The organism is Streptomyces sp. NPDC047000 (assembly GCF_040644295.1).
Lineage (GTDB): Bacteria > Actinomycetota > Actinomycetes > Streptomycetales > Streptomycetaceae > Streptomyces.
In genome coordinates, this window is the sequence record NZ_JBEYWE010000001.1 from 114,660 (window position 1) to 171,896 (window position 57,237).

Below are 57,237 nucleotides of genomic sequence, written 5' to 3' on the forward strand. Positions count from 1 at the left end.
AGAGCCTCCCGGCCGGGCACACCCGGCACGGCGACCACCGCTTCGAGTGGACCCGTGACGAGTTCCGCGCCTGGGCGGACACGGTGGCGGCGCGGCACGGTTACCGGGTCGGCTTCCGGCCCGTCGGCGACGCGGATCCGGAGGTCGGACCACCCACCCAGATGGCCGTGTTCACCCTCCAGGGCCCCGACGACACCCCGAGAGGCACCGTCAGCGACACCCGCGACGACACCCGCAACGGCAACCGGACCGCCGCGAAGGAGGCGAAGGCAGCATGAGCGAGAACGAGAACGAGAACGAGAACGAGAGCAAGAACGAGACCGGGCTCGAGAACGAGAACACGAGCGGGTCCGGGTACGAGACCGGGCGCGAGTCCGGCCCCGGGAACGGGACCGTCACCGGAGTGAGGACCGCCGGGCGCGTCCTCCCCGTCACCGATCTGTCCCTCGTCGTCCTCGTCGGCGCCTCCGGCTCCGGGAAGTCCACCTTCGCCCGCCGCCACTTCGCCCCCACCGAGGTCATCTCCAGCGACTTCTGCCGCGGCCTCGTCTCCGACGACGAGAACGACCAGAGCGCCACCAAGGACGCCTTCGACGTCCTGCACTACATCGCGGGCAAGCGCCTGGCCGCGGGCCGCCGCACCGTCGTGGACGCGACCAGCGTGCAGTCCGACGCCCGCCGGCAGCTGATCGACCTGGCCCGGCAGTACGACGTCCTGCCCATCGCCATCGTGCTCGACGTCCCGGAAGAGGTGTGCGCCGAGCGCAACGCGGGCCGCGAGGACCGGGCCGGCATGCCGCGCCGGGTCATCCAGCGCCACATACGGGAACTGCGGCGCTCCCTGCGCCACCTGGAGCGCGAGGGCTTCCGCAAGGTGCATGTGCTGCGCGGCGTGGAGGAGACCGAGCGGGCCACGGTCGTCACCGAGAAGCGGTTCAACGACCTGACCCACCTCACCGGCCCCTTCGACATCATCGGCGACATCCACGGCTGCTCGGCCGAACTCGAGTCGCTGCTCGGCACACTGGGGTACGCGGACGGCGTGCACCCGGAGGGCCGGACCGCCGTGTTCGTCGGCGACCTCGTCGACCGAGGCCCGGACAGCCCGGGGGTGCTGCGCCGGGTGATGTCGATGACCGAGGCGGGCCACGCGCTGTGCGTCCCCGGCAACCACGAGAACAAGTACGGAAGGTATCTGAAGGGCCGCAAGGTCCAGCAGACCCACGGGCTCGCCGAGACCGTCGCACAGATGGAGGGGGAGAGCGAGGAGTTCACGCAGCGGGTGCGGGCGTTCATCGACGGACTCGTCAGCCACTACGTCCTGGACGGCGGCCGGCTGGTGGTCTGCCACGCTGGTCTGCCGGAGAAGTACCACGGCCGCACCTCCGGACGGGTCCGCTCGCACGCCCTGTACGGCGACACCACCGGTGAGACCGACGAGTTCGGCCTGCCGGTGCGCTACCCGTGGGCGGAGGACTACCGGGGCCGGGCGGCCGTGGTCTACGGCCACACCCCGGTCCCGGAGGCCACCTGGCTCAACAACACCATCTGCCTCGACACCGGCGCCGTGTTCGGCGGCAAGCTGACCGCGCTGCGCTGGCCGGAGCGGGAACTGGTCGACGTACCGGCCGAGCGGGTCTGGTACGAACCGGCCAGACCGCTGCGGAGCGAAGCGCCCGGCGGACACGACGGGCGCCCGCTGGACCTGGCGGACGTGCACGGGCGGCGGACCGTGGAGACCCGGCACGCCGGCCGGGTCGCCGTCCGCGAGGAGAACGCGGCGGCCGCGCTGGAGGTCATGAGCCGCTTCGCGGTGGACCCCCGCCTGCTGCCGTACCTCCCGCCGACCATGGCCCCCACCGCGACCAGCCGCGTCGAGGGCTATCTGGAGCACCCGGCCGAGGCGTTCGCGCAGTACGCCGGAGACGGGGTCGCGCACGTCGTGTGCGAGGAGAAGCACATGGGTTCGCGCGCCGTGGCCCTGGTGTGCCGGGACGCGGAGACGGCCCGCAAGCGGTTCGGCGTCCCGGACGACGGCACCACCGGCTCGCTCTACACCCGCACCGGACGCCCGTTCTTCGACGACCCGGCGGTCACCGAGGAGATCCTCGGGCGGCTGCGTGCGGCGATCGACGCGGCCGGGCTGTGGGGAGCGCTCGACACGGACTGGCTGCTGCTGGACGCCGAGCTGATGCCCTGGTCGCTGAAGGCCCAGGGGCTGCTGCGCAGTCAGTACGCCGCGGTCGGCGCCGCCTCCGGAGCGGTGTTCCCCGGCGCGCTCGCCGCGCTGGAGGCCGCCGCCGCCCGCGGGGTCGAGGTGAGCGGCCTGCTGGCACGCCAGCGTGAACGCGCCGGTGACGCGGCCGCGTTCACCGCGGCGTACCGGCGCTACTGCTGGACCACGGACGGCCTGGACGGCGTCCGCCTCGCGCCGTTCCAGATCCTCGCGGCGCGGGGCCGCAGCCTGGCCGCGCTGCCGCACGACGAGCAGCTCGTCCTCGTCGACCGGCTCGTCGAGCACGACGGCACCGGCCTCCTCCAGACCACCCGGCGGCTCCACGTCGACACCGGCGACCCCGAGTCGGTACGGGCGGGCACCGACTGGTGGCTGGAGATGACCGGGCGCGGCGGCGAGGGCATGGTCGTCAAGCCGCTCGGCGCGCTGGTGCGCGGCGCGTCCGGCCGGCTGGTCCAGCCCGGCGTCAAGTGCCGGGGCCGTGAGTATCTACGGATCATCTACGGCCCCGAGTACACCCGACCGGACCACCTCGCCCGGCTGCGGCAGCGGTTCCTGAACCACAAGCGGTCGCTGGCGCTGCGCGAGTACGCGCTCGGTCTGGAGGCCCTCGACCGGCTGGCCGGGAACGAACCGCTGTGGCGGGTGCACGAGGCGGTGTTCGCGGTGCTGGCCCTGGAGTCGGAGCCGGTCGACCCCCGGCTGTGACCGCGGCCCGACCGGCACGGGGCGCCGCGGCCCGACCTGCACGGGTCCCCGCTGTCCGGCACGGGGCGCCGCTGATCGGGCCGGGTTCCGGCTGATCGGCACAGGTGCGCCGCACGGGCGTGGCATGCTTCGCCTGATCGAGCTTGATCGAGTTCGAGCAGGCGGGTCCAGACGCGACGTCCCGAGGAGCGCACCTGTGCGGATCTACATCAGCGCCGACATGGAAGGCGTCACCGGACTCGTCGACCGTGACGACGTCCAGCCCGGCGGCCGTGACTACGAGCGTGGCCGCAGGATGATGGCGCTGGACGTCAACGCCGCCGTACGGGGAGCGGTGGCGGCCGGGGCGAGTGATGTGCTCGTCAACGACGCGCACGGCCCGATGCGCAACCTGCTCCCCGAGGACCTGCACCCGGCGGCCCGGCTCATCCGGGGCAGGCCCAAGCAGATGGGGATGCTGGAAGGGCTGGTGGCCGCGCACGACGCGATGATCTGCGTCGGCTACCACGCCCGCGCCGGAGCCCTCGGCGTGCTCAGCCACAGCTTCATGGGCCACGAGATCGAGGACATGTGGCTGGACGGCCGCCCCGTCGGCGAGACCGGCCTCGCCCAGGCCACCGCGGCGGCCATCGGCGTCCCGGTGGTCGCGCTCACCGGCGACGACGTGGCCTGCGCCGAGGCCACCGACTGGGACCCGTCGATCACGGCGGTCGCCGTGAAGTACGCGACCGACCGCTTCGCGGCGGAGCTGCGCCCCGAGGACGACGCGCGGCAGGCGATCGAGGACGCGGTCTCCGCCGCGCTCGCGGCCCCGCTCGCGGTACCCGAACCGGCGGCGGGACCGGCCGTCCTGGAGGTCCGCTGGCAGTCGGCGTCGGTCCCCGCCACGCTGGCCGGTCTGCCGGGCGTCACCGCGACCGACTCCCGCACGGTCCGTGCCGAGGGCGAACTGCCCGCGCTGTACCGGCAGTTCGGTGTCTGGATGCGGGTCGCTACGGCGCTGACCAACCAGCCTCCGTACTGCTGACGGTGCCCTGCGGGGCGTTGCGGGGCGTTGCGGGGCCTGGGCCGGGTTTCAGGGTGCGGGTTCGTTGTGGCTGGTCGCGCAGTTCCCCGCGCCCCTGGGGAGTTGGGGCTCGCCTCGGCCACAGAGTTTGCCCCCCCCCGCGCCCCTGGGGAGTTGGGGCTCGCCTCGGTCGCAGAGTTCGCCCCCGAGCCGGCCCGTACGGGCACGTTCAGCCCATCAGCCGTAGGCGCTGCTCGCACACTCCCACCCGTACCGTCTGTCCCCAGGTGAGTTCCAGGGCGTCGCCCTCCATTCCGTCGCCGAAGGCGATCAGGCGTTCCGATTCCGCGGTGAGCCGGAGGGCCGCCGAGCGGGTCAGCTCCCCGGCGACCAGGGACGTACCCGTGGCGGGGGAGGGCCAGGCCTCACGGACGTACCACAGCAGCCGCTCCTCCGTGGGGGAGGGGAGCCGCAGCCCGCCCCCGCCCTGCCGCTCCTGCCACACCGACCGGATCCACCCCGTCGCGCCCGTCCCGGTGCCGACCAGCACGCCGGAGGATGCCTGGGTCTCGACGGCACCCCTGTCGCCGTCGAGACCCAGGCGGTACCGGGCGGTCTGGTGACCCGCCGAGCCGAGGTAGATCTCGTTGAGGGCCACCAGCCGCTGCGTGTCGTCGGCGACGGCCTCGACCATGGTGAGTTCGTCCACGCCCGTCGCCGCGGTCAGCGCGCCCGGCAGCAGCCGGGCCGCGTCGGCGGCCCGGTGCCGTACCAGCACGCCCGGATTGCGCCCCGGATCGGTGTCGATGCCCACCACCGGCTGACCGGCCAGGTACTTGGCGACGTTGGCCACCAGACCGTCCTGGCCGACCACGACCACCACGTCCTCCGGGGCGAACAGGAAACGGTCCAGGTCGCGCCGTTCCACCAGCGCCTGCCGCCAGGTCAGCGGCACCGCCGCGGTCACCGACGCGAGCGCCGCCTTCGAGCGGTGGTGCCGTTCGGCGACCTCGCCGATGCCGCGCCCCCGGCTGGACAGGAAGAACGCCGCCTGCCCGTGCGTGCCGTGGTGGGCCACCAGCTCCTCGTACTCCGTGGTGCGGTGGACCAGGACGACGCGCGGCGCGAGGCTCACGCCTCCTCCCGCCCGGCGAGCTTCGACAGCAGCCCGGTCAGGACGTCCGGCGACACCGTCACGCTCTCGATGTGCGGCAGGTTCTCCGCGAGCCGCGTCCCGGTGAGCGCGTGCAGCGTGGCCACGTCGACGTCGCCGTGCACCCGGAGCCAGGCCGCCTGGGCCTCGGCCCGCGCCTCGCCGACCTCACGGGCGGCCTCCGCCTCCGCACGCGCCAGCCGTACCGCACGCGCCGCCTCGGCGTCCGCCAGCCGCACCGTGCGGGACGCCTCCGCCTCGGCCCGCACCGCGTCGGCCGCCGCGTGCTCCTCCGCCTCGCGGCGGGCGTTGGTGCCGCGCTGCTCGACCAGCTGCTCCTCGCGGCGGGCCAGTTCGATCTGGCTGGCCAGCTCGTTCTCCGCGATCGCCCGCTCCCGCTCGACGGCCACCGCGCGCCGCTCGTAGGTCGCCCGGTCGGCCTCCTGCTGGATCTGCTCCCGGGCCGGGGTGCGCAGCGCCCGCTCCACCTCGGGCTCGGGCCGCAGCGCCACGACACGCACCGCGACCACCTCGATCCCGGTGGCCGGCAGCCGCGGCTCCGCCGCGAGTCCCTCGGCGACCCGTTCCCGCACCGCGGCCACCCCGTCGGCCAGCGCCGCCGCCAGCGGCGTACGGGCCAGGACGGCGAGCGCGTGCTGCTGCGCCGTCTCGGTGAGCAGCGTGCCGAGCTGTTCGAGCGGGGCGCCCCGCCAGACACCGGTGTCGGGGGAGACGGAGAAATCGAGGCGGGCGGCGGCGAGGGCCGGGTCGCTGATCCGGTAGGTGACCGTCGCCTGCACCGTCACGTCCTGGAAGTCGGAGGTACGGGCGTGGAAGGTCATCGCCAGTTCCCGGTCGTCGACCGGGATCTCCGACAGCGCCGCGTGCAGCGCGCGGTACCAGAAGCTGAGCCCCGTACCGTCGTGGACGAGCTCGCCCGAGCGGTGGTGCCTGATGTGCGCGGTCGGAGCGCCGCGCAGATGGCGCCAGCCCAGGCGCCGGGTGATGTCGGCCATGTGGCCCCCCTCATCGATTTTCGTCATGTAGACGATAAGCGGAATGATCGCTTGTCGTCAAGAGGACGAAAACGGGGGTTCCGGTTCCGTGGCGAAGTACGGCGAGGCGCGGCGAGGTGCGCGAGACGTGCCGTGAGGCGCGGTGTGCGGTGAGGTGCGGTGAGGTGCGGTGAGACGATCTCGTTATCGCACCGAAGTGGGTGAAGCCGGGTGCCCGTGGTGAGGATGGAGGCATGGCATTCCACGTCGACTCCGAGGCCGGGCGGCTGCGCCGCGTCATCCTTCACCGGCCCGACCTCGAGCTCAAAAGGCTCACCCCCAGCAACAAGGACGCCCTGCTCTTCGACGACGTGCTCTGGGTGCGCCGGGCCCGCGCCGAGCACGACGGGTTCGCCGACGTGCTGCGGGACCGTGGTGTCGCCGTCCACCTCTTCGGCGACCTGCTGACCGAGACCCTGGACCTCCCGGCGGCCAGGGACCTGGTCCTGGACAGGGTCTTCGACGAGAAGGAGTACGGCCCCCTCGCCACCGACCACCTGCGCGCCGCCTTCGAGACCCTCTCCTCCCGCGAACTCGCCGAGGCCCTGGTCGGCGGCATGACCAAGCGTGAGTTCCTGGACGCCCACCAGGAGCCGACCTCGGTGCGCTTCCACGTCATGGAGCTCGACGACTTCCTGCTGCGCCCGCTCCCCAACCACCTCTTCACCCGGGACACCTCGGCCTGGATCTACGACGGCGTCTCCATCAACGCGATGCGCTGGCCCGCCCGGCAGCGCGAGACCGTCCACTTCGAGGCCATCTACCGCCACCACCCCCTCTTCCGGGGCGAGGACTTCCACGTCTGGTCCGAGGGGCAGGCCGACTACCCCTCCACCATCGAGGGCGGCGACGTCCTGGTCATCGGCAACGGCGCCGTCCTCATCGGCATGAGCGAGCGCACCACCCCGCAGGCCGTGGAGATGCTCGCGCACAAGCTGTTCGCCGCCGGGTCGGCGCGCACGATCGTCGCGCTCGACCTGCCGAAGAAGCGCGCCCTGATGCATCTCGACACCGCGATGACCATGGTCGACCGCGACGTCTTCACCCAGTACGCCGGCCTCGGCATGCTCCGCTCCTACACCATCGAACCCGGCGCCGGCGACAAGGAGCTGAAGGTCACCGACCATCCGCCGGAGCACATGCACCGCGCGATCGCCGCCGCCCTCGGACTGAGCGAGATCCGCGTGCTGACCGCCACCCAGGACGTGCATGCCGCCGAACGGGAGCAGTGGGACGACGGCTGCAACGTCCTGGCCGTCGAACCGGGCGTCGTCGTCGCCTACGAGCGCAACTCCACCACCAACACCCACCTGCGCAAACAGGGCATCGAGGTCATCGAGATCCCGGGCAGCGAGCTGGGCCGGGGGAGGGGCGGCCCGCGCTGCATGAGCTGCCCGGTCGAACGGGAGGCCGTATAGACGCACGCATGACTGTATATAAATGCCGGACCTCGTATAGACTTCCAGATCTGCCCGTTCCTCCCCCGTACCGACCCCAGGAGCACGACCCATGGCGACCGTCCCGACCGCCCTCGCCGGCCGTCACTTCCTCAAGGAGCTGGACTTCACCGGCGGCGAGTTCCGCGCGCTGATCGAGCTGGCCGCGGAACTGAAGGCGGCCAAGAAGGCCGGGACCGAGACGCCGTACCTGCGCGGGAAGAACATCGCGCTGATCTTCGAGAAGACCTCGACCCGTACCCGCTGCGCCTTCGAGGTCGCCGCCGCCGACCAGGGCGCCTCGACGACGTATCTCGACCCCGCGGGCTCGCAGATCGGCCACAAGGAGTCCGTGAAGGACACCGCGCGGGTGCTGGGGAGGATGTACGACGGCATCGAGTACCGCGGCGACAGCCAGGCCAAGGTCGAGGAGCTCGCCGCGTACGCCGGGGTCCCCGTCTTCAACGGGCTCACCGACGACTGGCATCCCACCCAGATGCTCGCCGACGTGCTCACCATGACCGAGCACACGTCCGAGCCCCTCACCCGGATCGCCTACGCCTACCTCGGCGACGCCCGTTTCAACATGGGCAACTCCTACCTGGTCACCGGCGCCCTGCTCGGCATGGACGTCCGGATCGTCGCCCCGCGCGCCTACTGGCCCGCCGACGACGTCGTCGAGCGGGCCCGCAAGCTCGCCGAGGGCAGCGGCGCGCGCATCACCCTCACCGAACAGGTCGAGGAGGGGGTGCGCGGAGCGGACTTCGTGACGACCGACGTATGGGTCTCCATGGGCGAGCCCAAGGACGTCTGGGCCGAGCGCATCGCCGCGCTGTCGCCGTACGCCGTGACCATGGACGTGCTGCGCGCCACCGGCAACCCGGACGTCCGGTTCCTGCACTGCCTGCCGGCCTTCCACGACCTGGGCACCAAGGTCGGCCGGGAGATCCACGAGGAGTACGGCCTGGACTCGCTGGAGGTCACGGACGAGGTCTTCGAGTCGGACCACTCGGTCGTCTTCGACGAGGCGGAGAACCGCCTGCACACCATCAAGGCGGTCCTGGTGGCGACCCTCGCATGAGGTGCCGGCGCCCGGCCGCCCTCTCTCTCAGGACTGCCGCGGCCGCCACTGCGCCGGCACCACGGGCAACCGGAACCACACCGCCTTGCCGGACGTGGTGCGCCGGTGCCCGCACGACGAGCTGAGGGAGCGGATCAGCAGCAGTCCGCGGCCGTGCTCCTGCCAGGGATCGGGGCTGCCGTCCGGGCCGGGGCGGGTCAGATCACCGGGCGGCGCCGGGTCCGGGTCGTGCACCTCGATCCGGCACCCGGTCGGCAGCAGCTCCATCACCAGCTCGATCGGGGTGTCCCCGGCCGTGTGCTCCACGGCGTTGGCCACCAGTTCCGCGGTGAGGAGCTCCGCGGTGTCCCGGTCGGTCCCGTGTTCGGCACCGGTCAGCGCCGTGCGGACCAGGGCACGGGCCACGGGCACGGCCGTGGCCGAGTGGGGCAGGGCCACCCGCCAGGAGGCGGAGGCCGGGGGACGTTCTTGCACGGTGGTTCCGTTCATGAGCAGGCTGTCCTGCCTTCAACCATATGAAGGGTACGGCGCCCTCCGGCAGGGGCGTTTCGTCGGGTGCCGTACGGGACCTTCGGCCCCGGTACCAGTCGGAGTACCCCCCTCGGCACCCGCCCTCCCGGACCCGGGCCGTTTGTTACCGCTCCATCGACGATTCGTGACACGGCGGTCCGTGCCACCGTGACCGTACGAGCCCCTCCGCCTCCCCCGTACCCCCGCGGCGGTCACGGCGTCACACCCCGGCGAACACCGCCCCCGCGTCCCGCAGCCGTTCGTGCAGCTCCAGGAACACCGCCGCGGAGCGCGTGCCGGGCCAGTCGCCGGGCAGCAGATGCGCGGGCAGCCCCGGATCGGCGTACGGCAGACGACGCCAGGAGTCCAGGGTGAGCAGATAGTCCCGGTACGCCGCCTCCGGCGGGGTGTCGGCGCGCCGCTCCCACTCCCGCAGCACCGGCGCGTAACGGTCGAGGAACGCCTCGTGCGTCTTCGCGATCGTGGCCAGGTCCCACCACCGGGTCACCGCCTCGGCGGTCGCCGCGAACCCCAGGTGCTCACCGCGGAAGAGATCCACGTACCGGTCGAGCCGCAGCCGCCGGAGACTGTTGCGGGCCTCCTCGTACAGCCGTGCCGGGGCGATCCACACTCCGGGCGCCGCCGTGCCGAAGCCGAGCCCGGCCAGCCGGGAGCGCAGTACGTGCCGCTTCTGCCGCTCCGACTCCGGCACCGAGAACACCGCGAGCACCCAGCCCTCGTCCTCGGGTGGCGCCGCGGCATAGACACGCCGGTTGCCGTCCTCCAGCAACTGCCTTGCCTCCGGCGAGAGTTCGTACCCCGCCGCACCTCGCGCCGTACGGGCGGGCAGCAGCAGCCCGCGCCGTTTGAGACGGGACACCGAAGACCGTACGGAGGGCGCGTCCACGCCGACCGCGGCGAGCAGCCGGATCAGCTCGGCGACGGGCACCGGGCCGGGCACGAAGCGGCCGTAGGCGCCGTAGAGCGTGACGATCAGAGACCGTGGAGCATGCTGGTCGGACACGTTGATCATCTTAGGTCTTCGGTATTGCTGCTGGTCACCTCCGGTACGCAGAGCGGCGGCGCGGCCCGCCCCGGACCGGGTTCTCCCCGCGGGGGGCCGGAGCTCAGGCGGCGGCCGGGAGCGGGGCGGCGCCCGGCCCGACGGGCACCCGGTGCGGGGCGACGACGCGGCCGTCGGGGAGCAGTTCACCGGTGTCGTCGAAGACGATCGCACCGTCGCACAGCAGGGTCCAGCCCTGCTCGGGGCGGGCGGCCACGATGTGCGCGGCGCGGGTGTCGGCGGCGGAGCACGAGGACTGGTGGGAACACATGGCGCACCTCCACGTCGGACGGGTGCCGGCGGCTTCGGCGCCGCCGGTACGACTGAACCATCCTCGGCTCGCGGACTCCTAGGAACGCTCTGAAGCCGGTTGTGACAACCCCCGGACAACTCCCGGACAATCCCCGGACCGTGCCACGGGGTCCGTCAGCAACCAGGCCGCGGGCCCCCTCACGAACCCCCGCGTGACGGCCCTCATGAACTCCCTCACGAACTCACTCGATGAGCCCGGCGCGGAGCACCTGGGTGCGGACTCGCCACCGATGGGGTGACGGTCGCACCCACGGTGCGCGCCGACCGGTACCTCTGAGACCTCGGTTCATTGCATCTCTGCATCTCATCGGAGGTAACTCCATGCTCACGACCCAGAGCGCGCGCCCCGCACGGCGCCGTCGCGGCCTGCTCGGCACGACCGCCGCCGCCGTCGCCGCGACCGCCCTCCTGCTGCCGGCCGCGCCGGCCGCGTACGCCGCGCCGGCCGCACCCGACGCGTCCGCGCAGAAGATCGCGGCGAACGAGTTCGTGACCGTCGACGCGACCGGCACCGTCGCCGCCGACGGCACCGTCACCCTCTCCGGCACCTACCTGTGCACCGACGCCATCGGTCCGGCATTCGTCGGAGCGTCCCTCGGCCAGACCTCCGGCACGGGTGCGACGACCGGCGCCGGGATCGGCGGCAGCCGCGCGATCTGCGACGGCACCGTGCGCACCTGGGTGAACACGGGCACGACCGCGCCCGGCATGTTCGTACCCGGCGCGGCGCACGTCGACGCCGTGATCCTGGAGCTGCGGCCGGTCGGCGGTCTGCCGCTGCCCCGCATCCACGCGTTCGCGCGGCGCGACATCACCCTCGTGCAGGCCTGACGAGGGACCCGGACGACGATCAGTGCCCCGCGTCCGCCTCCAGGGGGATCCGCCAGCGCAGGCGGGTTCCCCCGGTCGCGGGACCGGTCGCCTCGAACGTGCCGCCCAGCTTCTCGGCCCGGCGGCGCAGATTGGTCAGACCGCTGCTGCGGGTCGGCTGTCCGAGACCGCGGCCGTTGTCGGTGACCTCGAGGAGCAGATCACGCCCCGCGTGCACGGAGACCGTGACGGCGGAGGCGTGGGCGTGCTTCACGGCGTTGGACAGGGCCTCGCGCAGCACCGCGAGCAGCTGCACGGCCGTCTCGTCCGGGAGCGCGGCGTCGACCGGGCCGTGGAACTCCACCACCGGCTCGAAACCGAGCCGTTCCGTCGCCGCGCCGGTCTCGTCGACGACCTGGGCGCGCAGGCTGATCGCCTTCTGAAGCGGCTGGTGGAGATTGAAGATGGCGCCCCGCAGCTCCCGGATGGTGGCGTCGAGTTCGTCCATGACCGACGTGAGGCGCTTGGCGAGGTCCGGCCGTTCCACCCGCCCGGTGATGCTCTGGAGGGCGAGCCCCGCGCCGAAGACCCGCTGGATGACCATGTCGTGCAGATCGCGGGCGATCCGGTCGCGGTCGGCCATGACCTCCCGGTCGGCGCGTGCGGCGGCCAGCTCCGCCTGGGCGGCCAGCTGATGGGTGATGTCCCGCGCCGTCGCGGCGAAGCCGATCAGGGCGCCCTCGGGGTCGCGCATCGCCGACACCGAGACCGACACGTCCACCTCGTCGCCGTCGGCGCGCAGCCAGCGGGAGTCGTACGACTCCGCGCGTCGCTCGGCGCGGATGCCGTCCACCGCCGTGCGGAACGCCGTACGCGCCTCCTCGGACATCAGTACGTCCGTGGACGCACCGACGGTCTCCGCCTCGGTCCGGCCGAGCAGCCGCTGCGCACCGGGGTTCCAGGTCTGGATGCGGCAGGCGAGGTCGAGCGCGAACGACGCGTCGTCGGAGGACGCCACGATCGCCGCGAGCCGGGTCTCCGCCCGCCGGGCGTGCTCCAGCTCCGTGTGCAGGGCGATCAGGCCGCGGTTGGTGTCCTCCAGCTCCTGGCGCAACTCGTCGATGAGACGGTCGCGGTGTGCCAGCTCGGCCTGCTGTTGTGCCGGATCCTCGGAGCCGCCCCGGGGCCGGGGGGCGAGGGTGTCCCCCATGCTGTCCGTCCTTCGCCGCTGGGTGCTTGAGCCGCGCTCATCATGTCATGTCACCCGGGCGGGCGACCACGTCACCCGGGCGGCGGCGGTCAGACCGTCCGGGGGGACGGCCCCGCCTCCGGTACCACGTCCGGTACCGCCTCCGGCTGGTGGACGACGAGGACCGTCGCGTCGTCGTTGGGCCTGCCGTACTCGCGGTGCAGTACGGCGGCGACGACCGCCGGATGCCGGGCGAGCAGCCCGGGATGGTCCTCGGGGGACGGACTCCAGCCGGACCGGATCCCGTCGCTGACCAGGATCAGCGTGGATCCCGGCCGCCACGGGCAGTGCTGGAGGCGGATCGTGGGCAGCGGGAGATGGGTGCCGAGGGTGCCGGGGCGGTCCAGCAGGTACGTACCCCGGCCGCTGCTGATCCTGCCGGTGCCGCTCGCGCCGGTGCCGTTCCGGTTCCCGCCGGTGACGCTCGCGCCGGCGCCGGTGACGACCCGGCCGGTGATGTTGCCGACCGCCGCGTAAGCGAGCTCGCCGCGGACCGGGTCGATCAGACAGGTGCCGAGCACCCCGCCGCGCGTGGCGCGCAGGACCTCGTGGGCGTGCCGGACGAACGGTTCCAGCCCGGTCAGCGGACCCCGCTCGAACTCCTGGACCGCCGCACGGGCGGCGAGGGCCGCGGCCGGTCCGTGCCCGAGGCCGTCGACGACCAGGGCGGCCAGCGTCGGCCCCGTCGGACCCGCGGGACCGGGGGCCACGGCCCAGGCGTCGCCGGACTCGCCGTCGCCGCCGTAGGGGATGTTCACCCCGCCGAAGCGCCAGTGACCGCCGCCGGGCCCGGGACCGGGCACAGCGGGCGGGGGGCTGCCGAGGCGGGCGTAGACGACGGTGCCGTGCCGGTCGGAGTACAGATCGAACTCGGCGGCCTGACGCCGTACGACTCCGAGTCCCGCACCGAGCCCCGCACCCGGCCCCGCACCGAGCCCGGTGCCGGGTCGCGAGGGGATTCCACCGACACCGCGGTACGACGACGCGGGGGCGGCACCGGGGGCGGGGGCGGGACCGGTCGTGGACAGCGCCCGTGCGACGGCGGAGGCGGGCATGCCCGGTCCGGCGTCGACGGAGATCAGCTCGATGCCGTCCCCCGCCTTCCTGACGAGGACATAGCCGCCCGGCATGGCGTGCCGCAGCAGATTGGTGCCGAGCTCGGTGGCGACCAGCTCGGCGGCACCGGGCCTCAGCCCGGTCTGTGTCACCGCGAGCCGGGCCACGGCACGCCGCAGCGCCCCGACGTCCTCCTCGGCGGCGACGGGATGCCGCCGGTGCTCGCTCTCACTCAGAACCGCACCACTCCCTGTCCGAAGCCACGGCTGTCACGACAGCCACAGCAGTCACGCCGGTCACAGCTGCCGTGGCCGCTCCGGTCGCTCCGGCCGCCACGGCGCCACCGAGGCTCACCGCTGCCACTTCACGATCACCACGGTCGTGCCCGAGTCGCTCGCCGAGGTGAGCGTCATGCTGTCCACCAGGCGTTTCGCGCCGGGCAGACCGAGACCCATGCTGCCACGGGTACTGAAACCGTCGGTCATGGCGGCGTCGAGGTCGGCGATGCCGGGCCCGTCGTCGGCGAAGGTGGCCTGCACCCCGCGCCGCCCCTCCCGCAGCACCCGCGCCACACTGAACCGGCCGCGGCGGCCGGTGGCGTAGTTGAGGATGTTGCGGGCCAGCTCGCTGCCGGCCGTGATCAGCTTGGTCGTGTCGACGAGGTTCAGCCCGGCGTCCTCGGCCTCGGTACGCAGCACCTTGCGGACGCGGATGAGGTCGGACTCGTCGATGATGTCGAAGTCGGCGGGCTCACGGCCCGCCCCGGTCTCCGGGCGCACGGTCAGTCCGTACCGGAGACGTTGCGGCGCAGCCGCTGGAGCAGTGCGAGGCCCTGCTCGGCGTTGAGCGCGGTGTCCAGGTGGCCCATCGGCACGCCGAGCTCGACCAGGGTGATGGCCACGGCCGGCTGGATGCCCACGATCGCCGCCTGCGCGCCCAGCAGCCGCACCATGGCGACGATCCGGGCGAGGACACGGGCGATGAAGGAGTCCACCACACTGAGCCGGCTCACGTCGACGAGCATGCCGGTGGCGCCGGTGCGGGCGACCTCGCGGGTGAGCTGCTCCTCGATCTGGATGACCGTGGTGTCGTCGAGGTCGCCCTGGAGGGCCACCAGCAGCGTGTCACCGATCTGCATGACGGGAACGACGTCGTCACTCACCGCGGCCTCCGGAGAGCAGGGCGCGGGCGGCCGTCGAGGCGCTGTCGGCGCGCTCGGCCAGCACCGCGAGGGCCAGCTGAAGGGCGTCCTGCAGGGTGTTGCGCGAGCGCAGCCCCGCCATGTCGATGCCCAGGTGCACCATGGACTGCGCGGTCTCGGGACGCACGCCGCTCATGATGCTCACGGTGCCCATGAGGGCCGCGGCCTGCACGGTCTTGAGCAGATGCTGGGCGACCTGGGTGTCGATGGTGGGCACGCCGCTGATGTCCAGGATCGCGACCTCGGCCTGGGTCTGGGCGATCTTCTCCAGCAGACCCTCGGTGAGCCGGGTGGCGCGCAGTGTGTCGAGGGTGCCGATGATCGGCAGGGCGAGCACCTTGTCCCACACCTGGATCACCGGGGTGGACAGCTCCAGGATCTCGTCGCGCTGCCGCTGCAGCCGCTGCTCCGTCTCGCGGCGCTCGGTGACGTCACGGATGGCGGCGGCGACCAGCTCTCCCTCGGCGGTCTCGAGAGGGCTGAGGCTGATCTCGACGGGGAACTCGGTGCCGTCGCGGCGCATGCCCCACAGCTCGAGCCCGGCGCCCATGGGCCGCACCGTGGGATGCGAGAAGAAGCCGTTCCGGTGCCCGAAGTGCCGGTCGCGGAACCGGCCGGGCACCAGCACCTCGATCTCCCGCCCGACCAGCTCGGCCCGCTCGAAGCCGAACAGCACCTCGGCCTGCCGGTTGACCAGCACGATCCGCCCGTCGGAGGCGACGATGACCATGGCGTCCGGCGCGGACTCCAGCAGCCCGTGGAACAACGATTCGGCGCGGGCGCTCTCGGTGACGTCACGCAGCACGGTGACGAAACCGCCGCCGTCCTCCACGGCCGTCACCGTGGTGAGCGCGAGGAACCGCTCCCCGCTCTTGCGCACCCACCAGCTCTGGAACTCCCGGCGCCCCTCGTCCCGTACGGCGGTCAGCTCCTGGTCGACGAACCCGGCCCGGCGGTCCTCCTCGGTACGCAGCAGCGACAGCTGCCGCCCGACGACCTCGTCCTCGCGGTACCCGGTCATCGCCTCGGCGCTGCGGCTCCACCGCAGCACCTCGCCGTCCGGCCCCAGCCTGACGACGGCCTGGTCGGTCAGCGCGCCCAGCATCGTCTCCAGATCCCGCAGCCGCTCCCGGGGATCCCGCGGATCGTCCGCCCCCCGCCGGTCCTGCCCGTCCTCCGGTGGCACAGTCATGGCCAGCCCCGCCCTTCGCCTTCTCGATCTGCGGTCGGGACCCCGCTGCGCACGCGAGAACCCCGGCGGGGCCGATGCTATCCCGCCGGGCACGGGTGATCGCGGGGGGACGGTGCGGACGGGGGTGCGGACGGCGGAGCGGGGACGGTGCGGGCCGGGCCCGGCAGGTCCTGGGCGCCGCCGCGCCGCGCGGGCTCAGATACCCCCGGTGTCGCCCAGCTCCCGGCCGGTGACGATCTCCGACTCGATACGGACGAAGATGGCGTCGGCGATCGGCATCCAGGACCGCGGCCCGGTACGGCTGAGCCGTTCGTGCTCGGCCGGATCCGTCACCACGGCGGCCCGCCCGGTGACGACGACGCTCCAGCCCGACCGCAGCGTGGCGTCGAACGCGTCGGCCTCGAAGGCGACGACGACACCGTCGACGGCGCGCACCAGCTCGGAGGAGGCCGAGGTGCGCAGCAGCACGGAGCTGTCGGTGTCGATGGAGAAGTTGACGGGGAGGACGGCGGGAAGGGCATGCCGGGTGAAAACGACACGGCCGACCGGCGCCTTGGCCAGCAGGCGCAGGCATTCTTCCCGGTCCAGCACCCGGAACACGTCGTCATGAGCCATCGGTCCATCCTCCTTCACACCGCTGAAGCGAGGTTAGGGCCGGTCGGCCCCTTCCGGTTCCACCGGGTGGCCCGCGTCCTCGCCGTGCCCCGCCGGACAGGCTCTGGTCCGTTCGGCCCAGGAAACGGGCCCGCCCGGATGCCCGTGGCTCCACGAGGCGCTTCGCTGGGATCAGGACGGATCGGCCGGAGACGGGTCACGGACGGGCCGAAGGCGCGGCGAGAGAGGGCATACGGACGATGACGAACACGGAACTCCTGCCGTCGCGCGGGCACGTGCTGGCCGCGCCCGTGGATCTGAACGGGCCCGGGCACTATGTGCACTGGGGCGTCATCCAGTTGTCCGTGGCGAATCTGGTGGTCATCGGCCTGATGGTGATCGTCTTTGTCGCGGCCCTGCTGCTGCCCTTCCCCGGAGGCCGCAGATGAGCGGCCCGGGGGAGCGGGGCGGAGACCCGGCCGAGCGCGGCGGAGTGCCGGGGGAGCGCGGCGCGTCCGCCGGGACGTACACGAACGTTCCGGCCGGCGGCGGCTGGACCGGCGTGGTGCGCAGGCGGGCCGCCGGAGCCCTGCCGCCGGAGAAACTGCTACCGGACACCCAGCCGGCGTACATGGCCTCCTGGATCTACGTGTTCGGCGTGCTCACCGTGTCCTCGCTGATCGTGGTGCTCGTCACCGGCGGTGTGCTCGCGCTGAAGGGGCCGGCCTGGTGGCACGTCTCCACGGCGGGGAAGTACGTGAACAGCCTGCACCTGTGGAGCGTCGAGCTGTTCATGTTCTTCATGGTCGTGCACCTGTGGGGCAAGTTCTTCATGGCCGCCTGGCGGGGCGGGCGGGCGCTGACCTGGATGACCGGGGTGGTCTGTTTCCTCACCTCGATCGGTACCGCCTTCACCGGCTACCTGGTCCAGCAGAACTTCGACTCGCAGTGGATCGCGGGACAGGCCAAGGACGGGCTCAACTCGGTCGGCGTCGGCGCGTTCTTCAACGTGCTGGACTTCGGGCAGATGCTGATGTGGCACATCGTGCTGCTCCCGTTCGTCCTCGGTCTCCTGACGGTCTGGCACGTCCTGCTGGTGCGCCGGCGCGGCATCGTGCCGCCCCTCGACGCGGCCGGTCCCGCGGGCGGCGAGGCGGTGCCCGCGGCGCCCGGGGACGTACGGTGACGCGCCGGCGGTCCCGGAAGGCCGCGGTGCCGGACCCCGCCGCCTTCCCCGCCCGGCCCTACGACCTGGTCAAGGAGTTCACGATCGCCCTGGTGGCGGTCGCGGTGCTCACCGCCGCGCTGGCCGCCCTGTTCTCCTCGCCCGACGTCGAACCGGTGACACTGGCCTCCTGGTCCAGGGCGGCGGGCGCCGATTTCACGGCGACCGCCGTGGCGGAACTGGGCGGTACCAGCGGAACGGCCGAGTACGGGCCCCCGTACAACGACACGCCCGGTGCGGCGCAGAAGATCGGCCCGTTCAGCCCGCAGAACGCCGTCGGGGTGCACATTCCGGTGGACACCGCCGAGGACTTCGTGATCCGCCCCCTGACCGACGCCCCCGAAACGCCCGCCGTCCGCGCGGCCCTCGCCGCCTGGAACGCCGCTCCGGCGGCCCTGCGGCAGGCGTGGACCAAGGCCTACTCCGACGCCCTGGCCGCCGCTCCCGGCGGCGCCCCCGCCAGGGCGGCGAGCGGCGCCTACGGCCCGGTGCCCCTCCTCACGGCCCGCCTGCTCGAACTGGCCCGGTCGGGCGCCCTGGACGGGCAGTTGCAGGCCGACGGCAGGTTCTACCAGACCGACTACACCCGCCCGCTGCTCTTCCTCTCCGACGGTACCCACCTGGAGTCCCTGGCCCGTGCCGAACATCTGGGCGGCGACCAGTGGGGGATGATGAACGAGACCGGGAACTTCCCCGGCCAGGCGTGGCTGTGGCTCTACACGTTCTGGTACCAGATCGAACCCTTCAAGTCGTCCGGCAACGCCGACGCCCTGATCTGGGCCCTGATGGCCCTGCTGAGCCTGGGCCTGCTGCTGGTCCCCTTCCTCCCCGGCGTACGGTCCCTGCCGCGCTGGACGCGCGTGCACCGGCTGATCTGGCGGTCCTGGTACCGCACCCAGGAGGCCACCGCGTCCCCCGGCCGCCGACCGGAGGACCGCCCCGGGCAGACCCCCTAGCGGGTGCGCCTTCGGTGCGCCTTTCCGGTGCGCCGTTCCCGTGCGCCTTTCCGGCCGCGGCCCTAGAGCCGCCGGAACACGGCTTCGAGCGTGGCGAGTTCGAGCGGGGTGAGCTTGTCGGTGAAGTGGCGGCGTACCGCGGCGTCCAGACCGGGGTGTACGGCGGCGACGGCCTCGCGTCCGGTGTCGGTGAGGCTGACGGTGACGCCGGCGCCGCGCTCACGGGACACGAGTCCGCGGTTGCCCATGCGGGTGAGCTGGTGGGAGATGCGCGTGCGGTCCCAGCCCAGGGACGCGGCGAGTTCGCTCTGACGCAGGGTGCCGCCCGCCTTGCCGAGATTGACGAGGATCGTCAGGTCCGGCTCCGACAGTCCGGCCGACTCGGCGGTGTCCGCGATCACACGGGCGCGGACGACCTCGTGGACGCGTTTGAAGGTGCTCCAGAGATCGACGGGGTCCGGCACACCGTCGGTCGTGACCTCGTGCGACGCGGCGGCCTCCCCGCTGGGTGTTGACATATCAACGCGCCTCTTCGTAGTCTCGTCGTGGTGTTGAGATGTCAACGCTAGCAGCGGTGCGACCACGCCCGCGGCAGCCCTCCGGACGGCCCTCTCCACCCTGCCGTCCTCCCCCTTCCCCCTCTCCCCGCCCCTCCCTCCCATCCGCCGCCAAGAAGGTCGGACCCATGCACCTCCACACCCTCGGAACCGACGGCCCCCAAGTCGCCCCCCTCGCGCTGGGCTGCTCCGGCATGTCCGACCGCACCGCGCCCGCCGACGAGGCGGACGCCGTCGCGACGATCCACGCGGCCCTCGACGCCGGTGTCACACTCCTCGACACCGCCGACTTCTACGGCATGGGGCACAACGAGGACCTCATCCGCCGTGCCCTGCGTACCGGCGACCGCGAAAAGGCGCTGCTGAGCGTCAAGTTCGGCGGCCTGCGCGGCCCCGACGGAGCCTTCGTCGGCGTCGAGGGCCGCCCCGCCCACGTCAAGAACGCCCTCGCCTACTCCCTGCGCCGCCTCGGCACCGACCACGTCGACATCTACCGCCCCGCCCGCCTCGACCCCGCCACCCCCGTCGAGGACACGGTCGGCGCCATCGCCGAAACGGTGCGGGCCGGGTACGTCCGCCACATCGGACTCTCCGAGGTGGGCGCCGAGACCATCCGGCGCGCCCACGCCGTGCACCCGATCAGCGACGTACAGATCGAGTACTCCCTGTTCAGCAGAGGCCCCGAGACCAACGGCATCCTGGACACCTGCCGTGACCTGGGGATAGCCGTCACCGCCTACGGTGTCCTGGCCCACGGCCTGCTCACCGGCTCCTACCGGCAGCCGGCAGGCGGTGACCCGCGCGCCCACTGGCTGCCCCGCTTCCACCCCGGCAACCTTCCCGCCAACCTCGCCCTCGCCGACCGCCTGCGCCCGCTCGCCGCCGCCCGCGGCATCACCGTCGCGCAGTTGGCCACCGCCTGGGTCATCGCCCGGAACCGCGGGTCCGGCACCGTCGTGGCCGTGGTGGGTGCCCGCCGGCCGCATCGCATCGAGGAGGCGCTGGCCGCCGCGGACCTCACCCTCACCGCCGCCGAACTCCGCACGCTCGACGAGGCGGTCCCGCCGGACGAGGTCGCCGGAACCCGCTACGCCGCAGCCCTGATGGCCCTTCTGGACAGCGAGCAGGACGGGACCAGGACAGCGGTCAGAGCCGGTTGACCTTCGTCCTTGGGCGAGCCCGAGGAACTGCGTATCCGGGAGACGTCACGCCGCAGCCCGCCACCGCTCCCTCGAACCCGCCGCAGGATCGATGCAGACATCGATGCAGACGTTGATGTGCGGCGAACGTTGCGGGCTGCGGGCGCCTACGGGGACCCGGTTCTACCGGTAGAAGACGGCGACGCCTCCGTGGTGGGAGCAGGCGCCCTGGTGGTGGGCGGCGTAGGAATAGGTGCCGTCGTCGCAGAGGGCCGTGGCACCGTTTCCGGCCGTGCCGGAGTCGTCGGAGGAACCGGAACCGCCGCCGCTCGTGGATGACGTTCCGCCGGACGAACCTCCGCTGCTCCCCGACCCGGAGGAGGCGGCCTTCGCGGTGACGGTCACCTTCACCTTGACCGTCTTCGTCGCCGTCACGGTCGGCGCGGGCTCCGGTGCCGCGGTCTTTGTCGCCGTGGCCGTCGTGGTGACGGTGGCGGTCGGCTGCACCTTGTCGGCCACCGCCTTCGCGTCGTTCCCGCTGTGCTGCCCGCCGGAGCCGGTACCGACGCCGAGGAAGAAGGCGAGCCCGATCGCCGGCAGCACGTACCGCTTGCGTGCCCACCTCGGGGCCGGCGGTGTCGGTGGGGCCGGGGGTCGTGGCGGCATGGCGTAAGGATTGGTCATATCTTCCCCCAAGAGGTGTTTTGCATCGATGACCGTATCGTCAGTTCTGCTGACCAGGTGGGGGTTCGGTGTGCTGGTCACCAGTTTGTGATCTTTCGCCAGTATGTGCGATCGAGCGGGCGTGACGGCCCGTCAGGATCACGCCCCGGAGCTCACCGCTGCCGAGAAGGCGGCGCCCTCAGCCCGGCTGCGGGGCGGCGCCCGGTGCGCCGGGCGACGGTGTGAGCCGCAGGACCGGAGCCGGCGGCAGCGGTGCGGGTGCTTCCGTCTCCCGCACCGCACGGAACGCGTCGATCACGTAGGCGGCGAAGCGACGGGAGGCCGCGAGCCGGGCGGCACGCGCCACCTCCTCGACGCCCCGGTGGGCCATGAGCATCAGGACGAGGTCGTCGACGACGAAGCCGGAACGCAACCGCCCGGTCTCCTTGGCGCGGCGGGCCAGCTCGGCGACCGCACGCAGCGTCCGCTCCCGGTCGGCGGCGAAGTCCATGGCCTCGGGGAAGGCCGCCATGAAGGCATCGGCGAACCCCTTGCTCGAGGCGTGGAGTTCGCAGATCTGCGTGATGAGGTTCTGGAATCCGCGCCACGGGTCGGAGTCCGCGAGGGCGTCACGGACCACGGTGCGGCAGGCCCGCCGCTGCTCCGCGAAGGTCTCCGCGATCAGGTCCTGCTTGGTCGGGAAGTGCCGGTACAGCGTGGCGGGGCCGACGCCCGCGTGCCGGGCGACCTCCCGCACGGGCGCACTCAGGCCGTCCTCGCCGAACACCGCGCGGGCGGCCTCCAGGATGCGGGCGCGGTTGTCGCGGGCGTCGGAGCGCAGCGTGCGAGGCAAGGGGCCGCTCATGATCTCTCACTTTAGCCAAGCGGACGGACGCGTCCGTTACGGTCCGTGGCGGTGGTGCCGCCCCGTCCCGGACCGTCTCGCCCGTCCCGCCCGGCGCTGTGCCCGCCCCCAGCCGTTCACCGACCCGAGGGACAGCGATGAAAGCAGTGGTGATCAGGACGTTCGGAGCTCCGGCCGGCCTGGAGGTCGTCGATCTCGCGGAGCCCGTTCCCGCACCGGGGCGGCTGCGGATCGCCACGGAGGCGATCGGGGTGGGCGGTGTGGACGCCGTGATCCGCAGGGGAACGCTGGCCGCGTACGGTTTCCGGGAGGGTCATCTTCTCGGCAGCGAGGTCGCGGGAAGCGTCACCGCGGTGGGGGAGGGCGTGGACGCCTCATGGGTCGGGCGGCGGGTGTGGGCGTTCACCGGCCTGTCCGGTGGATACGCCGAGCAGGCCGTCGCCGCGGTCGAGGACGTGCTGCCGCTGCCGGACGGCCTGAACGGCGCCGATGCGGTGACTCTCGGCGGCTCCGGCGTGGTCGCCCACTTCGCCCTGGACCGCGCCCGGTTCGCGCCCGGCGAGGCGGTGCTGGTGCGCGGCGCGGCGGGCAGTATCGGGATCACGGCGGTTCAGCTCGCGGCCAGGGGCGGGGCAGGCGCGGTGGCGGTGACCACCTCATCGCCGGAGCGCGGTGCCCGCCTGCGCGACCTGGGCGCGACCCATGTCCTCGACCGCTCCGGCGGGGGCGGCCCGGACACGCCGTCGGGTTTCGACGTGGTGATCGATGTCGTGGGCGGATCTCGGCTTCCCTCCTTCCTCGACAGGTTGAACGCCAACGGACGGTTCGTGGCGGTCGGCGTGGTGGGCGGGCAGCCGCCGGCGGACTTCGGCATGCGGCTGATGGACGCCTTCCGCAGATCGCTGTCGTTCTCCACCTTCAGCTCCGACACCGTGCCCGGTCCCGAGCGGCAGGCCGTACGCGCGTCCCAGTTCACCGATGCCGTACACGGGAACCTGCGTACGGTCGTGCACGAGGTCCTGCCCCTGGACCGAGCGGCCGAGGCCCACCGGAAGATGGACGCGGGCGAGGTGTTCGGCAGAGTCGTGCTGACCCCCTGAGGCGCTGAGCTGTCAGAGCCGGTGGGCGTGTCCCGCACACCGCCCTGGCTCCCGGTGAACGGGGCCGCGCGGACACGGCCTTGCCCCGGCCCTGGAGACGGAGGCGACTCCCGCGTACGCTTTCAGGCCTCCGGCGACGAGGTGTGACCTTCCGTCAAGGCCGCCTCTGTGCGAACGACCGGCCAGGAAACAGACGGGGGATGCCCGCAGATGGATCTCGAAGGCTTCGCCGTCCATTTCCGCGCCGATATCCGGGCACAGCTCGACTGGGTCGGACTGGCCACGGTCCGTGCCGATGTCCAGGTGGAGACGCTTGGCCGGGATGCGGCGAAGCAGCGGCTGGCCGCACTCTTCACCGTCTGGTACGCCGATCCCGCGGGAGCGGACAGCCGATGGAACCTTCCGGGGAGCCGGCCGTTGCGTGTCGACACCGCATGCCGGACGTTGCGCAGTTGGCCCGACAGCCGCAGACACGCCGTCGCCGCGCTGACCCAGGACTTTGCGACGAGCCCAGGACCCGTCTCACTCATGCTTCCGGCATACAGAGTGGGCGGAGCCGGCCACGTCCTTCTGGACGGCAACCACAGGGCTGTGGCCGCTCATCAGGCCGGTGCCGACATACACCTGACACTTTGTTCGGTCGTCGGTCCGGTGTGCGAGAGCATTCTGCCCGACCTGCGCCACTACGCCGCACCCTCTCCATGAGAGTCGTCGTCCGAACCGGCGCCGGTCAAAGCCGAACCGGGCAGCCGCGCGGCTGCCAGTCGCATTTCGTGGTCCTCCACGAGGTTGCGCAGGGCTTCCCAGCATTCGTTCCGGCGCAGGCGCAGTACCTGGGCGAAGATGACTCCGGCGACAACCGTCGTGGCGAGCACGACTCCCACGCCGGCTGTCGCGCTCAGTGACGCCAGCGAGACCAGAACCCATGCGCCGAGCCCCATGGGCAGGAGCGTGGAGACAAGGATGTTGATCTCTGCCTCGATCGAGTCCGGTGCGAGCGCGGGATTGTGCTGCCGCAGCCATGACTTGGCGTAGGTGAATGCTTCGTAGGCGTGTCCGATGCGCAGTGCGCCACCCGGCTGGCGGAGCGCCTCGGAACGCGGGGAATCCCGCCGTGCCGCGCGTAGGAGGTGTCCTAGCAGGGGATGAGTGTGCAGGCAGCGCTGCACGGCTTCCTGCCCGTAGGCGACCTCCAACTCCTGGTGAAGGGCGTTCAGTGTGGCCCGATGTCGCGTGCTCAGCCGCTCTGCGATGCCGAGCAGCCGGAACGTCGTTTCGCGGCCCACGTACCCCAGTACATAGGCTGAGGCAAGCCAGGAGACGTCCATGAGAATCACAGCCGGTCCACGGACGCTGGCCGTCGCGCGGCTGACGGCGGATCCGAAGTGCTGAGGATGCTCGGCGTGCAGGACCAGGGCGGTGAGGCAGGTGACCGCGACCAGCCCGGGCACCAGGACCGATGTCAACTGCACGGAGATGTAGAAGGCGAACCGCTTCCCCGACGCCATCCGTCCCGCACCGACCGCTGTCAACGGATCCATGGCTCCCCCGGCAGACCCGGAACTCCAGCTCTCAAGCCACCGTTCTGTCCCAACGGTATCCGGCAATCGCGGGAGTGGGGAGGGCCTGGTCCGACCGGAATCGGAGAAGTCCTGTGAGGCCGCACGATCCGGCGACCGGCGGCTCAAGCCGGACGTGTGCGTACTGTCCGGCAACGGCGTATCCGGCCTGTAACTGGTCGTGCTCAACCGGGAACCATTCTCGGACCGCTGATGCGCCTCGAGGCCGGTGCGTCGCCGGAGCTGATCCGGCGGATCATGCGCGGCGCGCTGCCGCTCGTCCCGGAGGCCGGCTGGAGCGTCGTGGACGTCTGTGACCTGGCTCGCCTGCACCGGCTCCCCGTGGAGACGGCCTCGGCCGCCGGGAACCGCTGTATCGCGGTCGGCACCTTCACACGGGCCCGTGAGACGGCGTCCGTGCCGGCCGAGCGGCTACCGCATCGGGACGGGCACCAGGCCAATGCCCGCAGCAGGATCGGCGACCTGGCCGAGATCGCGGACGTCATCTCGTTCCTCCTCGGCCCGGCCCGCTCGGACACGGCCGTCCAGAACCCTCTGTGCCCACGGGGTCGTTCCGGCGCCCGACGACCTGGGCACTCGGCGGTCGCGGCGGCGCTGCGGGCCGATGCCACCATCCACGCGGCTCAGGCTGATCCGGTACAAGAGACCGCCACAGTGGCCGGGTTGACGAGCGCCCTGCAAGGAGGAGGAACGGACAGTTGCACTGCCGCTCTCTCCGCCGGGGCACGGACACGGACAGGCCGGACGCCGTGGCCGTGTGCCCCCACGAGGGTTGTTGCGCTGCTACGCTACTGGCACATTTGTTCGAATCCACTTAGGGGCGGCATGCGGAGCCGGACCCCTCGGGCCTCGGACGCCGGACGGAGATGGCGCAGTGTCAGCGATCAGCAGAACCCCGACCCCGTACAGCTACTCCTCCGCTGTGGCGGCAGGAGACTTCGTCTTCCTCGGGTTGCACCGCGGCTTCGGGCCTGCCTTCGCCGAGCAGATGACGGACACGTTCAGGCACCTCGAACAGACCCTGCACAGCCATGGACTGACTCTCGACGACCTGGTCAAGGTGAACGTCTGGCTCAAGGACATCGACGACCTGCCCGGCATGGAGCGGCACTTCACCGACCATTTCCCGCCGGGCGGCTTCCCTGCCCGTATGACGGCGACCACCGAGTTCATCGATGCCGACTGCCTGTTGATGATCGACGGTGTCGCCTACCGGGGCAGGACAGCGACGAAGGGGCGGGAGCGGCCGGGCACCACCTGATCCGAGCAGAGGAGCGGAAGGGACAGAGGAGCCAGAGCCTCAGTACCTTCGCGTAGTGAAGGAGCCCGTCCCGCAAGGACCCTGGGACGGGCTGTGGCGTTTCCCGGGGCCGTCCTCCGCGACGGCACGGACCGGTGGGCCGGCCCGGGGCCGGTGAAGTCCGCCGGTGAGCGCGTGACGGATCCGCCCCTTGCCGGACAGGTCCGCGACATGACCGCGCAGCCGGGACCGGAGCGCGGGTGGTCGGGCACGCGCCGGTCGGTGAAGCCGGCGGAGGCCGCCTGGTTTCCACCAGCGGCGCTGCCCTCTGGAACGGGCGCCTGCCGCCGGGCCGTCGCCTCATACCTCCTTGAGAAGCTTGCGTGTCCAGGTGGCCACCCGGCACAACGCCTTGTGCATGCCGTCGGCGGCCGGGTCGAACATCAGAGGACAGCCCCCGTCGATCACGGTGATTCCATGCTTGCGGCCGTACTCCGTGGCGGCGGCGGAGACGCTGCCGGTTCCGTGCAGGCGGTGCATCCACACATGCCTGATGCCGAGTTCGGCGCACTCCCGCATGGTCTGCTCCGCGGTCTCCGGCCTGGTGCCGATCAGCACCGCCTCGACACCGCCGGGGACCGACGCCAGGTCCCGGTAACACTGATCGCCTTCGACCCGGTCCGCATGGGGGTTGATCGCGAAGACCTGGTAGCCGCGCTCCCGCAGACGCTGGTACATACCGTTGGAACCGTGTCCTTGCGGGTTCCTGGAGACCCCGGTCACCGCGATGCGCTTCTTGGCCAGGAAATCCGATGCCGCCTGTTTGATCGTGACCACGACTGCCTCCCCACGTGCCGTGATGCCTGACGGCTCCACAACTGCACAGATACTCTCCTTCCCTCAACCTGTGCCCGTCGCCTGCCACTGTCCAGGGCCGGTCGTGACCCTTTTCGAAGCACAGTGGACCCTGGCTCGGCTCGCGACCGCCCGCCGTCGGCCGGTCTGCCGACCGGGGTGGCGAACTTCTCGCGTGGTCGCGCGAGCCGCCGGCGTGCCTGTGCGGTGCCGGAGACGGAGAAGGAGGTGCCCCGGCGTTCCGGACGACGTCGCCGTCCACTGTCGGCATCGGCAGTCCGGTCGGCCTCCGCCGGTGACGGCCGGACGGGCCCCTCTCCGCGTGTGCGGGGAGCCGTCAGGCGATGCCGCCGTTGGCGAAGAGGACCTGGCCGTTGATCCAGCGGCCGGGGCCCGCCAGGAAGGCGACGGTCTCGGCGATGTCCTCGGGCGTGCCGAGGCGCTGGAGGGGCGCCTGCGCCGCCAGTCGCTGCACGGTCTCCTCGTCCTTGCCGTCGAGGAAGAGCGGGGTGGCGGTGGGACCGGGCGCCACCGCGTTCACGGTGATGTCGCGTCCGCGCAGCTCGCGGGCCAGGACGAGGGTCATCGCCTCGACCGCTCCCTTGCTGGCCGCGTAGGCGGCGTAACCGGGGAAGGCGAGCCGGGTGACGGAGGTCGAGAAGGTGACGACGGCTCCGCCGTCCCGGACCCGGCGCGCGGCCTGCTGGGTGACGACGAAGGTGCCGCGGATGTTGGTCCGGTGCATCCGGTCCAGGGCGTCGAGGTCGAACTCGGCGACGGGGGCGAGGGTCATGACGCCAGCGGTGTGGACGACGACGTCGATCCCGCCGAACCGCTCCTCGACCGTGTCGAACGCCTCGGCCATGGCGGTCTCGTCCGCGACGTCGCCCCGTACGGCGACGGCCCGGCCGCCGCTCCGCTCGACGGCGTCGGTCACCTTGCGGGCGGCCTCCGCGTTGCCGGCGTAGTGCACGCCGACGGCCATACCGGCGGCGGCCAGCCGGGTGGCGACGGCGCGGCCGATGCCGCCGGACGCTCCGGTGACCAGGGCGACGCGCGGGGCTTGCGACATGGGGATCTCCTCGGGTGAAGCCGGAGCGGCAGAACGGCAGAACGGCAAAAAGACAGAACGACAGAACGGAAGTAATGAACGCTGCGTCCATATAATCAGATGGTGGACGCGACGTCCATATGTCACAGTGAGTGCCCGGCGGCACGCGGTCAGGAGGCGACACGATGCAGGAGCAGGTGGCGGACGGCCCGGACGGGGAGAGCGTGCCGGACACCCCCGCGCCGCACGGCCGAGGCCGCCGACCGGGGCGGGGACCGGGGCGGGGACGGGGGCGGCGGCCCGCGGACGAGGTGCGCGCCGATGTGCTCACCGCCGCCGGGGCCCTGCTCCTGCGGGACGGCATGGCCGCCTTCACCATCGAGCGCGTCGCGCAGGAGGCCGCCGTCAGCAAGACGACCATCTACAAGTGGTGGCCCTCCCGCGGCACGCTCGCGCTCGAGGGCTACTTCCACGCCGTCGAGTCCGCCCTCGCCTTCCCCGACACCGGCGACATCGGGGCCGATCTGACGGCCCAGGTGAGGGCGTTCGTCCGGCTGCTCACCGGGACACCGGCCGGCCGGGTCGTGGCCGAACTCGTCGGCCAGGCACAGACCGACCCCGACCTGTCCGCCGCCCTCCTGGAGCACTACTCCGGCCCCCGGCGCGACCTCGCGGTGGCGGCCATGCGGCGCGCCCAGGCCCGCGGCCAGCTGCGTCCCGGCGTCGACCCGCGCATACTGGTCGACCAGCTCTGGGGCGCCTGTTACCACCGCCTGCTGCTCCCCAACGAGCCCCTCACCGAGGACTTCGCGACCCAACTGGTGGACAACCTGCTGTACGGCGTCGCCGCCGGTACGCCGGAACGGGATCGCGGGGCCGACCGGGCGGCGGAGCCGCGTCAAGCCTGACGCCCCCGCCCGGCATCAGGCCCCTGTCCGGCATCAGGTTCCCGTGCGGCGCCAGGCCCCCGTGCGGCATCCGACCCCTTTCTGGCATGCTCACGTCTTGACGTGAGTGGTGTAGACCTCTAGCTTACGGACCGGCAAGTTCCGCTTGCCTGCGTGCCGTTGGGGTGGCCGCAGCTGAGGTCGCCCCTGTGCGCGCACCCCGGTATGAAAGGCACCCCCCACTCATGGCCTCTCGCACTCCCCTCACCCGCGCCGCCCTGCGCGGTGCGCCCGTGGTCGCTCTCGTGGCGCTCACCGTCAGTCCGCTCGGTACCTCCTCGGCCATGGCCGCCGGTACCGGGCAGATCACCGGGCTCGCCGGCAAGTGTCTCGACGTCGCCGCGTCCGGTACCGCCGACGGCACGGCCGTCCAGCTCTACGACTGCAACGGCACCGACGCCCAGAAGTGGAACGTCGGTTCGGACGGGACCGTCCGGGCGCTCGGCAAGTGTCTCGACGTCAGCGGCAGCGGGACCACGGACGGCACCAAGGTGCAGCTCTGGACCTGCAACGGCACGGGCGCCCAGAAGTGGACCGTCACCGCCGCCCACGACATCGTCAACCCCCAGGCCGACAAGTGCCTGGACGTGGCCGACAACTCGTCCGCCAACGGCACCCGGACCCAGCTCTGGACCTGCACCGGCGCCGCCAACCAGAAGTGGACCGCCCCGGCCGACAGCGGCAGCACCGGCGAGCAGTGCTGGGCCACGCACTACGGCCCGATCCCCGCCGGCGCCTACACGTCCAGCGGCGAGGTCTACGACGGCAACGCCGACACCGCCGCCACCTCCCTCTCCCGTCAGCCCCAGCTCCCCTTCGGGACCAGGGTGCTGGTGACCAACGTCGCCAACGGGCGTTCCCTCACCGTCCGGATCAACGACCGCGGCACCTTCGTGCAGACCCAGCAGGAACCCAAGTGCCTCGACCTGACCGACGGCGCGTTCAGCAGGCTCGGCGGTGTCCTCGACCCCGACGCCGGGCACATCGTCGTCACCCAGACGGTGCTCGGCTGACGGTCCGCCGTCCCGGTGCCGGGACGGTGAACCGTCCCGGCACCGGACCACCCGGTCTGTTCCTCCGATGAGCGGGCATACGGAGGTGCGCCGGGGCCACCGCCCCGGTGCACCTCTTCGCCAGGTGCTGAGCCGGACCGGGAGGGGTAACCGATGTCGACCGCCGTGCCGGAGAGACCCGCCGAACTGCCAGGAGCAGGGCACGACGCGGCCGGGGCCACCGGCCGGAGCGGCCGCGCCGTGCCGCGCGGGATCGGCTGGTCCGCCAGATGGATCGCCGCGCTGACCGTCTGCCAGGCAGCCCTCCTGGTGGGCGCCGGACGGCTGATCACCGGACCCGCCCGTGACATCTGGCCGCTCACCGCCGAGGACCGGGTGAACGAAGGCTTCGAGCGGATCCGCACGGGCACCCTCACCACCCTGTCCTCGATCGCCTCGGAGGCCGGCAACACCCTCACGGTGATCGCCGTCACCCTGCTGAGCTGCCTCGGGCTGATCCTGCTGCCCCGGCTGCCGATGTGGCGGCAGGCCGCCTTCCTCGCCGTCGCCGTGTCGCTCCAGTCACTGGTCTTCCTCGTCATCACCTCGGCGGTCGACCGGCACCGGCCCGAGGTCCACCGCCTCGACGGCTCCCTGCCCACCTCCAGCTACACCTCCGGACACACCGGCGCGGCCACCGCGCTCTACGGCGGACTCGCGGTCCTGGCCGTGACCCGGCTGCGCGGCCCCTGGCGGACCGTCGTGGGCTGCCTGCTCTGCGTCCTGCCCCTCCTGGTGGGCCTCGCCCGTCTCTACCGCGGCATGCACCACCCCACCGACGTCCTGGGCGGCCTCGCCAACGGGAGCCTGTCCCTCCTGATCGTCGGGCGTGCCCTGCTCACGGAGGGACGCGTCACCGCCCCCGCCGCCTCCACGGACTCCGGCGCCCCCGCAGACCGCGACCGGCCCGGTACCCCCGCTCCCTCCACCACCCCCGCCCCCGCCGGCCGCACCGTCGTGATCTGCAACCCCACCGTCACCGGCCAGGCCGACCGCGACGCCCTGCGCCGCGTACTGGAGCGACACGGGCACCGGGCACCGGAGTTCGTCGAGACCACCGCCGAGGACCCGGGCCACGGCCAGGCGGCCGGTGCGGTCCGGGACGGCGCCGCACTCGTGGCCGTCTGCGGCGGGGACGGCACGATCCGCGCCGCCGCCGACGCCCTGGCGGGCAGCGACGTACCCCTCGCTCTGGTGCCCTGCGGCACCGGCAACCTCCTCGCCCGCAACCTCGGCCTGCCGCTCACCCCCGCCGACGCCCTCGACGCCGCGCTGCGCGGCACGGCCACGCGCGTCGACCTCGGCCGGATCGAGGCCGACGGCCTGGCCCCCACGCACTTCGCCGCCATGTCCGGCGCCGGTCTCGACGCCGCGATGATGGGACGGGCCAACTCCTACGACCGGACCAAGGCCGTCCTCGGCTGGGCCACCTACGTCCTCGCCGGGTTCCGGGTGCTGGGCTTCCCGCGCACCGGGGTGAGCGTCCGCCTCGACGGCGCGCCCGCCCTGCGCCGCAACGCCCGTATGGTGCTGATCGGCAACATCGGCACCGTCCAGGGCGGCCTGACCCTGCTCCCGGCGGCCCGGCCCGACGACGGACGGCTGGACCTGCTGATCCTGGACCCCCGGGGCGTGCGCGGCTGGCTGGCCGTCGTACGCACGCTCCTGCGCCCGAAGACCAAGCCGGACACGCCGGACACGCCGGACACGCCGGACGCTGCCCGCGCCGGGGAAGAGGGCGGCGCACCCGCGGAGTTCCTCACCTTCCGCCACGCCGAGCTCACCTTCGACACCCCCCAGCCCCGCGAACTGGACGGCGACCCGGTGGGCACCGGACGGCACATGACCGTGGACGTCCGGCCGGGAGCCCTGACCGTGCTGCTGCCCGCCCGGGAGCAGTGACATGGGCACCGCCACCAAGGTCCCCGAGACCCGGGACATGAGCGGGGAGGAGCTGTCCGGCGACGAGGCCTGGGCGTCACTGCGCCGCTACGGAGGCTGGTCCCTGCTGCGGGACGCCTTCCTCCGCTTCCGGTACGCCGACGGCTTCAGCCACTCCCGCGCCCTCGCCCTGCAGACGGTGCTGGCGGTCGTCCCGCTGGCCATCGCCTTCGTCGGCCTGTCGACCGTCGTGCACACCGAGAACGTGGGCAGGCTGGCCGAGCTGACGATCCACCGGATCGCCCGGGGCCCCAGCGCCGGTGTCGTCGACGACGCGCTCGACCGCAGCCGCCGCAAGGCGGGGGACGGCGCCGCCGTGGCCCTGTGGTTCGGCGCCGTCTTCTCCCTGGTCAACGTCACCACCGCGATGTGCCAGATCGAGCGGGGCGCCAACCGGATCTACGGCAACGAACGCGACCGCCCCTTCCACCTCAAGTACCTGCGCGGCCTGCTGATGTCCCTCGCCGCCGGGTTCCCCCTCGGGCTCGGCTTCGTCGTCATGGTGGCCGGTGACGACCTCGCCGCGGCCGCGGTGAGCGTCTACCACCTCGACGGCAGCGCCCGCACCGCCTGGGACCTCCTGCGCTGGCCCTTCGGCCTGCTGCTCGCGCTCATCTCCGCGAGCGTCGTCTTCCGCCGCTCGCCGCGCCGCCGGCAGCCCGGCTACACCTGGCTGGCCTTCGGCTCGGCCGTCTACCTGGTGCTGTGGATGACCCTCACCTGGCTGCTCAGCCTCTACCTGGACATCAGCGGTTCCTTCGACACCGTCTACGGCCCCCTGAGCGCCTTCATGTCCCTGCTGCTGTGGGCCTACCTGACCTCCGTCGCCCTCTTCCTCGGCCTCGCGTTCGCCGCACAGCTGGAGGCGGCGCGGGGCCGCCGCCCCGGCCCGGTCCGAGCCGACCCCGGAGTCTGAACCATGCGCACCACCCGCACCACCCGCACCACCCCCGGCCGTCTTCGGGAGGGCCGTCGCCGCCAGGCGGACCGCCGCTACGGCGCGCGGCTGCTGACCTCGACCGCCCTCGCCGGCCTGGCCGCCCTCGCCTTCGGCCTGCTCCTGACCCTGGTCGTGGGGCAGTGGCGGCCCCTGCTGCGGCTGGACACCTCCGCCGCCCACGACCTGCACGCCGTCGCCGTCCGCCACCACGGGTGGACCGCCGCGCTGCGCCTGCTGTCCGACCGGGTCTGGGACCCCGTGACGCTGCGCGCGGCCGTCGCGGTGCTGACGCTCTGGCTCCTGTACCGCAGGGCGTGGCGCCTGGCGGCCTGGGCGGCGGTGACCGCCGTGGCCGGGGGCCTGATCGGACTGCTGGTCAAGACCGTGACGGAACGGGCCAGACCCGCACTCCAGGACCCCGTCGCCCACGCCCCCGGCTACTCCTTCCCCTCCGGCCACGCCATGACGGCGACGACGTCCTTCGCCATCCTCATGCTGGTCCTCGCGCCGCTCCTGCCGCGGGCCTGGCGGATCGCCGGCTGGTGCGTCGCCGTCCTCTCCGTCCTCGGCGTGGGTTTCACCCGGGTCGCCCTCGGCGTGCACTGGTTCAGCGACGTCCTGGGCGGCTGGCTGCTCGGCCTGACCGTCGTCGCCCTCACCGCCTGGCCCTTCCAGGCCTGGCGCGCCGACACCGGCCGCGCCCGCCCCCCGCTCAGCGAGGGCCTGGAACCCGAACTCACCGAGGCCGTCCCCGAACCCGACCCACGCTGAACACGCACCTGCCGGCACACACCGCCCCTCCGGGACCGCAGGACACCGAGGCGCACGGTCCTGTTCCGGCCTGCCCCCAGCGGGTCCGTATCGTCCCGGACGGCTACTTGCCCCGTTTGATGGGCAGTTGGGTTGTGTCGGGACCGCACGTACGGTGGGTGCGCATCGGGGGCGTCGCATGAAGATTTTTCTGAGCTGGTCCGGATTACCGTCCCGGAGGTGCGCCGAACGGCTCGCCTCGTGGCTTCGCTACTTCAGTGACGAGATCGAGCCGTTCGTGTCCTCGGAGAGCATCAGGAAGGGCGCCCGGGGCCTGGACGAGATCAAGAAGCAACTGGACGAGAGTTCCTTCGGGATCGCCTGTGTCACGCGGGCGAACCTCGACGCACCCTGGATCACCTTCGAGTCGGGGGCCCTGTCCAAGGAGGTCGACGAGCGCAAGGGCCAGCTCGTGCCGTTCCTTCTGGAGGGCAGCCACGACGACCTGGAAGCGGCGGGCAGTCCGCTGCGCCAGTTCCAGTCGACCCGGGCGCACGACGAGGAAGACGTGCTGAACATGGTCAGGACCATCAACACCGTTCTGCGCGAGTCGGCCAGCCGTCACCCCGACAACACCAGGGTCGACAGCCTCTTCCGCAAGGTGTGGCCCGAGTTGCGCGACGCGCTCACCGCGATCGACCTCACCACGGACACCCCCGAGCAGACACGGCCGCGCCGGTCCACGGAGCAGATCCTGGAGGACCTGACGTCACTCGTGCGGGAGCAGATCAGCAGGATCACCGATCTGGAACACGCCGTGGAGGCCCTGCGTGACGAGCAGAGCAGCCCGCCCAGGAAGAGGCCCAGATTCACCGGCGTCTACGAAGAAGGCGCGCGGCCCGTGCCCGCCCCGGCCGGGACCGCGGGCAGCGAAGGGCCGATATGAACCGGATGATCAGGCACCAGGTCAGGACACTCCTCGGTACCAGGCTCGGCCTGTCCACGGCGGGCCGAGCCTGCGCCGTCCAGTTCGGCCTGCTGTCGGGAGCCGTCCAGCTCTATCTGACGTTCTGGCCCGACAGCTCCCTGCCCCGCGCTGCCGCGTTCCTCACCGTCGTCGGCCTGTCGGCTGCCGGCGGCGTCGTGCGGTCGTGGCCGCGGACCCGGACGAGCCATGAATTCCTGCGCCCGGGATTCCGGGTGACCATCGCGGTCGGGGACCTCTTCGCGCAGCCGGGTCATCTCGTCATCGGCAGCAACGACGTGTTCGACACCGACTGCCAGGACGATCTGCTGATCGTCCACGGCAGCGTGCAGGGCCAGTTCCTGCACCGTGTGTACGAGGGCGAGACGGCACGGCTCGATGACGACCTGGGCGCCGCGCTCGCGGGGACGCCGCCGGTCCGGGTGGAGGAGAGGGCGGCGAAGCGGGCCGGCAAACTGGCCCGCTACCCGCCCGGTACGGTCGCCGTCCTCGGCTCGCCGGAAAGACGCTACTTCCTCAGCGCCTACGGCACGATGGGCAACGACCTGACGGTGGACTCGGGGCCCGACCAGATCTGGAGCAGCCTCGCCGAGCTGTGGCAGGCCGTTCATCTGCACGCCCGCCGAGAGGCGGTGGCCATGCCCGTGATCGGTTCAGGCCTGGCCCGTATCGACAGCATGGATCACGCGAGCCTGATCAAGCTGATCCTGCTCTCGTTCGTGACCAGGTCACGCCGTTCGGTTGTCTGCAAAGAGCTGACGATCGTGGTCCTTCCGGAGGATTATGTGCGCGTCGACATGCTCGAGCTGGCCGCGTTCCTGCGGACGATGTGACCGCCGGACGCGTGGGCGAGGGGGAGGGGCTTGGTGTGAGCCAGGACGCGGAGCGGACGGACTCACATGTCCCGTACTTCTTCCTCAGCTACTCGCACACACCGCGCCGTGCCACCGACGGTCCTGACCCGGACATGTGGGTGCGCCGGTTCTACCGGGACCTCTGCACGCACATACTGATGCTGACGGACCTTCCGGAGGGCGAGTCGGCCGGCTTCATGGACCGCGCCGTACGGTTGGGAGAAGGCGTGAACCTGAGTCCGGCGGCCGCGCTGTCCGCCTGCCGGGTGTTCGTACCGATGTACTCGCCGCGTTACTTCGCCAGCGGTCACTGCGGGCGTGAATGGCATGCTTTCACCGCACGGCAGACGCAGGGCCGGGCATCACCTGATCCCGCCCCGCGGGATCAGGCCCCACCGGCGATAGTGCCCGCGCTCTGGGTACCCACGCACACCGAACGGCTGCCCCCCGCCGTGAAGAGCCTCTACCACGACCACCAGCGTTTCGGCGTACGGTACGCCTCAGAAGGTCTGTACGCCCTGATGAAGCTGCGCAGGTACCGGGCCGACTACGAGCGGGCCGTCCTGCTGCTGGCGCAGTCGATCGTCAGCACGGGCCAGGGGGACCCGGTCCCCCGAGGCGAACCCCTTGACTTCACCGACCTGCCCAACGCCTTCGGATCTCCGCCGGTGCTGCGCCGGCTGCGCATCGTGGTGGCCGCGCCCAGCACACGTGCACTGCCGCCAGGACGTTCGGAACGCTGGTACGGGGCCTCGCCGACCGACTGGAATCCCTACCGGGAGAGCGAAGCGGAGGCCGCCCGGCCGCTCGCGGAGTTCGCCGCCGAACAGGTCCGCGAACTCGACTACCTCACCACGGTCGAGCCGCTCGCCGAGGCGGCCGGGACCCTGCTCGCCGAGGAACGCCCGTCGGCGCCGACGGTGATGCTCCTCGACCGCTGGGCGCTGACCGACCCGGAACAGCGTGACCTGCTCGCCCGGCTGGACGCGGCGGCGCAGCCGTGGGTGGTGGTCATCGTGCCCTGGAACCGCTCCGACCCGGACAACAGTTCCGCCGAGCCCAGGCTGCGGACCATGCTGGAGACCACCTTGCCGCGGACGCTGCAGCGGGGCCGCAGCGTCTCCCGCACCGCGACGGGCGGGGTGCCGTCGCTGGCGGCCTTCTCCGACATCCTCCCGACGGTGATCCAATGGGCCGCGGCCCAGTTCCTGCGCCATGTGGCCCCCGTGTACCCGCCCGACGGCCCCCATGTGCCCAGGCCGCGGCTGCTGGACCCCGTCTCCGAGTCCGAGCCCACCTAGGAGACGCGCGATGACTCCCGGCCGTGACGGGCAGATCGTCACCTTCTACTCCCAGAAGGGCGGCACCGGTCGGACCATGGCCGTGGCCAACGTCGCCTGGATCCTTGCCTCCAACGGCTACCACGTACTGGCCGCCGACTGGGACGTGGAGGCTCCCGGGCTGCACCGTTACTTTCACCCGTTCCTCGACGCAGCGACCTCCGCCGCCACCACGGGCGTGCTCAACCTGTTCTGGGGCTACGCCACGGAATGGCGCACCGGACCGGGCACCGAGTCGGCGGCCGACCTGAGGCACCGCCTTGCCCGGGTCCTGCCGCACGCGGTCTCCGTGGAGTGGACGTTCCCCGGCGGAGGGAGCCTGGACTACATGCCCGCGGGGCGGCAGGACGGGGAGTACCTGACGCACCTGATGGACTTCGACTGGCGGGAGTTCGCCGAACGGTTCGAGGGAGCGAGATTCCTGGAGGCGCTGCGCCATGACATGAAGAGCAACTATGACTTCACGCTCATCGACTGCCGCTGCGGCGTGAACGATCTGGTCGGCCTGTGCACCATCGATCTGCCGGACGTCCTGGTCAACTGCTTCACCATGAGTTCGCAGAGCATCGAGGGCGCGGCGCGCATGGCCCGCTCCATACTCCGGGAGGTCCATCCCCGGCCTCTGCGCATGCTGCCCGTCGCGATGCGGGTCGTCGACGGCCGGGACACCCGCCTGGCGGCGGCCCGTGAGCTCGTCCGTGTCAACTTCCAGGACATGCCGGCCGACCACCGGACCGGCATGGAGGTCCCGCACCGGTCGGAGTACGCCTACGAGGAGATCCTCGCCGCGTTCGGTGACCCGCTGGGCGAACCGGATACTCTGCTGGCCGCGTTCGAACGGCTGACGGGTCGGATCACCGACGGCCGCGTACAGCGTCTGCCGCCGCTCGACGACGAACTGCGCAGGCGCCATCTGGCCTCCTACGTAAGGCCGTTGTCGCCCATCGCCACACCGCTGCGGCTGTGGTACGTCCCGCAGGACCGGATGTGGGCCGACTGGATCGGCTGGATCCTCACCCGCTCCGGCTTCGAGGTGATCGCCCCGGGTACCGGCGCCGGGCCCAGCGCCTCCGGCGGAGCCCCGCGCACCCTGGCACTGTTGTCGTCGGCCTTCCTGCGCTCGCCGCAGTCCCGGCCGCTGTGGGAGAACTCGGGTGCACCGGGCCCGGGTTCCCCGGGGCAGCTCATTCCCGTGGCGGTCGAGTCCGTCATGCTCGAACCCCCGTTCGGCGACGACGATCTTGTCGACCTGGCCTCTCTCGACGAGCCGCGTACCGCGGAGACGCTGCTGCGTGGTCTCGGTCTGTCCGGCGAGTCGGCCGGGCGTGCGCTGGAACCGGCCCGCCCGCGGTTTCCGCGCCTCACACCCGCGGTGTGGCAGGTGCCCGCGCGTCCTCAGTTCTTCGTGGGCCGCGACCGGTTGCTGGACCAGCTCTACGACACGCTCGAGGTCAGCCGCCGACGTGCGGTGGTCCTTCCCCGCAACGGTCTCGTCGCGATCGGGCGCACGCAGCTCGCGGTGGAGTACGCCCACCGCTTCCAGGCCGCTTACGACCTGGTGTGGTGGGTGCGCGCGCAGAGCCGGGAGGCGGCCCTGCTCTCGCTGGCGCAGCTCGCGCAACGGCTGGGGCTGCGCAACGGCGACAAAGTGCCCACGGCCGCGCGCCGGGCTCTGGACGCGCTGGACGCGGGGCGACCGCACGGCCGGTGGCTCCTGGTGTACGACAACGCCGGTGGACCACCGACCTTGTCGGGGCTGCTGCCCACCGGCCCGCACGGACATGTCGTGGTGACCTCCCGGGACCATGCGTGGAGCGAGGTCATGGATCCCGTGTGGGTCGACGGGTTCACCCGTGAACAGAGCATCGAGCTGCTGCGGCGCAGAGCACGGACGCTCTCCGCCGCGGACGCGGACCGGACGGCGGCGGCCGCGGGCGACCAGCCACTGGCCGTCGCCCAGGCCGGATCGTGGCTCGACCGGTTCCCGTCGGCGGACCGGTACCTGCGCCGGCTGACCGACTGGAGCGCCGCCCCGGCCGCGAGCCTCGACGACGACCGGATCCCCCGGGCGGTCGCCGCCGCCACCGGGGTGGCCCTGGCAGCCCTCGCCGAAAGCGACCCCGTGGCGCTGCGGCTGCTCGTTCTGTGCAGCCATCTCGCGCCGCTGCCGTTGCCGCTGTCCCTGGTGCAGACCGGCACCGTGGTACGTCTGCTGCACCCGCACGACGCCGCTCTGCACGAGCCGCTGTCGGTTCACCGGGAGGTTCAGGAAATAGGCCGGCTGGGACTGGCGGAGGTCGATCAGGCCGGCCGGACGCTGAAGGTGCACCGGGTCGTGCAACGTCTGGTGCTGACCGCTCTGCCCACGAGCGAGGCGGAAGAGACCCGCCGTGCGGCACACCGGCTGCTGGCCGCCTCCGCCTCCTGGCGCGACGGCTCCGGCGCGGGGCCGGAGCCGGCCTTCGAGCAACTGTGGCCCCATCTCGACCACGCGGGCGCCGACCGGTCCGCCGACAGCGACGTCCGTGCCGTCCTGCTGGAACGGATGGACCGGACCGCGCGGTACGGCATGCCGGAACGGGCCCTCGAACTGGGCCGCCGGCTCGACCGGAACTGGGCCGCCGCCGACGGGGAAGGGAATCACCGGCAGGCGCTGCAACTGCACAGTCTGCAGGCGGCCGTTCTGCGTGGCCTGGGAGCCTACGACGAGGCCTGCGACCTGGACTCCCGCACTCTGGCCCGGCAGCGGGAACTGCTGCCGTCCGGACACCGGCACACCCTGATCACCGCCGCGGGCCTGGCGGAGGACCTGCAGGCGCTCGGCCGGTTCACCGAGGCGCTGGAACTCGCGCGCGAGGTGTCCGCCGGATACGGCAAGCAGTTCGGCGAGTCGCACCCGCAGACACTGTCGGCCGCCGGTGTTCTCGCCCGGTCACTGCGGCTGGTGGGCGAGTACGCGGCCGCGCGGGAACGGAGCCGGACCACCTGGGAGGGGCAGTGCGGCGTACTCGGAGACGCTCATCCGACGGCTCTGGCGTCGGCGCTGTCCCTGGCCCGGGACCTTCGGGAGTCGGGTGACTACAGCGAATCCGTGCGCATCCTGCGCCCCGCCCTGGAGCGGCTGCGGGACCTGGACCCCGATGGCGCGCTGCGCGCGGCCGTCAGCCTGTCGGTGTCCCTGCGCCGCGTCGGACAGCACGAGGAGGCCGACGCCCTCGCCGCGGACGCCGAGAACGGCTACACGACAGGACGGGACAAGGGCGATCCGGACTGGCTGGCGTGCGGTGTCAACCTGGCGGCTCTGACGGCCGGGGCGGGTGATCTGGCCGCCGCGCGCATCACGGTCAGCCGTCTTCAGCACGCCGTCACCCGGCTGCGCGGCCCCGACCACCCCGACAACGCCGTCTGCGACCACAACCTCGCGGCGTGGCTGCGTACCGCGGGAGAGACCGACGAAGCACTGGCGGCGGCCACCCGGACCGTCCGGTCCTTCGGCCGACACCTCGGTGACACCCACCCCTACACCCTGTGCGGACGGCTGACGATGGCCAACGCCCTCGGTGACCTGGAGGAGTTCACCGCCGCGGAGAGCATGGCGCGGTCCGCCCGGACCGAACTGGGCGTCCGTCTGGGGGAGAAGCACCCGGACACCCTGCTCGCCGACCTCTGCCTGGCGGTCACCCTGCGCTCGACGGGCCGCGGTGATGAAGCCCGGCACCTGCGGAACAGGGTGGTGACGGAGTTCGACCGGAGGCTGGGCGGCACCCACCCATGGACGGCGGCGGTGCGGAGCTGGCAACGCGTCGACCGGGACCTGGAGTTCCTGCTGCCCGCCTGAGGCACGCCGACCGGCGGTCCCCCGGCACGGGGTGACGCGAAAGCACCGTCGCCCCACAGGGTGTTGCGGTATGCATTGCCCGTCGCGCACCGGGCCTGCGAAGATGGCAGTGGCATGCTAGGCGGAACGTCTGGGCACACCGTGTCCACACCAGCCCCGGACTCCCGCCGTCCCCGGTGTGGCGGAGGGCGGCCTTGAACCAAGGTGAAGCCGACGCAGATGAAGATTCCGGACAGGAAACCCGCAGACAACTCACCCACGGAGATCCCGGACCCCGGGAGAACACCACTCGCCGAGATCCGCATTCGGGCGTCCGGGGTCGCCGAAGCCGTGCGGCGGGCGACCCCGGCCCAGGAAGGGGATGCCGACGCCGCGAAGCGCTGCACCTTCAACTCGGCCGTCTAGTGCCGCAACAGGCGACGTCCGCCCCGTCGTGACGCCCGCCACGGCTCCACCGTGCTCGGCCCCGCTCGCGGGGGGAGGGGCCCCGGCCCCGTACGCCGAGAGCTTCTCGGTGAACCTTTCCGGTCATAGCACCAGCCGCGTCGTCATACGGTCGCGCGACACGGCCGGTGAGAGGTGACGGACGTGACCGTCCGGGAAGTCGTGCTGAAGGTCCACAGCAGATGCGACCTCGCGTGCGATCACTGCTACGTCTACCGGCACGCGGACCAGAGTTGGCGGAGGATGCCCCCGCTGATCGCCGAGGAGACCGTCCGCCAGGTCGCCCTCCGGCTCTCCGAGTACGTGACCGAGGAACGGATCACGTCCCTCGTCGTCATCCTGCACGGAGGCGAGCCGCTGCTCGCCGGCCCGGCCCGTCTGCGGTCGATCTGCGCGCAGTTCACCCGTGCACTGGCCCGGTCGACCGATCTGGACCTGCACATCCACACCAACGGCGTCCGGCTGAACCGCGCTCTTCTGGAGGTGTTCAGAGAATACGACGTCAAGGTGGGCCTCTCCCTGGACGGCGACCGTGCCGCGAACGACCGGCACCGGCTCGACCACCGGGGCCGCAGCAGCCACACACGGGTGCTGCGAGGGCTCGGACTGCTCCGCCTCCCCGAGTACCGGCACCTCTTCCAGGGGCTGTTGTGCACGGTCGACGTGGCCAACGACCCGGTACGCGTCCATGACGCGCTGACCGCCCTCGACCCGCCACGGATCGACTACCTCCTGCCCCATGCCACCTGGGATGTGCCTCCGCCTCCCGGGCGCCCGGGAACGGCCACGCCCTACGCGGACTGGCTTCTCAAGGTCTTCGACCGGTGGGACGGACAGGGACGCCCCGTACCCGTACGGATCTTCGACTCCGTCCTCAGCACACTGCGCGGCGGACCCGCGCTGACCGAGGCCCTGGGACTCGCTCCGGGCGGTATCGCGGTCGTCGAGACCGACGGCACGATCGAGCGGCCCGATTCACTCAAGATCGCTTACGACGGCGCGCCCGCCACCGGCTACGACGTGTTCCGGCACGGCTTGAGGGAATTCACCGAACGCACGGAGGCCGGTACGCGCCCGGCCGAAGTCAGCGAGATCTGCCGGAGCTGTCGTGCCGTCGCTTCGTGCGGCGGTGGGCTGTACGCACATCGCTACAGCTCGGAGCGGGGATTCGACAACCCGTCGGTGTACTGCGCGGACCTGCTCGCCCTGATCGGCGGTGTCGCCGAACGGATCACCGAGCGCGCACTTGCGCCCGCGGTGACGAGTGCCGGCGAACTCGGACGGGCCCGGCTCCGGCTGGACCGCACCCTGCTCGCGGGGGCGAACACCAAGCTCGCCGGCCGTGCCGACTGGGACGAGGCATGGCGCCTTCTGGTCCGCCTGGACCTCGATGAGGCCGCCGCCGTGCATCTCGACGCGGTCATCTCCCATCCCTATCTGCGGCCTTCGCTGCTCAGCTCCTGGGACGGCACGGCCGATCTGCCGCGCCTCATGGCGGCCGGCGCGGCCGCGGTGCTGCGGGCCGGCGCCGAAGCGACTCTGCGCTGGGAGGAGCCGAGCCCGGAGATCCACCTGCCGACCCTGGGCACCCTACGGCTGCCCCGCCCCGGGGCGGTGGAGTTCCGGACCGGACCGCACGGCTTCCGGGTACGCGTCGGGGACCGAGCGGTGATCGGGTGCGACGACGTCTCCCGTACCGCGCGAGGATGGCGGCCGCTGGCATCGCTGGCCCTCGGACACGGTCCGCAGGTGCTGATCGACGATGCCGACCCGTTCCGCGACTGCTTCTCCGTACCCGTCACACCGCCCCTCGGCCCCGGACCCCTCGACGCGTTCCGCGAGCGGCTGCGGGCGGCGTACCGTCTCCTCGACGAGCGTGAACCCGCCTGGTGGGAAGGTGTCAATGCCCCCGCCACCACGACGATCACCCCGCTCTCGGCCGGCTTCGGACCGCGCCTGGGGTCTTGCGGCAGCGGCGCCCTGGGGGTGGCGACGGACGTCGACCCCGAGGAGTTCGTGCGGGCGCTGCCCGGCCTCGGCCGCAGGGCGAGACTCACGGCCCTGCGCGAGGTCGTCGACCTGCATCTGCCGGGCAGCCCGGCGGGGCGACTGCTCGAGCTGGCGAGCGCGTACGTCGGCATCGCCACCCGGCAGTCTCCCGGAGCCCGGCGGGCACATGCCCTGGCCGGACACGTCCTGAACCAGCTGTCCGGACTTCCCGAGCGTGAACTCACGGAGAACGGGGTCTACTTGATGGAAGAGTTACGCAGAGAGTGGGCAACTCCTCGTGACTGACGGCACCGGCCTCGTCGGGTTCCTGCACACGCTGGGTGTCCGGCCCGGCGGTGTTCTGCTGGTCCACGCCTCTCTGAGCGGTACCGGTCTGTCTCCTGCCGCGGTCCGCGACGCCCTCCTGGACGTCCTCGGCCCGAAGGGCACGCTCATCATGCCGGCCTTCACCCCGGAGAACTCCGACACCTCCGAGCGCCACCGAGCACTCACCGCCGGGCTGACCGAGGACGAGAAGGCGCGCTACCGGGCGGCCATGCCGGCGTTCGACCCGGCCGTCACCCCCTGCCCGGCGGTCGGCGCGCTGGCCGACTGCGTGCGCACGACACCCGGCGCGGTCCGCAGCGCCCATCCGCACACCTCGTTCGCCGCGATCGGCCCCCGGGCCCGTGACCTGCTCGCCGGTCACGATCCGTCCTGCCACCTCGGGGAACGGTCCCCGCTGGCACGGCTGTACGCGGCGAGGGCCCAGATCCTGCTGTTCCGCGTGGGGTTCGAGGCATGCAGTGCCCTTCACCTCGCCGAATACCGCATGACGCCGCCACCGCCGACGCGTACCTACCGCTGCGCTGCGGGCCACGGCGAATGGATCTCGTACGAGGACATCGTGCTCGACGACAGCGACTTCGCCGCGATCGGGGCACTGCTGCCGGACGGCCTTGTGGCAGAGGGGGAATTCGGCGGAAAGACGGCTACTCTCGTTGAGATGCGGGACACTGTGGATGCCGCTCGGCGTCAGATGTCCGGATCCGGGCGAAGATCCGTGAGCGAGCGGCGGTCCGCCGGGAAGCCGGGGCGAGCGCAGCGCTGATTCCGGCCGCACGACGCCGTCGGTGACACCTGGGGGCCTTTGACTGGCAGGGGGGCGTGTGGAGACACAGGATCCGGGCGACGCATACGGTCCCCGCATCCGCCCGGGCCGCCTCGACCTGCCGTGCCGGGGCCGCACTCGCCGCCGCGGATGCCGGCCGCCCACGGGCAGCAGCCGGACGGGTCCGTCCCGCACGACCCACCGCGGCCACGTCCCATCGGGCCTGCCGAAACCCTGCATCATGTGCCAGGGGCCGACAACGGAGGAAAGACATGACGGCGCGTCGGAGTGGACGTATCTTCACGTTCTACTCTTACAAGGGCGGTACCGGCCGCACGATGGCCCTCGCGAACACCGCGTGGATCCTCGCCGCCAACGGCGCACGCGTGCTGGCCGTCGACTGGGACCTCGAAGCCCCCGGGCTCGACCGCTTCTTCCACCCGTTCCTGGACCCCAGCACGCTCGCGGCCACCACCGGGGTGATCGACATGATCACCGAGTACTCCTGGGCGGCAGCCAACGGAGCCGCTCGCTCCGGCCCTTGGCACCGGCAGTACGCGCGTGCCGGTCTGCACGCGGTCTCTGTCGATCCGGAGCGCCTCGGACTGTCCTTCCCCGAGGGGGGCGCGCTCGACTTCCTGTCCGCCGGGCAGCAGAACCGCGCGTACTCGGCCACCGTGTCCTCCTTCGAATGGGACAACTTCTACGACCGGCTGGGCGGCGGGATCTTCCTGGACGCGCTGCGCGAGGACATGAAGGAGTCGTACGACTACACCCTCATCGACAGCCGCACCGGCCTGTCCGACAGCGCGGACATCTGCACCATCCAGATGCCCGACGTCCTCGTCGACTGCTTCACGCTCAGCGACCAGGCGATGGAGGGCGGTGCTGCCGTGGCCCGCACCGTCGCGGCCGGCTACCGCGATCGCCGCATCCGGGTGCTCCCCGTGCCGATGCGGGTCGACGGGGCCGCCGAGAAGGAGAAGGTCGACGCGGGACGCGCGCTGGCCCGGCTGAAATTCGACGGACTGCCCCGAGGCAAGGACGGTGAGCCGCTCGACCCGGAGCAGCTCAACGAGTACTGGGGCGCAGTCGAGATCCCGTACCGCGCGTACTACGCCTACGAGGAGACCCTCGCGGCGATCGGCGACCCGAGCGGCGTCTCGCACTCGCTGCTGTCCGCCTTCGAACGGCTCACCGCGGTCGTCTCCGACGGAGAGGTGACCCGGCTGCCGCCGCTGCCCGAGCCGGTGCGGCTGCGCTGTCTGGCCGCCTACACCCGGCGCCGCCCGGCGCCCCTCGCCGAGGACGTACTCGTCGTGTACGCGGGCGAGGACCGCATGTGGGCGGAGTGGCTGGAGGGGATCCTCGCGCCGTACCGCTCGCGGGTGACCTTGCACGATGTGTCCATCGGGGTTCCGGAGCGCCCGGACGCGGCGACGCCCGTTCTGGTCCTGACGTCGGGAGCCTTCCTGAGGGCCCGCTACGGACGTGCCGCGTGGCGGGTCCTCACCGACTCCGCTCCGGGCCTGCCGCCCTCGGGAGTGATCCGGCTCAGGGTCGACCGTGCGCAGATGCCCGGCTCCGATCCGGAGCGCGCCCAGGTGGACCTGAACCACATGGACGAGCCTGAGTGCCTCCGCGGGATCCTCGACGCGCTGAACCTGACGGCCGACCAGTTCTCGGACGGCGTGGTGAGACCGCGTTTCCCGGGGAGGAGGCCGAAGATCTTCAACGCCCCCAGCCGTAACACCGTCTTCACCGGCCGGGCCGCCGTCCTCGAACAGCTGCGCACGCAGCTCGGCGACGGCATCTCCATCGTGCTGCCCCGGCCCCAGACGCTCTTCGGCCTCGGTGGTGTGGGCAAGACACAGATCGTCCTGGAGTACGTGCACCGCTTCGTCGCCGACTACGACCTGGTGTGGTGGATCTCCGCGGAACAGCAGGACCGCATCCTCGCCTCCCTCGCCGAGCTCGGCGGGCGGATCGGTGTGACCGGCGGCGAGGACATGGCGCTGGCCAGTGCCGAGGTCGTGCAGATGCTGGCCACCGACGCGCCGACCAACCGATGGCTGCTGGTCTTCGACAACGCGGACGACCCCGAAACGATCAAGGAGTATTTCCCGGCCGGCGGCAGCGGACACATTCTGGTCACCTCCCGCAACCAGGCGTGGGCACAGCAGGGTGCCTCCCTGCCCGTCGACGTGTTCCCCCGCCAGGAGAGCGTCGAGCACCTCACCCGGCTGGCTCCCGGTCTGAGCGCGGACGAGGCGGACCGGGTGGCGGACGCGGTGGGCGATCTGCCGCTGGCCGTCGAACAGGCGGCGGCCTGGCTCGCGGAGACGGCCACCCCCACCGACGAGTATCTGCGGCAGCTGACCGAGCAGACCACCGTCGTGCTGGGGCTCAACCACCCCACGTTCTATCCGGAGCCGGTCGCCGCCACCTGGAACATCTCCATCGCACGGCTCAGTGAACGGTCACCGGCGTCGGTGCGGCTCCTCCAGTTGTGCGCCGTCATGGCGCCGGAACCCATCTCGTCGCACGTGCTCTACAGCAGAACGATGCTGGAGGAGCTGAGGAAGTGGGATCCGACGCTCCAGGAGAGTCTGCTCCTGGGCCGGGTCGTCCGGGAGATCGGCCGGTTCGCCCTCGCCAAGGTCGACCAGATCAGCAACAGCATCCAGATCCACCGGCTGGTCCAGGCCGTGATCCGCTCCCAGCTCTCCCCGGCGGAGCAGGAAGAGGCCCGGCACGTCGTGCACACCGTCCTCGCGAACGCCCGGCCCAATGACGACGAGCCCACCGACGACCCGGCGACCTGGCCGCTCTTCGACCCCATCTGGCCGCATCTGCTCGCCTCGGGCATCCAGGACTGCGCGGATCCGGAACCCAGAAGGCTGCTGATCGACCGGGTGCGTTACCTCTGGCGGCGCGGGGATCTTTCCGGCGCCCGCCAACTGGCCGAGGACGTGCTGGAGCGCTGGCGGCAGCGGTTGGGCGAGGACGACGTGCAGTACCTCTACCTGCGCTGTCAGCTCGCCAACGTGCTGCGGGCCCAGGGGCGTTACCAGGAGGCCCGGGAGATCGACGAGAAACTGCTGGAACGCCAGCGCCAGGTCCTCGGTTCCAGCCATCCGCACACCTACATCACCGCGTCCGGACTGTCGAGCGACCTTGCCGCGCTGGGCGAGTACCGGTCGGCGGTGGACATGGCCAGTGCAGCGCACCGGGGATTCCGCGAGATCTTCAACGACTCGCACCAGCGAACCCTCAACGCGGCCAACAACCTCGCGCTCGCCCTGCGCATGGTGGGCCGTTACGACGACGCCCGGACGACCGACCAGGAGGTCTACGACGTCCGCGTCGACGTCCTCGGACCCGAACATCCCCACACCCTCGGTTCAGCCGCGAGCCTCGGCCGCGACCTGCGGGAGACCGGCCGCTACCAGGAGTCCCTGGCGCTTCTCTCCCATGTGTACGAGGAGTACAAGCGGATCATGGGGAAGAGCTTCCCGCCCACCCTGAGCTGTGCCAAGTCGCTCGCGGTCTCGTTGCGCAGAGCGGGGCAGGTGAAGGACGCGCTGCGGCTGACGACCGCGACCCTGGAGGTGTACCAGGACCAGTTCACGTCGCCGAATCCCGACTGGCTGGCCTGCGACCTCAATCTCGCGTCCGATCTGTACGCCGTCGATGAGCGCGAGCGGGCCCGGGAGGTCGCGCGGGAGGCGTTGGCCGGGTACATGAAGGTCCCCGGCGAGGCCCACCCGTACACCCAGGGCGCGCTGAACAACCTCGGCATCTTCCACTGGGGCTGCGGAGACCTGGACGAGGCGGAGAGGGTGTTCCAGAAGGTTCTGCCGCGTCTGAGCGACATGCTCGGCAGTGGCCATCCGCACACATTGATCGCGGGCCTCAACCATGCCAACGTGCTGGCCGACCAGGGCCGTTTCACGGAGGCGTACGACCTGGAGGAGAAGGCCGCAGCCGGCCTGACGCTGGTGCTGGGCGAGCACCACCCGGACACCCTGACCGCATTCGCCAACTCGGCACTGACGCTGCGCTCACTGGGCAGTGCCGAGGCGGTGCGTCTGCGCGAGGAGACCCTGGGCCGGCTGGGGCGGTTGCTCGGTGACGACAACACGATCACCCGGACTGCGCGGCAAGGGCGACGGATCTACCGTGACCTGGAACCACTGGCCGTGTGAGGTGCCCTCGGGGCGCGGGCCTCGTGCAGGAGGCCCGCCTCCCGGGGAGAGATGTCGGCCAGCGACCAGCTCAGGACGTCGGGCAAGGCGCGCAGGGCTCCGAAGTGGGCCGAGGACGGCTCGATCACGGATGTGACGTGCGGGATGCGCTCGGCGAGCCAGGAGGAGTGGGCCACCGGCGAGAACGCGTCACGGGCGCCGTGCCACAGCAGCACCGGCACCTGGATGCAGGCGGGGTCGAACCCCCAGGGTTCGGTCAGGGCGAACGAGTCGTCGATCCAGCCGTACGGCGAAGTCCGCAGCGCCTCGCAGTAGTTGCGCAACAGCATGGAGCGGACGCCGTTGTCCGAGACGATCCTTCGGTCGTCTCCGGTCATCTCCTTGCGCAGTTCCTCCAGCAGTTGGGCGGGGTCTGCGCGGATGGAGGCGCTCCGTGGGAAGAGCCGGGCCTCGAACCCCCCGGGGTCGGCGACGGCGGTGCTGAACTCGTCGACGTTGGAGGGTGCCATCCCCGCGAACCAGTCAAGACCTTCCGCGTCGCGCGGTGCGAGGGTGACGAGGGCGGCGGCCCGGGTCACCCGGTGCGGCAGCCGGGCCGCGCAGGCCAGCGCGTGCGGGGCTCCGCCGGAACGGCCGACGACCGCGAAGCGGTCCACGCCCAGAGCGTCGGCCACCGCGGCCACGTCCTGGACGACGTCGACGACCCGGCGGCCGGGCAGCCGGTCCGACCCCCCGTAACCGGGGCGGTCGTAACTGATCAGCAGCACCCCGCGCTGGTACAGGTACATGGGGCGTGGCCGCGGACCGACCCGGCTGCCGGGTGTGCCGTGGAGCAGGAACACCGGCCGTCCCCCCGGGTCCCCCGAACACTCGACCCGCAGCCGTCTCCCGTCCGCAGTCCGGACATGGTCCAGCGTCGACGCCGAGTCCCGCACGTTGTGCCCTCTCTCCCTGTCACAGACCAGGTCCCAAGCTGCCGCAACTTGTCCCCCGCGTCCAGCCGACACCGTCGCTTTCGGGCTGTACGCCGGACAACCACGAGCACGCCTCCACCGCCCCTCCCGTCACCTGCCCGTACGGCCCGGGAAGGGGCGCGGACCCGCTTTCCTCCAGATCCTCAGATGTCCCGGAAGATCTCGATCTGCGCGCCGATCGAGTTCAGGCGTTCCGCCAGATCCTCGTAACCCCGGTTGATGACGTACACGTTACGGAGCACCGAGGTGCCCTCCGCGGCCATCATCGCGAGGAGGACGACCACCGCCGGGCGCAGGGCGGGCGGGCACATCATCTCCGCCGCGCGCCAGCGGGTCGGGCCCTCGACCAGGACGCGGTGCGGGTCGAGGAGCTGGAGGCGGCCGCCGAGGCGGTTGAGGTCGGTCAGGTAGATGGCGCGGTTGTCGTAGACCCAGTCGTGGATCAGGGTCTTGCCCTGGGCGACGGCGGCGATCGCCGCGAAGAACGGGACGTTGTCGATGTTCAGGCCCGGGAACGGCATCGGGTGGATCTTGTCGATCGGGGCCTCGAGTTTGGAGGGGCGGACGGTGAGGTCCACCAGGCGGGTGCGGCCGTTGTCGGCGAAGTACTCGGGGGACCGGTCGTGGTCGAGCCCCATCTCCTCCAGGACCGCCAGCTCGATCTCCAGGAACTCGATCGGTACCCGGCGCACCGTCAGTTCGGACTCCGTGACGACGGCCGCGGCGACCAGGCTCATCGCCTCGACCGGGTCCTCGGAGGGGCAGTAGTCGACGTCCACGTCGATGTCCGGCACACCGTGCACCCGCAGGGTCGTGGTGCCGATGCCCTCGACCCGTACGCCCAGGGCCTCCAGGAAGAAGCACAGGTCCTGGACCATGTAGTTGGAGGACGCGTTGCGGATGATCGTCACGCCCTCCTGGCGGGCCGCCGCCAGCAGCGCGTTCTCGGTCACGGTGTCGCCGCGCTCGGTCAGGACGATCGGGCGGTCCGGGCGGATCGAGCGGTCCACCACCGCGTGGTACTGGCCCTCGGTGGCGGCGACTTCGAGGCCGAAGCGGCGCAGCGCGATCATGTGCGGCTCGATGGTCCGGGTACCGAGGTCGCAGCCGCCGGCGTACGGCAGCTTGAAGCGGTCCATGCGGTGCAGCAGCGGGCCGAGGAACATGATGATCGAGCGGGTGCGTACGGCCGCCTCGGCGTCGATGGTGTCCATGCCGAGGTCGGCCGGCGGCACGATCTCCAGGTCGACCCCGTCGTTGATCCAACGGGTGCGCACCCCGATGGAGTTGAGCACCTCCAGCAGCCGGTAGACCTCCTCGATGCGGGCCACCCGGCGCAGGACCGTGCGCCCCTTGTTGAGCAGCGAGCCGCACAGCAGGGCCACGCACGCGTTCTTGCTCGTCTTCACGGCGATGGCCCCGGACAGCTGCCGTCCGCCGACCACGCGCAGATGCATCGGGCCCGCGTAGCCCAGCGACACGATCTCGCTGTCCAGAGCCTCGCCGATACGGGCGATCATCTCAAGGCTGATGTTCTGGTTGCCGCGCTCGATGCGGTTGACGGCGCTCTGGCTGGTGCCGAGGGCCTCCGCGAGTTGCGACTGTGTCCAGCCCCGGTGCTGCCGGGCGTCGCGGATGAGCCTGCCGATACGTACGAGGTAGTCGTCTCCCATGGGGTTGAGGCTATCTCAGATATGAGATGACACCTCTCAACGGGGCCGTTCGGGTGACGTCACGTCAACGCCGCTTGGCCGAGCGGGTGCGACGCCAACCGAACGGGCCGGGCAGATCCATGGACGTCGTGCTGCGTCCCGTGCTGCTGTGCGTGTGGTGCGGGCCGTTCTTGCCGCCGGTCGTGAGGGACCAGGAGCGCTTGTTGATGTTCAGGCGGACGCCGGGCAGGATCCGGAAGCTCTTGCGGAAGGTGAGGGGCATCCCTGACTCCGTTCGGGGTCTGTTCGGGTTGTTGTTCGGGACATGTCGGTCCCTCTTCTGGTGCCCCTTGTCCGCGACCTCAGTCCAGCGGTTTGTGCGTGCGTCCGTGCGCCGGTACGTCCGTGCGCCGGTGCGGCGCTCAGTCCGCCGGTCCGGCGCGGTGGCCGGTGTCGTAGGCCCGCTCGCGCAGCTGTTCGTTGATGCGCTGGGCCTCTTCCAGCTGGTCCTCGAGGATGACGATGCGGCAGGCGGCCTCGATCGGGGTGCCCTGGTCGACGAGTTCGCGGGCGCGGGCCGCGATGCGCAACTGGTAACGGGAGTAGCGGCGGTGGCCGCCCTGCGACCGCAGCGGGGTGATCAGGCGGTGTTCGCCGAGGGTGCGGAGGAAGGCGGGCGTGGTGCCGAGCATCTCGGCGGCCCGGCCCATGGTGTAGGCGGGGTAGTCGTCGTCATCGAGATTGTCGACGGGACGGGTGGCGGCAGGGGGCATAGACCTCTTCTTCCGGGGACGCGTCGGGGGGCCCGGGTGCCGTGACGGCACCCGGGCCCCGAGCCTTTACACACCATCTACCGGCGCACTGCGCCGGGGTTCGTCTTCCGCAGGTGCCGCCTGGGAGGGCGGAGCTGCGAGTATCGCGGATGCCTGACCGGGAACCACCTTCCAATCCGGGACCTGCGGTGCCCTGGGCGACTGTTGCCCCGCCCGGGCCGTTCGATGGCGTTCGGCTCCTTACTTCGAGTTGCTCTGGCTGATCTGACGGGTCTGGCTTGCAGGCAGTTCGTGTCTGCCGTGCCTTCTCGACTTCCTTGGTACGAGGAAAACAGTACCCCTGGGGCTCGCCAATGTCTACTGCCGCCACGGCAGATTTTCTTCAGGGTGAATGCGTCCACTTCTGTCGCCGGTACGGGAAGTAGAGCGCCGCCCCGCTCATCCGCGCGGGACCGTCCGGGGCGCGCATGACCATCCGGTCCCCATGTACTACAGTTATCTCGACATCGAGATATCTGCCGAGGCGCACCGCAGTCGCCCAGCCGGATGAGGCCCTCTGACTTAGCCTTGCCCCAGTGGTGAGGTCCGGTCGGCGGCGCGGCAGTATGCGGTGGTACGCGCACAAAGATGAAGGAGACTGTCGTGTCGGCGAACAGCTTCGACGCCCGCAGCACGCTGCAGGTGGGCGACGAGTCGTACGAGATCTTCCGGCTGGACAAGGTCGAGGGCTCCGCGCGCCTTCCCTACAGCCTGAAGGTGCTGCTGGAGAACCTCCTCCGCACCGAGGACGGCGCGAACATCACCGCCGACCACATCCGCGCCCTCGGCGGCTGGGACTCGCAGGCCCAGCCGTCGCAGGAGATCCAGTTCACCCCTGCCCGCGTGATCATGCAGGACTTCACCGGCGTGCCCTGTGTCGTGGACCTCGCGACCATGCGTGAGGCCGTCAAGGAGCTGGGCGGCGACCCGGCGAAGATCAACCCGCTGGCCCCGGCCGAGCTGGTCATCGACCACTCCGTCATCGCCGACAGGTTCGGCACCCACGAGGCGTTCGCGCAGAACGTGGAGCTCGAGTACGGCCGCAACCGCGAGCGCTACCAGTTCCTGCGCTGGGGCCAGACCGCCTTCGACGAGTTCAAGGTCGTCCCGCCCGGCACCGGCATCGTCCACCAGGTGAACATCGAGCACCTGGCGCGCACCGTCATGGTGCGGGGCGGCCAGGCCTACCCCGACACCCTCGTCGGCACCGACTCGCACACCACCATGGTCAACGGCCTCGGCGTCCTCGGCTGGGGCGTCGGCGGCATCGAGGCCGAGGCCGCCATGCTCGGCCAGCCGGTCTCGATGCTCATCCCGCGCGTCGTCGGCTTCAAGCTCACCGGCGAGCTGCCCACCGGCACCACCGCCACCGACCTCGTGCTCACCATCACCGAGATGCTCCGCAAGCACGGTGTGGTCGGCAAGTTCGTCGAGTTCTACGGCGAGGGCGTCTCCGCCACCTCCCTCGCCAACCGCGCCACCATCGGCAACATGTCGCCGGAGTTCGGCTCCACCGCCGCGATCTTCCCGATCGACGACGAGACCCTCAACTACCTGCGTCTGACCGGCCGCAGCGACCAGCAGGTCGCGCTCGTCGAGGCGTACGCCAAGGAGCAGGGCCTCTGGCTCGACCCCAAGGCCGAGCCCGACTTCTCCGAGAAGCTCGAGCTGGACCTGTCGACGGTCGTCCCGTCCATCGCCGGCCCCAAGCGGCCCCAGGACCGGATCGTCCTCGCGAACGCCGCCGAGCAGTTCACGCAGGACGTCCGCAACTACGTGGACGCCGTGGACGAGGCGGGCCAGGAGTCCTTCCCGGCGTCCGACGCCCCGGCCGTCCACCCCGACGGCGCGCCGAGCAACCCGGTTCCGGTCACGGCCCCCGACGGGACGACGTACGAGATCGACCACGGCGCGGTGACGGTCGCGGCCATCACCTCCTGCACCAACACCTCCAACCCGTACGTCATGGTGGCCGCCGCCCTGGTCGCCAAGAAGGCGGTCGAGAAGGGCCTCACGCGCAAGCCGTGGGTCAAGACCACCCTCGCCCCGGGCTCCAAGGTCGTCACCGACTACTTCGACAAGGCGGGCCTGACCCCGTACCTCGACAAGGTCGGCTTCAACCTGGTGGGTTACGGCTGCACCACCTGCATCGGCAACTCCGGCCCGCTGCCGGAGGAGGTCTCCCAGGCCGTCAACGACCACGACCTCGCCGTCACCTCGGTCCTCTCCGGCAACCGCAACTTCGAGGGCCGGATCAACCCCGACGTCAAGATGAACTACCTCGCCTCCCCGCCGCTGGTCGTCGCCTACGCCCTCGCGGGCTCCATGAAGGTGGACATCACCCGTGACGCCCTGGGCACCGACCAGGACGGCAACCCGGTCTTCCTGAAGGACATCTGGCCGTCCGAGGCCGAGGTCAACGATGTCGTCGCGGGCGCCATCGGCGAGGACATGTTCAACAAGTCCTACGCCGACGTCTTCGCCGGCGACGCCCAGTGGCAGGCGCTGCCCGTCCCGACCGGCAACACCTTCGAGTGGGACGCCGAGTCCACCTACGTCCGCAAGCCCCCGTACTTCGAGGGCATGGGCATGGACCCGGAGCCCGTCACCGACATCTCCGGCGCCCGCGTGCTCGCCAAGCTCGGCGACTCGGTCACCACCGACCACATCTCGCCCGCCGGTGCCATCAAGGCCGACACCCCGGCCGGCCAGTACCTCACCGAGCACGGCGTCCAGCGCCGCGACTTCAACAGCTACGGCTCCCGCCGCGGCAACCACGAGGTCATGATCCGCGGCACCTTCGCCAACATCCGCCTGCGCAACCAGATCGCGCCGGGCACCGAGGGCGGCTACACCCGGGACTTCACCCGGGACGGCGGACCGGTCTCCTTCATCTACGACGCCTCGCGCAACTACATCGAGCAGGGCATCCCGCTGGTCGTCCTGGCCGGCAAGGAGTACGGCTCCGGCTCCTCGCGCGACTGGGCCGCCAAGGGCACCGCGCTGCTCGGCGTCAAGGCCGTCGTCGCCGAGTCGTACGAGCGCATCCACCGCTCCAACCTCATCGGCATGGGCGTGCTCCCGCTCCAGTTCCCGGAGGGCGCCACCGCCACGTCCCTCGGCCTGACCGGCGAGGAGACCTTCTCCGTCGCGGGCGTCACCGCACTCAACGACGGCACCACGCCCCGCACGGTCAAGGTCACCACCGACACCGGCGTCGAGTTCGACGCGGTCGTCCGCATCGACACCCCCGGCGAGGCCGACTACTACCGCAACGGCGGCATCATGCAGTACGTGCTGCGCAACCTCATCCGCAAGTAACCGGCAAGCAGAACAGCCGAGTTGCGGTGAGCGGGCCGCGTCCCCGGATTCCGGGGGCGCGGCCCGGCGCCGTCCGGCCGCGATCCGTGCCCGCACATCGCACGGGTATGACTCAGCACCGGCACAGGGTTCTCTCAGCGGACCGGGACACTATCGGTACATGACTGGCATTCCAGGGCCCAAGGTACGGGGACAGCCGGCGGGTCCGTCCCGCGGCGTGCGGGAACGTCCCGCGCGCCGCCCCCGGCGTGACCGGCCGCGGACCCGCCTGCCCGGACGGTCGCTGCGCACCCGGCTGCTCGTGTTCATCGGCGTCACCCTGGTGACCGTCTGCGCCGCGATGGCCCTCGCCACCGCCTTCATCCAGCGTGCCTGTCTGCTGGACGGCCTCGACGACCGCGTGGGCGACGCCGCCGAGCGCAGCCTCGTCGGCGCCTCGCTCCGACCGCAGTTCCCCGCCGATCTGGCCTTCCTCGACGACCCCGGGCAGCCCGCCGGGCTGCTCGCCGCCCGGCTCGACGGCGACGGCGACGTGGTCTCCGCCGAGGTCGTCCGGCAGGGGACGGACCCCCAGCCCCTCGACGCCGGACAGCGGGCCGCCCTCGCGGGCGTCGGCGCCGACGGATCGATGCACACCCGCACCGTGCCCGGGCTCGGCGGCTACCGGGTCGGGGTCCTGGAGGCGGGCGGCGTCCGCGTGCTCACCGGACTGCCCACGGCCGACGTCGAGCGCACCACAGGGCGGCTGGTGCTCGTCGAGTCGGCGGTCGCGGGCGTGGGGCTCACGGTGGCGGGATGCGTGTGCGCCGTGGTCGTACGGCGCCAGCTGCGCCCCCTCGGCAGGGTCGCCGCGACCGCGGTCGAGGTGTCCCGGGCACCTCTCGGCCACGGCGAGGTCACCCACCTCGCCCGGGTGCCCGCGCCCGACACCGACCCCGGCAGCGAGGCCGGTCAGGTGGGCGCCGCCCTCAACCGGATGATCGACCACGTCGAGGCGTCCCTCGCCGAACGCCGGCGCAGCGAGGAGCAGATCCGCCGCAGCGAGGAGCGCATGCGCCGCTTCCTCGCCGACGCCAGCCATGAACTCCGCACCCCGCTCACCTCGATCGCCGGATACGCGGAACTGATGAGCCGCGGGACCGGTCTCGTCGATCCGCCGCACGCCTGGCGGCGGGTGTCGGCCGAGTCGGCCCGGATGACGGGGCTGGTGGAGGATCTGCTGCTGCTGGCCCGGCTCGACGAGGGCCGCCCGCCGGAGTCCGCCGAGGTGGACCTGGCCGGACTGGTCGCCGAGGCGGTGTGGGACGCGCGGGCCGCGGGCGGCGGCGCGTACGACTGGCAGCTCGAACTGCAGCCGGACACACCGGCGTCGGTGCTCGGCGACGCGGTGGGGCTGCGCCGGCTGGTGACCGTCCTGCTGGCCAACGCCCGCGCCCATACACCGCCCGGCACCCGGGTGGTGGCACGGGTGGAGACGTCCGGTACGGGCTGCGTCATCCGCGTACGCGACAACGGGCCCGGTGTTCCGGAGGAGTTGCTGCCCACCGTCTTCGAGCGCTTCACCCGGGCCGACGCCTCGCGCGCTCGCGCCGAGGGCGGCCGGGGCGGCGGCTCGGGTCTCGGCCTCGCCGTCGCCGCGGCGATCACCGCGGCGCACGGCGGGCGGATCGGGGTGGAGAGCGTGCCGGGTCGCACGGAGTTCCGGGTGGAGCTGCCGGGGACGGGGCCGACGGACGTACGCGCGGCGGCACTTCCGCGGACGGGTACGGCGGGGGCGGCGGCAGCGGCGGGTACGGCGGGGGCGGCAGCGGCGCAGGACACGGGCATCGCCGCCGGGCTTCCCGGACCGGGCGCGGTGGGCTCCGCCGCGGGGCCGGCGCTCTGAGCCCGGCAGGCGCCATGCGACCGGCACACGCCATGCGACCGGCGCAGGACACCGGACCGGTACATGGCATGCGACCCCGCGCAGGACACGGGACCGGTCAGTGCGTCACAGACCGTTTACAGCTTTGCCCGTTCGCGCTAACTTCACCAGTAGGTGGGGTGGGAGCGCTCCCATCCGGTGGACCGGAACCCGCCGGAGGGCCGCTCCCACCCCGCCGCTCACCCGGCGCCCCCACGGGGTGTCCTCGCACGGTCCCCGTTCACCCGCATGCCCGTGGATCACCCACCGCAGAGGTGTGTCT

Annotated in this window: 49 protein-coding genes (1 of these 49 cut by a window edge); 28 read left to right on the top strand and 21 right to left on the bottom strand. The window is 71.8% G+C overall.

The window, feature by feature from the left end; genetic code table 11:
- The 3 genes from ABZ862_RS00495 to ABZ862_RS00505 form a co-directional block, all read left to right on the top strand.
- Positions 1-278, top strand: the end of a protein-coding gene (locus ABZ862_RS00495) for a 3' terminal RNA ribose 2'-O-methyltransferase Hen1 (protein ID WP_360949812.1). Its footprint begins 1,387 nt before the window's first position; only the last 278 of its 1,665 coding nucleotides appear in the window; its start codon lies off the left edge, out of view; the stop codon is at positions 276-278.
- Positions 275-2,944: a polynucleotide kinase-phosphatase gene (locus tag ABZ862_RS00500; RefSeq protein WP_360949815.1), complete on the top strand. Its 2,670-nt coding sequence runs from the start codon at positions 275-277 to the stop codon at positions 2,942-2,944. The genes ABZ862_RS00495 and ABZ862_RS00500 overlap by 4 nt, the downstream gene beginning before the upstream one ends.
- 196 nt (positions 2,945-3,140) lie before the next feature.
- A complete protein-coding gene (locus ABZ862_RS00505; RefSeq protein WP_360949818.1) occupies positions 3,141-3,971 on the top strand; it encodes a M55 family metallopeptidase in 831 nt (276 codons plus the stop codon).
- A gap of 208 nt (positions 3,972-4,179) precedes the next feature.
- Here the strand turns inward: ABZ862_RS00505 and ABZ862_RS00510 are convergent, their stop codons facing one another.
- Both ABZ862_RS00510 and ABZ862_RS00515 read right to left on the bottom strand, forming a co-directional pair.
- Positions 4,180-5,085: a hypothetical protein gene (locus ABZ862_RS00510; RefSeq protein ID WP_360949821.1), complete on the bottom strand. Its 906-nt coding sequence runs from the start codon at positions 5,083-5,085 to the stop codon at positions 4,180-4,182.
- Entirely contained in the window at positions 5,082-6,119 is a 1,038-nt protein-coding gene (locus ABZ862_RS00515) for an SPFH domain-containing protein (protein ID WP_360949824.1), read from the bottom strand. Before ABZ862_RS00515 ends, ABZ862_RS00510 begins: the two co-directional genes overlap by 4 nt.
- 233 nt (positions 6,120-6,352) lie before the next feature.
- Between ABZ862_RS00515 and ABZ862_RS00520 the strand changes: the two genes are divergently transcribed.
- Complete coding sequence (locus ABZ862_RS00520; protein WP_360949827.1) at positions 6,353-7,576, top strand: arginine deiminase; 1,224 nt, start codon at positions 6,353-6,355, stop codon at positions 7,574-7,576.
- 91 nt (positions 7,577-7,667) lie between these two features.
- The gene (gene argF, locus ABZ862_RS00525; protein WP_360949830.1) at positions 7,668-8,675 is read left to right on the top strand and encodes an ornithine carbamoyltransferase; all 1,008 of its coding nucleotides are present in this window, start codon (positions 7,668-7,670) and stop codon (positions 8,673-8,675) included.
- 27 nt (positions 8,676-8,702) lie between these two features.
- On the opposite strand, the gene ABZ862_RS00530 is transcribed toward argF, so the two are convergent.
- The 3 genes from ABZ862_RS00530 to ABZ862_RS00540 all read right to left on the bottom strand — a co-directional run bounded on the left by ABZ862_RS00530 (position 8,703) and on the right by ABZ862_RS00540 (position 10,519).
- Complete coding sequence (locus tag ABZ862_RS00530; RefSeq protein ID WP_360949833.1) at positions 8,703-9,164, bottom strand: ATP-binding protein; 462 nt, start codon at positions 9,162-9,164, stop codon at positions 8,703-8,705.
- Positions 9,165-9,405: 241 nt separating this feature from the next.
- Complete coding sequence (locus tag ABZ862_RS00535) at positions 9,406-10,218, bottom strand: PaaX family transcriptional regulator C-terminal domain-containing protein (RefSeq protein ID WP_360949836.1); 813 nt, start codon at positions 10,216-10,218, stop codon at positions 9,406-9,408.
- A 94-nt stretch (positions 10,219-10,312) separates the two neighbouring features.
- A complete protein-coding gene (locus ABZ862_RS00540; RefSeq protein ID WP_360949839.1) occupies positions 10,313-10,519 on the bottom strand; it encodes a DUF5999 family protein in 207 nt (68 codons plus the stop codon).
- Between the two features lie 362 nt (positions 10,520-10,881).
- Here ABZ862_RS00540 and ABZ862_RS00545 point away from each other — a divergent pair, with 362 nt between their 5' ends.
- On the top strand, positions 10,882-11,391 hold the full coding sequence (locus tag ABZ862_RS00545; protein ID WP_360949842.1) for a DUF6299 family protein: 510 nt from the start codon (positions 10,882-10,884) through the stop codon (positions 11,389-11,391).
- Positions 11,392-11,410: 19 nt separating this feature from the next.
- Here ABZ862_RS00545 and ABZ862_RS00550 read toward each other — a convergent pair whose 3' ends face one another.
- The 6 genes from ABZ862_RS00550 to ABZ862_RS00575 all read right to left on the bottom strand — a co-directional run bounded on the left by ABZ862_RS00550 (position 11,411) and on the right by ABZ862_RS00575 (position 16,683).
- The gene (locus tag ABZ862_RS00550) at positions 11,411-12,580 is read right to left on the bottom strand and encodes a PAS domain-containing sensor histidine kinase (RefSeq protein ID WP_360949845.1); all 1,170 of its coding nucleotides are present in this window, start codon (positions 12,578-12,580) and stop codon (positions 11,411-11,413) included.
- A gap of 89 nt (positions 12,581-12,669) precedes the next feature.
- Entirely contained in the window at positions 12,670-13,827 is a 1,158-nt protein-coding gene (locus ABZ862_RS00555; RefSeq protein ID WP_360949848.1) for a hypothetical protein, read from the bottom strand.
- A gap of 198 nt (positions 13,828-14,025) precedes the next feature.
- A complete protein-coding gene (locus ABZ862_RS00560) occupies positions 14,026-14,454 on the bottom strand; it encodes an ATP-binding protein (RefSeq protein ID WP_360949851.1) in 429 nt (142 codons plus the stop codon).
- A gap of 2 nt (positions 14,455-14,456) precedes the next feature.
- Positions 14,457-14,837, bottom strand: a complete 381-nt coding sequence (locus tag ABZ862_RS00565) for an STAS domain-containing protein (protein WP_360949854.1) — start codon at positions 14,835-14,837, stop codon at positions 14,457-14,459.
- Entirely contained in the window at positions 14,830-16,068 is a 1,239-nt protein-coding gene (locus ABZ862_RS00570) for a PAS domain S-box protein (RefSeq protein ID WP_360949857.1), read from the bottom strand. The genes ABZ862_RS00565 and ABZ862_RS00570 overlap by 8 nt, the downstream gene beginning before the upstream one ends.
- Positions 16,069-16,263: 195 nt before the next feature.
- The gene (locus ABZ862_RS00575; protein WP_360949860.1) at positions 16,264-16,683 is read right to left on the bottom strand and encodes a pyridoxamine 5'-phosphate oxidase family protein; all 420 of its coding nucleotides are present in this window, start codon (positions 16,681-16,683) and stop codon (positions 16,264-16,266) included.
- Positions 16,684-16,922: 239 nt separating this feature from the next.
- Here ABZ862_RS00575 and ABZ862_RS00580 point away from each other — a divergent pair, with 239 nt between their 5' ends.
- The 3 genes from ABZ862_RS00580 to ABZ862_RS00590 are packed head-to-tail and all read left to right on the top strand — an operon-like array spanning position 16,923 to position 18,843.
- The gene (locus ABZ862_RS00580; protein WP_360949863.1) at positions 16,923-17,111 is read left to right on the top strand and encodes a hypothetical protein; all 189 of its coding nucleotides are present in this window, start codon (positions 16,923-16,925) and stop codon (positions 17,109-17,111) included.
- A complete protein-coding gene (locus ABZ862_RS00585; RefSeq protein WP_360949866.1) occupies positions 17,108-17,848 on the top strand; it encodes a cytochrome b N-terminal domain-containing protein in 741 nt (246 codons plus the stop codon). The genes ABZ862_RS00580 and ABZ862_RS00585 overlap by 4 nt, the downstream gene beginning before the upstream one ends.
- A 26-nt stretch (positions 17,849-17,874) precedes the next feature.
- The gene (locus tag ABZ862_RS00590; protein WP_360949869.1) at positions 17,875-18,843 is read left to right on the top strand and encodes a hypothetical protein; all 969 of its coding nucleotides are present in this window, start codon (positions 17,875-17,877) and stop codon (positions 18,841-18,843) included.
- A gap of 62 nt (positions 18,844-18,905) precedes the next feature.
- On the opposite strand, the gene ABZ862_RS00595 is transcribed toward ABZ862_RS00590, so the two are convergent.
- On the bottom strand, positions 18,906-19,361 hold the full coding sequence (locus ABZ862_RS00595) for a MarR family winged helix-turn-helix transcriptional regulator (protein ID WP_360949872.1): 456 nt from the start codon (positions 19,359-19,361) through the stop codon (positions 18,906-18,908).
- Positions 19,362-19,528: 167 nt separating this feature from the next.
- Between ABZ862_RS00595 and ABZ862_RS00600 the strand changes: the two genes are divergently transcribed.
- Positions 19,529-20,560 (top strand): aldo/keto reductase, encoded by a 1,032-nt coding sequence (locus ABZ862_RS00600; protein WP_360949875.1) that lies wholly within the window; start codon positions 19,529-19,531, stop codon positions 20,558-20,560.
- 162 nt (positions 20,561-20,722) lie between these two features.
- Here the strand turns inward: ABZ862_RS00600 and ABZ862_RS00605 are convergent, their stop codons facing one another.
- On the bottom strand, positions 20,723-21,223 hold the full coding sequence (locus tag ABZ862_RS00605; RefSeq protein WP_360949878.1) for a DUF3761 domain-containing protein: 501 nt from the start codon (positions 21,221-21,223) through the stop codon (positions 20,723-20,725).
- A gap of 178 nt (positions 21,224-21,401) precedes the next feature.
- The gene (locus ABZ862_RS00610; protein ID WP_360949881.1) at positions 21,402-22,067 is read right to left on the bottom strand and encodes a helix-turn-helix domain-containing protein; all 666 of its coding nucleotides are present in this window, start codon (positions 22,065-22,067) and stop codon (positions 21,402-21,404) included.
- Between the two features lie 137 nt (positions 22,068-22,204).
- On the opposite strand from ABZ862_RS00610, the gene ABZ862_RS00615 reads away from it, so the two are divergent.
- Positions 22,205-23,167 (top strand): zinc-binding dehydrogenase, encoded by a 963-nt coding sequence (locus tag ABZ862_RS00615; RefSeq protein ID WP_360949884.1) that lies wholly within the window; start codon positions 22,205-22,207, stop codon positions 23,165-23,167.
- A 210-nt stretch (positions 23,168-23,377) separates the two neighbouring features.
- A complete protein-coding gene (locus ABZ862_RS00620) occupies positions 23,378-23,872 on the top strand; it encodes a hypothetical protein (RefSeq protein ID WP_360949887.1) in 495 nt (164 codons plus the stop codon).
- Here ABZ862_RS00620 and ABZ862_RS00625 read toward each other — a convergent pair.
- On the bottom strand, positions 23,851-24,708 hold the full coding sequence (locus ABZ862_RS00625) for a hypothetical protein (RefSeq protein ID WP_360949890.1): 858 nt from the start codon (positions 24,706-24,708) through the stop codon (positions 23,851-23,853). The two genes, ABZ862_RS00620 and ABZ862_RS00625, sit on opposite strands and share 22 nt — an antisense overlap.
- A gap of 913 nt (positions 24,709-25,621) precedes the next feature.
- On the opposite strand from ABZ862_RS00625, the gene ABZ862_RS00630 reads away from it, so the two are divergent.
- Entirely contained in the window at positions 25,622-26,008 is a 387-nt protein-coding gene (locus ABZ862_RS00630) for a RidA family protein (RefSeq protein WP_360949893.1), read from the top strand.
- A 339-nt stretch (positions 26,009-26,347) separates the two neighbouring features.
- Here ABZ862_RS00630 and ABZ862_RS00635 read toward each other — a convergent pair whose 3' ends face one another.
- Entirely contained in the window at positions 26,348-26,824 is a 477-nt protein-coding gene (locus tag ABZ862_RS00635; protein WP_360949896.1) for a CoA-binding protein, read from the bottom strand.
- Between the two features lie 355 nt (positions 26,825-27,179).
- Positions 27,180-27,914 carry an SDR family oxidoreductase gene (locus ABZ862_RS00640; RefSeq protein WP_360949899.1) on the bottom strand — a complete coding sequence of 245 codons (735 nt, stop codon included), beginning with the start codon at positions 27,912-27,914 and terminating at the stop codon, positions 27,180-27,182.
- A 164-nt stretch (positions 27,915-28,078) separates the two neighbouring features.
- Here ABZ862_RS00640 and ABZ862_RS00645 point away from each other — a divergent pair, with 164 nt between their 5' ends.
- The 13 genes from ABZ862_RS00645 to fxsT (ABZ862_RS00705) all read left to right on the top strand — a co-directional run bounded on the left by ABZ862_RS00645 (position 28,079) and on the right by fxsT (ABZ862_RS00705) (position 48,292).
- On the top strand, positions 28,079-28,801 hold the full coding sequence (locus ABZ862_RS00645) for a TetR/AcrR family transcriptional regulator C-terminal ligand-binding domain-containing protein (RefSeq protein WP_360949902.1): 723 nt from the start codon (positions 28,079-28,081) through the stop codon (positions 28,799-28,801).
- A gap of 224 nt (positions 28,802-29,025) precedes the next feature.
- Positions 29,026-29,853, top strand: coding sequence for a ricin-type beta-trefoil lectin domain protein (locus ABZ862_RS00650; RefSeq protein WP_360949905.1), 828 nt, complete (start codon positions 29,026-29,028; stop codon positions 29,851-29,853).
- Positions 29,854-30,006: 153 nt separating this feature from the next.
- A complete protein-coding gene (locus ABZ862_RS00655) occupies positions 30,007-31,794 on the top strand; it encodes a diacylglycerol kinase family protein (RefSeq protein ID WP_360949908.1) in 1,788 nt (595 codons plus the stop codon).
- A gap of 1 nt (position 31,795) precedes the next feature.
- Positions 31,796-32,749, top strand: a complete 954-nt coding sequence (locus tag ABZ862_RS00660; protein ID WP_360949911.1) for a YihY/virulence factor BrkB family protein — start codon at positions 31,796-31,798, stop codon at positions 32,747-32,749.
- Positions 32,750-32,752: 3 nt separating this feature from the next.
- Positions 32,753-33,544, top strand: coding sequence for a phosphatase PAP2 family protein (locus ABZ862_RS00665; RefSeq protein WP_360949914.1), 792 nt, complete (start codon positions 32,753-32,755; stop codon positions 33,542-33,544).
- A gap of 178 nt (positions 33,545-33,722) precedes the next feature.
- Positions 33,723-34,469, top strand: coding sequence for a toll/interleukin-1 receptor domain-containing protein (locus tag ABZ862_RS00670; protein WP_360949917.1), 747 nt, complete (start codon positions 33,723-33,725; stop codon positions 34,467-34,469).
- 5 nt (positions 34,470-34,474) lie between these two features.
- Positions 34,475-35,341 (top strand): macro domain-containing protein, encoded by an 867-nt coding sequence (locus tag ABZ862_RS00675; protein ID WP_360949920.1) that lies wholly within the window; start codon positions 34,475-34,477, stop codon positions 35,339-35,341.
- A 35-nt stretch (positions 35,342-35,376) separates the two neighbouring features.
- Positions 35,377-36,663, top strand: a complete 1,287-nt coding sequence (locus tag ABZ862_RS00680; RefSeq protein WP_360949923.1) for a TIR-like protein FxsC — start codon at positions 35,377-35,379, stop codon at positions 36,661-36,663.
- 10 nt (positions 36,664-36,673) lie between these two features.
- Positions 36,674-40,540, top strand: a complete 3,867-nt coding sequence (gene fxsT, locus ABZ862_RS00685; RefSeq protein WP_360949926.1) for an FxSxx-COOH system tetratricopeptide repeat protein — start codon at positions 36,674-36,676, stop codon at positions 40,538-40,540.
- A 219-nt stretch (positions 40,541-40,759) separates the two neighbouring features.
- On the top strand, positions 40,760-40,945 hold the full coding sequence (locus tag ABZ862_RS00690) for a hypothetical protein (protein WP_360949929.1): 186 nt from the start codon (positions 40,760-40,762) through the stop codon (positions 40,943-40,945).
- Positions 40,946-41,128: 183 nt separating this feature from the next.
- Positions 41,129-43,279 carry a radical SAM/SPASM protein FxsB, inactivated metallohydrolase extension form gene (gene fxsB, locus ABZ862_RS00695; protein ID WP_360949932.1) on the top strand — a complete coding sequence of 717 codons (2,151 nt, stop codon included), beginning with the start codon at positions 41,129-41,131 and terminating at the stop codon, positions 43,277-43,279.
- Positions 43,272-44,084: an AAC(3) family N-acetyltransferase gene (locus tag ABZ862_RS00700; RefSeq protein ID WP_360949935.1), complete on the top strand. Its 813-nt coding sequence runs from the start codon at positions 43,272-43,274 to the stop codon at positions 44,082-44,084. The genes fxsB and ABZ862_RS00700 overlap by 8 nt, the downstream gene beginning before the upstream one ends.
- Positions 44,085-44,356: 272 nt before the next feature.
- Positions 44,357-48,292 (top strand): FxSxx-COOH system tetratricopeptide repeat protein, encoded by a 3,936-nt coding sequence (gene fxsT / locus ABZ862_RS00705; protein WP_360949938.1) that lies wholly within the window; start codon positions 44,357-44,359, stop codon positions 48,290-48,292.
- Here the strand turns inward: fxsT (ABZ862_RS00705) and ABZ862_RS00710 are convergent.
- From ABZ862_RS00710 to ABZ862_RS00725, 4 genes are all read right to left on the bottom strand, one after another.
- On the bottom strand, positions 48,262-49,227 hold the full coding sequence (locus tag ABZ862_RS00710; protein ID WP_360949941.1) for an alpha/beta hydrolase: 966 nt from the start codon (positions 49,225-49,227) through the stop codon (positions 48,262-48,264). The two genes, fxsT (ABZ862_RS00705) and ABZ862_RS00710, sit on opposite strands and share 31 nt — an antisense overlap.
- A gap of 182 nt (positions 49,228-49,409) precedes the next feature.
- Complete coding sequence (locus ABZ862_RS00715; RefSeq protein WP_360949944.1) at positions 49,410-50,939, bottom strand: UDP-N-acetylglucosamine 1-carboxyvinyltransferase; 1,530 nt, start codon at positions 50,937-50,939, stop codon at positions 49,410-49,412.
- A gap of 64 nt (positions 50,940-51,003) precedes the next feature.
- A complete protein-coding gene (locus tag ABZ862_RS00720) occupies positions 51,004-51,201 on the bottom strand; it encodes a DUF4236 domain-containing protein (protein WP_360949947.1) in 198 nt (65 codons plus the stop codon).
- Positions 51,202-51,340: 139 nt separating this feature from the next.
- Positions 51,341-51,691, bottom strand: a complete 351-nt coding sequence (locus ABZ862_RS00725; RefSeq protein ID WP_360949950.1) for a MerR family transcriptional regulator — start codon at positions 51,689-51,691, stop codon at positions 51,341-51,343.
- 642 nt (positions 51,692-52,333) lie between these two features.
- Here ABZ862_RS00725 and acnA point away from each other — a divergent pair.
- Positions 52,334-55,051, top strand: coding sequence for an aconitate hydratase AcnA (gene acnA, locus ABZ862_RS00730; protein ID WP_360949953.1), 2,718 nt, complete (start codon positions 52,334-52,336; stop codon positions 55,049-55,051).
- Positions 55,052-55,211: 160 nt separating this feature from the next.
- Positions 55,212-56,936: an ATP-binding protein gene (locus ABZ862_RS00735; RefSeq protein WP_360949956.1), complete on the top strand. Its 1,725-nt coding sequence runs from the start codon at positions 55,212-55,214 to the stop codon at positions 56,934-56,936.
- The last annotated feature ends 301 nt before the right edge of the window (positions 56,937-57,237 follow it).

Excerpts from the sequence above, each read along its gene's own strand:
- ABZ862_RS00500 (WP_360949815.1), top strand. The coding sequence starts at position 275 with ATGAGCGAGAACGAGAACGAGAACGAGAACGAGAGCAAGAACGAGACC.
- ABZ862_RS00515 (WP_360949824.1), bottom strand. The coding sequence starts at position 6,119 with ATGGCCGACATCACCCGGCGCCTGGGCTGGCGCCATCTGCGCGGCGCT.
- ABZ862_RS00520 (WP_360949827.1), top strand. The coding sequence starts at position 6,353 with ATGGCATTCCACGTCGACTCCGAGGCCGGGCGGCTGCGCCGCGTCATC.
- argF (WP_360949830.1), top strand. The coding sequence starts at position 7,668 with ATGGCGACCGTCCCGACCGCCCTCGCCGGCCGTCACTTCCTCAAGGAG.
- ABZ862_RS00530 (WP_360949833.1), bottom strand. The coding sequence starts at position 9,164 with ATGAACGGAACCACCGTGCAAGAACGTCCCCCGGCCTCCGCCTCCTGG.
- ABZ862_RS00535 (WP_360949836.1), bottom strand. The coding sequence starts at position 10,218 with ATGATCAACGTGTCCGACCAGCATGCTCCACGGTCTCTGATCGTCACG.
- ABZ862_RS00540 (WP_360949839.1), bottom strand. The coding sequence starts at position 10,519 with ATGTGTTCCCACCAGTCCTCGTGCTCCGCCGCCGACACCCGCGCCGCG.
- ABZ862_RS00545 (WP_360949842.1), top strand. The coding sequence starts at position 10,882 with ATGCTCACGACCCAGAGCGCGCGCCCCGCACGGCGCCGTCGCGGCCTG.
- ABZ862_RS00550 (WP_360949845.1), bottom strand. The coding sequence starts at position 12,580 with ATGGGGGACACCCTCGCCCCCCGGCCCCGGGGCGGCTCCGAGGATCCG.
- ABZ862_RS00570 (WP_360949857.1), bottom strand. The coding sequence starts at position 16,068 with ATGACTGTGCCACCGGAGGACGGGCAGGACCGGCGGGGGGCGGACGAT.
- ABZ862_RS00575 (WP_360949860.1), bottom strand. The coding sequence starts at position 16,683 with ATGGCTCATGACGACGTGTTCCGGGTGCTGGACCGGGAAGAATGCCTG.
- ABZ862_RS00580 (WP_360949863.1), top strand. The coding sequence starts at position 16,923 with ATGACGAACACGGAACTCCTGCCGTCGCGCGGGCACGTGCTGGCCGCG.
- ABZ862_RS00585 (WP_360949866.1), top strand. The coding sequence starts at position 17,108 with ATGAGCGGCCCGGGGGAGCGGGGCGGAGACCCGGCCGAGCGCGGCGGA.
- ABZ862_RS00595 (WP_360949872.1), bottom strand. The coding sequence starts at position 19,361 with ATGTCAACACCCAGCGGGGAGGCCGCCGCGTCGCACGAGGTCACGACC.
- ABZ862_RS00600 (WP_360949875.1), top strand. The coding sequence starts at position 19,529 with ATGCACCTCCACACCCTCGGAACCGACGGCCCCCAAGTCGCCCCCCTC.
- ABZ862_RS00605 (WP_360949878.1), bottom strand. The coding sequence starts at position 21,223 with ATGACCAATCCTTACGCCATGCCGCCACGACCCCCGGCCCCACCGACA.
- ABZ862_RS00610 (WP_360949881.1), bottom strand. The coding sequence starts at position 22,067 with ATGAGCGGCCCCTTGCCTCGCACGCTGCGCTCCGACGCCCGCGACAAC.
- ABZ862_RS00615 (WP_360949884.1), top strand. The coding sequence starts at position 22,205 with ATGAAAGCAGTGGTGATCAGGACGTTCGGAGCTCCGGCCGGCCTGGAG.
- ABZ862_RS00620 (WP_360949887.1), top strand. The coding sequence starts at position 23,378 with ATGGATCTCGAAGGCTTCGCCGTCCATTTCCGCGCCGATATCCGGGCA.
- ABZ862_RS00625 (WP_360949890.1), bottom strand. The coding sequence starts at position 24,708 with ATGGATCCGTTGACAGCGGTCGGTGCGGGACGGATGGCGTCGGGGAAG.
- ABZ862_RS00640 (WP_360949899.1), bottom strand. The coding sequence starts at position 27,914 with ATGTCGCAAGCCCCGCGCGTCGCCCTGGTCACCGGAGCGTCCGGCGGC.
- ABZ862_RS00645 (WP_360949902.1), top strand. The coding sequence starts at position 28,079 with ATGCAGGAGCAGGTGGCGGACGGCCCGGACGGGGAGAGCGTGCCGGAC.
- ABZ862_RS00650 (WP_360949905.1), top strand. The coding sequence starts at position 29,026 with ATGGCCTCTCGCACTCCCCTCACCCGCGCCGCCCTGCGCGGTGCGCCC.
- ABZ862_RS00655 (WP_360949908.1), top strand. The coding sequence starts at position 30,007 with ATGTCGACCGCCGTGCCGGAGAGACCCGCCGAACTGCCAGGAGCAGGG.
- ABZ862_RS00660 (WP_360949911.1), top strand. The coding sequence starts at position 31,796 with ATGGGCACCGCCACCAAGGTCCCCGAGACCCGGGACATGAGCGGGGAG.
- ABZ862_RS00665 (WP_360949914.1), top strand. The coding sequence starts at position 32,753 with ATGCGCACCACCCGCACCACCCGCACCACCCCCGGCCGTCTTCGGGAG.
- ABZ862_RS00670 (WP_360949917.1), top strand. The coding sequence starts at position 33,723 with ATGAAGATTTTTCTGAGCTGGTCCGGATTACCGTCCCGGAGGTGCGCC.
- ABZ862_RS00675 (WP_360949920.1), top strand. The coding sequence starts at position 34,475 with ATGATCAGGCACCAGGTCAGGACACTCCTCGGTACCAGGCTCGGCCTG.
- fxsT (WP_360949926.1), top strand. The coding sequence starts at position 36,674 with ATGACTCCCGGCCGTGACGGGCAGATCGTCACCTTCTACTCCCAGAAG.
- ABZ862_RS00690 (WP_360949929.1), top strand. The coding sequence starts at position 40,760 with ATGAAGATTCCGGACAGGAAACCCGCAGACAACTCACCCACGGAGATC.
- fxsT (WP_360949938.1), top strand. The coding sequence starts at position 44,357 with ATGACGGCGCGTCGGAGTGGACGTATCTTCACGTTCTACTCTTACAAG.
- ABZ862_RS00715 (WP_360949944.1), bottom strand. The coding sequence starts at position 50,939 with ATGGGAGACGACTACCTCGTACGTATCGGCAGGCTCATCCGCGACGCC.
- ABZ862_RS00720 (WP_360949947.1), bottom strand. The coding sequence starts at position 51,201 with ATGCCCCTCACCTTCCGCAAGAGCTTCCGGATCCTGCCCGGCGTCCGC.
- ABZ862_RS00725 (WP_360949950.1), bottom strand. The coding sequence starts at position 51,691 with ATGCCCCCTGCCGCCACCCGTCCCGTCGACAATCTCGATGACGACGAC.
- ABZ862_RS00735 (WP_360949956.1), top strand. The coding sequence starts at position 55,212 with ATGACTGGCATTCCAGGGCCCAAGGTACGGGGACAGCCGGCGGGTCCG.